We start from the raw sequence: 55,763 nt of genomic DNA on the forward strand, positions 1-55,763 counted from the left end.
CTCGATGGTCTGGTTGGCACCGCCACCGTCACCACGCAGGGCCCTCCGTCGGTTACGACACGACGCGAAGGGTGGGGACTTCTATCTGGCCACCAGTGGGGACCTCGACTTGGCCACCAGTGGGGACCTCGACTTGGCCACCAGTGGGGACTTTTTCATGGCCACGGACAAGTGCGGTCGGGTCCTGTGCACCGACGCTCGATGTTGCTGACTTGGTACCAGGTTCCGTTGCGAGTCGCGAAGACTGCGTCGTCAACCCGGGCAGGCCGATCGCCCGCTGGTTCCACGGCCAAGGAATCGCGCGTTGTGCTGCGAGTACGGGATCGCTACATAGCCAGCCCCGATGCCGCTCCCCCGCCCGCAGAATGCCGCGCCCAAGGACATGAGACTTTGAGCGCTGTGGATGGGAGCACTGCACGAAGCAGCCAACTCGATCCGACCTCGTCGACGAGCTCGCGAAGCTGGCCGCATGGGGAAACGCAGGTCACTCGCAACGCTGACGCCGCGAACTTCTGGCGCCGAAGCAGGTGCGCGGAGTGCCGCCCCGTCCTGAGCAGCTCCTGGAGCCGCGCAAGGTCGTCGGCGTCGGCCACGAGTTGCGGGTCCTCGCGCGCCAGGTCGCGCAGTTCCCGCGCCCGCCGACGCGGCCCGCGCGGGTCGGCCAGCGGTCTGTACGGCAACCGCCGCTGCACCGACCACTCGCGGCGGTTCTGCGCCGCGCTCGAGACCACGAGGTGATCCGCTGACACAGCGGGTTGTGACACCGATGCCCGAGCAGCCGCGCGTCCGCGAGCGCGTCCGCCCCGTTCATCACCGCGAACGCGAACCGGTGCGCGATGATCACTCGCCCCCGCGCGTACCAGAACCGGCCATGCCCGCCGCCGTCCGCGCGCTCACGATCGGACCGACCAGCAACCGCGCCGGTCCACCACAGGCACTCGCTCCCCGGCACCGTGGCGACCTTCGCCCGGTACCGCGCGAGCACGGCCGGATCGGTGATCGCGGCCGCGACCGCCGCGAGGCCGGCGTCATCCAGCCGACGAACCGGCACCCGCTCCCCCACTCCCAGCACCAGCGACCGCCGCACCGTCGCCGCCCTGCGCGCCGTCACGCTCGCCGCCCTGCTCGCGGCCGTCGTCGGCCTGGGGCTCGCTGGCGATCCGCCGCAGCCGCGTCGCCTCGCGCACGGTCACCGTCTCGCCGCACCACTCGACGGCCTCGGCCAGCGACAGGCCCTCGCGCTCGGTCAACTCCCGCAGCGCCTCACCGGCGCGCTTCTCGGTCTCGGCCACCGCCGCGTCGCGCTCACCGATCGCGACCATGACCTGCTCGGCCAGGTCGATCACCCGGCCCTCCCGCTCCTCGCGCTCGCGCCGCCGCTTCTCGGCCATCTCCCGCGCCGTACGCAGTGCCTGCTGCTGCTCGCAGCAACAATCCAGAGGCACCCGGAGACCCGCGTCATACGCCTCGTCGGGCTCACCCGCACCAGTGTGTGCCGAGATCGCCGAGCGAACGCGACACGATTCTCATCCCCCGGTGCAGCAACGAAGTCGCAGTGCTTTACACCTCCTGCACGCCCGCCTTCACGCTCGCAGTCGAGGTTTCCGACCGCCCGCCGCCCGTCCCCCGCGGTGAACGGACGCTGTCCACGCGATATTCGGGCTAACGCTGAGCCGACGGGATGGGAAGGAACGCGCGTTCTAGGTCTTCGACACGAATGCGGATGACTCGTCGTCCGCAGCGGTAGGCGGGGATGGTGCCGTCGGCGATCCGTCGACGGAGGGTTTTGACCGAGACCGACATCAGGTCGGCGGCCTCGACGAGGGTGAGGTACTGGGTGCGGGTTGGGTCAGCCACGGTGCCCGGCCTCCATCGAGTTGGGTGCTGCGGGGCGCAGGAACTGACGGAGTTCGGCGACGGTGGTGTAGAGCCGGCCGGTGCCGTTGAATCGCCGCCAGCGTGGTCCGATGCCGCGTCGTTTCCAGTCGCGGACTGTGCGCTGTGGTGTGCGGATGAAGGCGCAGAATTCTTCGAAAAGCAGGATGCCGTTGTCGTCCCACTCGGCTGGGATCTGGATGGGATGCATGAGTTGTCTCCTCGACTCGGTGGCGAATCTCGGTCGAAGCGTGACGACGCGGCGTCACCGCTTCCGTCCCCCTACGGGCGTACCCCCTCCCGATTTCGAGGGGTACGCCCGCCGCTCCCGCGCGTTTCCGCAGGTCACAGGGCGTCCCCCCAAAAGTTGTCCGCATCGTGGACATGGGCTGGTTTCCTCTCGTCCGGGCTCGCCACCAGTGCGAGCGCCTCACCGAGGAAAGGCAACGGTGACCGCTCCGGATCGGACAGATGCGCCCGAGTTGGTTGCGTTGCAGACCCTGGCGGCGACCTCAGATCCCGATCCCGATCCCCCGGTCGGGTGCGGGACGAGGACCGGGGATCGGCTCCCTGGGACGCCGCGGGCCGTGTCCGTTGAGCGCCGCCGCCTGGAGTGCGGCCACGCCGTTCTTCGCACGCCTCTGGCGGGCGAGCGGCCCGTAGCGGTCGATGTCCTCGGCGGCGATGCCGGCAGCGTGGGCGGGTCCGAGGTCGGCTCGGTCGCGGGCGAACACATCGACCCACTGCGCCCGAGCGTCGTCGACGCTGTCGGCGACGAGGTGGGCGGTGTTGGCCTTCCGGCCCCGGGTCATGCCGACGTACGCGGCGGCGGCGCCGGTGGTCTCCCCGATCAGGAGGTGGGCGTGGTCGACGGTCTCGCCTTGGGCGCCGTACACGGTGGTGGCGTAGGCCAGCTCCACATGGTCCCGCACGTACCCGGCCGGCAGAGTCCGCTCCCGGGATCGCCCGCGCACCTTCATGCTCCCGTCGGCATCCACCTTTGTGACGGTCCAGGTGTCGCGGTTGGCGACGCCGAGGTCACGGTCGTTGCGACGGGTAGCGACCCGGTCACCAACGCCAATGACCTCGCCGGCGTGGGTGGTGAGCACCTCACCAGCGTGCTCACCGTTCCGCGCACCACCGACGTCATCTGCTCGTTGGGCGCGGATGGCGGCGTTCAGTGCGGTGACCTGCTCGCGGGTGTCTGCGAGGACCAGTCCGCGCACTCCGGTGATCGCCTCGATCGCCTCGACCTCCGACGCGTGGACGACGATCTCTCCGCGCTCCAGCAGGGCATCGAAGACCTCACCACTGTTACCACCGCTGCGCATCTGCAGGCTGAGGTCGGCATAGGTGGGGTCGGTGAACCGGTGCACGGTGGTGATTTGCTTGACCGCTTCAGGTGGCGCCCAGCGCAGCGCCAGGTCGAGAACTCCCCCGCGGCCCACGGCCGGGAGCTGATGACGGTCGCCGAGGAGTACGACGCGGGCGCCGGTCTCATCAGCGATCGTGAGCAGGGCGCGGGCGGTGTCCTGGTCGAGCATCCCTGCCTCGTCCACGACCAGCTCATCACCTGGCATCAGTACCGCTGCGCGGTCGATCCGGTCGACCGGGACGCGAGTCCAGTGGCCGTCGGCGTCCCACCGGAAGCCGTGCTGGTGGACCAGCCACGCTGCGGAGAACGCGCTGGCCCCGACCTCGTCAGCGGCGACCTGGGCCGCCTTCAGCGTCGGGGTCACCACGATCATCCAGTTCCCTGCCGCCTCGACGGCCCGGCGCTGGGCGCGCAGCCGGGTAGTCTTCCCGGCTCCTGCCGCTCCCTCGACCACCACCAGGTCACGAGACCCGTGCTCGGCACGCATCGACAGGCGGTCGTTGAGTTCCGCCTCCACCGCGAGCACCCGGTCACTCGTCAACGCCCGGACATGCTCCGGGACGTCGCCCCGTGCGAGGAGGGGGCGGCTTGCGGCGACCGCCCGCGCGGTCAGGTCCTCGGCCAGGTCCGCCCGGATCCCGGGTTCGGCGACGACGCCCGCTTGTGCGATGAGCTCCTCCACGGCCCCGCGGATGTCGCCGGCGTTCCAGGCCGACCGCTTCGCCCCGAGGCGGCTCAGGGCGACCTCGACGATCGCCTCGCGGTCCAGTGCACCGACCGGCGTCGCGGGCACCGCGACGGGACGTTCGGCCGGGACGAAGCCGAGCACGCGCAGCTCCTCGACCCAGTGCTGCCGCAGTTCCTCCCCTGAGGTCGGAACGACCTTGTCGGGCCGGGCATCGGCCCACGCGCGGCGGTCCCAGGAGCGCAGCAGCTTCGGGCCCGGCTCCTGGTCGGGGTGGTCGCGACGCCACTCGGCCTCGTACCGTGCGAGGTTCCTACCGACCTGTGCCGAGCGGGCGCTGAACGCCCCTGCGTAGGGGGCGAGCTCGTTGATCTCACCGTCCTCATCCAGGGTGAACCCGTGCTGGGCGAGCACGGTCCGGAACTGCGGGTCGCACATCACCGCCGCATGACCGATGCCGTTCACGGCGGCGACCATGTCCCGCATCCCGACCGTGTGCAGGCCCCGCCACTTCCCCTCGGCAAAGACCCGCGCGTTGACCTGCAGATGGAGGTGCCGGTGCGGGTCACTCGTCCGCGAGGTGTGGTGGCGGATCACCGCCGCCTCGATCCGTTCCACCGGCACCTGGACCTGGAGGTCCCTCGGCCCGACCCGGGTGGTGGCGTGCTGGGCGACCCAGCCGATGATCTGCTCCGCAGCCCGGGACTGCGCCGCGTCGTACGCCTCGGAGATCTCCGGGTCCAAAGCCGCCGCCAGCGACCAGGTCTTCGGACCGTTGACCACGACCTCGGCGAACCGCACCCCGTTCGCCGCCTTCACCAACCGCCCCTTCGCCGCCCCAGTCTCGACGTCGTAGCCGGCCACCCACCGCTCATAGGATTCGCCATCCATCGGCGCCTCGCCACTCAGGGTCGACGGTGTGGCGGCGTATCGCGCTGCGACGCCGGTGCCTTCGGCCAGGTAGTAGTCATCGGCGCGGGACCGGTCGGCCTCGACGTAATTGCGGGCGGCCGCAGCCGACCCCCGGTAGATCGCGACCCCACCCCGCACCCTCGTCACCGCCCGTCACCACTCGTCAACGACCCCAGAAATGGCACTCGGCCCGCCCATAGGGGCGGACCGATCTACGAACCTTCGTAGCATGCGTGCAGCTGGGTTTTGGTTGGCTGAGGGCGGATCGGCGGAGGCGGTTTTCGAGGTCGTGAAGGGTCGTCAAGACTCGTCAGATGCAGGACAGGCCGAGGAGAGAAAGTCGTCGGTCCTTAGGCCCTAGGAAGTAGAGGTTGTCGGGGCCGGTCGACCGTACTCATGTGGCGCCAACCAGAGGTTGCCTCGTTCGCCAATATTCCAAATCTCGAGGAATTCTCGTTATTTGGAATATACTGTTCTGGTGTGGACCTCAGTGCTCGAAGAACACGGCATCGCGGTGGTGCCAGTCGACGGCGAGCACGTACGCCTCGAGCACGTCGATCACTCGGCTGTCTTCTTCGTGCTGACCATCCCAAGGCTGGCCCGGACCCGCGACATCCGAACTGCGCCGGAGCGCCACGCGCTCCTCGTCGCCGACGCCATCACCGCTGAGGCGAGCGAACGAGCCTGGGCAAGTGGCTGGTCGGTGGCAACCGAGGACGGCGCCGGTTGGGTCCGGTTTGCCGGACGAACACTGCGCTTCGAACCGACGCCAAAGGCGCAGACCCCCAAGCGGCCCCCCGGCCGGCCAGGCCGTGGTGTCTTCTCCGTCGTACGCGCGCTCTTCGCAATGGACGGCGGGGCACGCCAGGCAGAGATCGCCGAGTTCGCCCATGTCGGCCAAGCTGCTGTCTCGAAGGCGCTCAACCGGCTCGCCGAGCTGGACCTCGTCGCGCGCCGTCCGCACGGTTGGGAGATGACCAACCGCGCTGGGGCCGTCTCCTGGTGGCTCGCGAACTACCCCGGCCCTGGCGGCATCGAGACCCACTGGTTCGGTGTCGAATCCATCGGTGACCAGGCCTACCGCGCGTACGCCGCGCTCGACCGGAGCGAGCACGCGCGGCCGGTCATGTCCGGAGACGTTGCAGCCGACCTCGTGGCCCCGTGGCGGACGCCGCGTCGGGCGACGTTGTACGCACGACGTGGCGAGGATCTGTCCGAGGTCGGCCTGACGCCGAGCGACGCATCGGCGGCGACGTTGACCCTGGTCCTGCCGCAGGACGCAGGGGTCTGGCCGATATCCAAGGCCCCGGTCCTCACCGAGATGCGTGGCCACGGCGACGTCGCACGAGCCAACGCGTTCCAGGTGCTCTACGACCTGTCACGCAGTCCTGGCCCAGACGCGGACGAGGCCCTGAAGGCATGGCGCGACTGGATGGTCGAGTCGGGACAGGTGCTGTGACCCAACTCCATCTGCATTCGACCTCTCGGGCAGAGGACGCCGGGTTCCTCGCCGTGCGCGACACGGCCGCCGTCGCCCGGGACGCTGGGCTGGAGTACCGAATCGTCGGCGGCCAAATGGTCCGCCTGCACGTTGCCCTGGCCGGCGTCGCCGAGCCAACCATCAGGGTCACCCTGGACGCTGACCTCGGTGTCGCAGCGGCGTCGGCACGCAACCCCGCGCTTTGCCGGCCTCGAATCGCTCGGCTACACCCGACCAACAGCATCGAACCGCTTCATCAGGACAACTGAGGAAGGTCTGGATCTCGTCATCGACGTGCTTGCCCCAGCGTGGGGCCGGCGAATGGTGTCCAACCAGCAGTACGGCGACATCACGCTCGACGAGATCCCAGGTCTGTCGCTGGCACTGGCCAGGCCCAGCGAGCCGATCGAGCTAACCGTAGTCCTGCTGGACGGCGCGTCCTTTTCGATCGACCTCGTCATCCCCGACATCACTTCCGCTCTCTGCCTCAAGGCCCTGGGCTGGTCGAACCGGTACGCAGCCAAGGACGCGGTCGACGGGTGGCGGCTCCTGCGCGCGCACCGCCAGCGCATCCCCGACTCAATCGCCTGGCGCCAGTCCGGCGTGCAAGGCGACGCTGCCGCCATCCTGCGCAGCGACTTCGCTCGGGCAGCGGGGCTTGGAGTCCGCGCCGCCTCCACGGATCGAGCGGACCAGGCAGAGACACGCGCGCTCACGCTCACCCTCATGCGCGAGTAGGTGCAGGCCGTGCATGTTCCACGATCGCACGGGCGCCAACCGCGAGCTGACTGATAGCACAGCGATGATCATCACGAGCAGGATGACGAGGTCGATCGGAAAGTCGACTCTGTACGCACAGCGGCGTCGTCGTGACGGAACGGGACCTAGCCGCTTCGCGGCTATGACGTGCCAGTTGCGCGAGCCTCCCTCGGTGGCGAAACCTTCCAAATTGTGTGGAGCCGCGCGATGGTGTTGGTCACGGCACGAGGAGGCGACGATGGGATTGTGGAGTGTGGTGTTCACCTTGGCTCTGTGCTCCGGGTTGCTCGTCAGCTGTGGGGGTAGCCCGGACGACGCGCCGAAGGAGGACTTCTGTGCTGCGGTTGACGCCGTGCTGGATTTCGACGACTTCGACGAGGCGCAGGACGCCTACAACGAACTCAAGGACGTCGGAACTCCGGAGGACATCGACGACGACGCGCGCTCGGGCTTCGAGATCTCAGTCGACGCAGTCTTGGGCGCGGACGACGAGGACGAGGCGCGAGAGGCGTACGACGACCTGGGCGACGACGAGAAGGAGCAGGTCGAGGCGTTCAACGACTATGCGGAGGAGACCTGCGCAGGGGAGCAGGAGGCCCCAGCTACGCCAAGACAATGAGCGCGCGTGCTCCCCCACGTCGGGCACGAACCACTTCACCTGGACGGATCGAACTGTCAGTGCGGGCGCTCCGCAGTGGCACCCTGACGCGGCGATGTGACGCAGGCGTGGCGGCCGCTCAGCGCGCCGGTGAGTGGGCGGGTGCGTCAGCTGCGCTCGATGTCGTCGTCGGACGCGTGAGCGTCGGGGTGGCCAAGCATCGCGCGACCGGCTTCCAGCCTCGCAACTGGGACGCGGAAGGGGGAGCAGGAGATGTAGTCCAATCCGGTGCGGTGGAAAAAGTGGATCGACTCCGGGTCTGCGCCGTGTTCCCCGCAGACGCCGACCTTCAGGCCGGGACGTGTCCTGCGCCCTTCCCTGGTCGCGATGTCCACGAGCCGGCCGACCCCGTCGACATCGAGGCTCTCGAAGGGAGAGACGGTGAAGACGCCCTTGTCGAGGTACGCCGCGAAGAACGCCGCCTCAACGTCGTCCCTGGAGAAGCCCCACGTGGTCTGGGTGAGGTCGTTGGTGCCGAACGAGAAGAACTCGGCGGCCTCGGCCACCCGGAACGCGGTGAGCGCGGCACGGGGCAGCTCGATCATGGTGCCGATCGGGATGTCGAGCTCGACGCCCTCGCTCGCCCGAACGTCGGCCAGGATCTCGTCCGCCTCGTCACGGACCAGGTGCAGCTCCATGACGGAGCCGACCAGGGGCACCATGATCTCGGGCCGTGGGTCGCCGCCGGCCTTGACTCTCTTCGCGGCGGCGTGGGCAACGGCGCGCACCTGCAACGCGAACAGCCCGGGCACGGTCAGCCCCAGGCGGACACCACGCAACCCGAGCATCGGGTTGGATTCGTGGAGGCGCTCGACCGCCGCGAGCAGCCGTACGACGTCGGGGTCCTCGTCGCCGCGTTCCTTCGCGACAGCCACTTCGACCATCAGCTCGGCGCGGTCAGGAAGGAACTCGTGGAGCGGCGGGTCGAGCAGGCGGATGGTGGTGGGCAGGCCGTCCATCGCGGTGAGCAGCTCCACGAAGTCTTGGGTCTGCGGGTCCACCAGCTCGGCCAGCGCAGCCTCGCGCTCCTCCGCGTTGTCGGCCAGGACGACTCGTTCGATGAGCGGGCGACGCTCACCCAGGAACATGTGCTCGGTTCGACACAGTCCGATTCCCTCGGCTCCCATCCGCCGCGCGCGGTCTGCGTCCTCGCCGTTGTCCGCGTTGGCCCGCACCCGCAGTCGACGTACGCCGTCGGCATGGGTGAGCAGACGGTCGACCGCCCGCACCACGTCTGCCGTGCCCTCGTCGACCTTGGCCAGCGCCGCGTCGAGTCCCTCCTCGAGCAGAAGAACCACCGGCGAGGGAACGACGGCGAGCTCGCCGAGGAACACCTCCCCGGTCGAGCCGTCGATGGAGAGTACGTCGCCCTCCCGCACCGTCACCTCCCCCGCTGTGGCGACGAGTCCGGCCGCATCGACGTTCAGCGATTCGGCGCCGCACACCGCCGTCTTGCCCATGCCTCGAGCCACCACGGCCGCGTGTGAAGTCTTGCCGCCACGGCTGGTCAAGATGCCGGTCGCGGCGATCATCCCCTCAAGGTCCTCGGGGTTGGTCTCCTTGCGGACCAGGAGCACTCGCTCGCCCCGGGCCTGCCAGGCGACGGCGGTGGCGGTGTCGAAGACGACCCTGCCGACCGCAGCGCCCGGTGATGCGGCCATCCCACTGGTCAGCAGGGTTCGCTGGGCGTCCGCATCGAACTGCGGGAACATGAGCTGAGCCAACTGGGTGCCGGTGACCCGTTCGAGCGCCTCGTCCATGGTGATGAGCTGTTCGTCGACGAGCTGGGTGGCGATCCGGAACGCCGCAGCTGCGGTGCGCTTGCCGACACGGGTCTGCAGCATCCAGAGCTTCCCTCGCTCGACGGTGAACTCGATGTCGCAGAGGTCCCGGTAGTGGGTCTCAAGGCGCCGCATGATCCTGGTGAGCTGCTGGTAGGAGTCGCGGTCGAGCTTGGCGAAGTCGTCGAGGGTCAGGGTGTTGCGGATGCCCGAGACCACGTCCTCGCCCTGCGCGTTCGCGAGGTAGTCGCCGTACACGCCCGGCTTCCCCGTCGCCGGGTCCCTGGTGAAGCAGACCCCGGTCCCGGAGGTCGTGCCGAGGTTGCCGAACACCATCGTGCAGATGTTCACCGCCGTGCCGAGATCGTGAGGAATGCGCTCGCGCCGGCGATAGATCTTCGCCCGGTCCGTGTTCCAGGAGTCGAAGACCGACCGGGTGGCCAGGTCCAGCTGGCGGCGCGGCTCCTGCGGGAACTCTTCGCCGGTGTGTTCCACGATGATCTGCTTGAACTCGTCGACGAGCTCCTGCAGGTCCTTCGCCTCCAGCTCGACGTCGGTCTCGACGCCCTTCCGATCCTTGGCTGCGTCGAGGGCCGAACCGAACACCTCGCCGTCGACGCCGAGGACGGTCTTGCCGAACATCTGGATCAAGCGGCGGTAGGAGTCCCAGGCGAAGCGCTCGTCGCCCGACGCGTCGACGAGCCCGAGCACCGAACGGTCGTTGAGGCCCACGTTGAGGACGGTCTCCATCATCCCAGGCATGGAGAACTTCGCTCCCGACCGCACGCTCACGAGCAGCGGGTCCACGGAGTCCCCCAGACGGCGCCCGACCTCGTCCTCGAGCCAGCGCAATGCCATGGTCACCTGCACCCGAAGCTGGTCCGGCTCGCGACCCTGCTCGAGGTAGTGGCGGCAGGCGTCGGTGGTGATCGTGAAGCCGGGAGGCACCGGCAGGCCCAGCCGCGTCATCTCGGCGAGGTTGGCGCCCTTGCCGCCGATCAGGTCCTTCTGATCCTTGTCACCCTCACTGAAGCGGTACACCAGCTTCGTCGTGGATGTCTTCATGCGGGAGCCTCGTCCTTGATCACCGGGCGGCTCAGCGGGGAGCCTCCGACAGCATCGTAAGTACGTGCTTGCGTACCTCGTCGGCCCCCGCGAGGGTCAATGCGTCCCGGGCCAGGGCAGCGCAGCGCTCGACATTCAGCTCGCGGACCGCCGCCTTGACCCTCGGCACGGCGGGCGGTGAGACACTCAGCTCCCGCACGCCCAGTCCGACCAGCACCGGGATGGCCAGCTCGTCGGAGGCGGCTTCGCCACAGACGGCGACGTCGATCCTGCCGGCCGCGGCTCGGCACACGTGGTCGATGAGCTGGAGCACCCCGGGGTCGAGGGCGTCGGAGAGCGCCGCGACAGCACCGTTCCCGCGCTCGGCCGCGAGGGCGTACTGCGTCAGGTCGTTGGTGCCGATGCTGACGAAGTCGACGTAGGGCAGGAACGCCTCGATCTTCAGTGCCGCCGAGGGAACCTCGATCATCGTGCCGATGCGCAGACCGTCAGGGAGGCCGTCCGGTCCAGCCGCCTCGGAGAGCACCTGACGGGCCTCGATCATCTCGCCGGGCGTGGACACCATCGGGATCATGATGCTGATCGGGTGGTCTCGCGCGGTGTGACAGATCGCCACCATCTGGTCGCGCAGGAGGTCACGGTGGGCGAGGCTGAGCCGGATGCCGCGCTGACCGAGGAAGGGGTTCGCCTCCTGGGGCATCGGGAGGTACGCCAACGGCTTGTCTCCCCCGACGTCGAGGGTGCGCAAGGTGATCGGTCGGCCGTCCATGGCCGCGGCAATGGCGCCGTACTCGGCCTGCTGCTCGTCCACGTCGGGCGCAGCACTCCGGTCGAGGAACAAGAACTCGGTGCGCACCAGTCCGGCGCCGTCCGCCCCCGCTGCGAGTGCGGCACGGGCGTCGGCCACGGATCCGAGGTTTGCGGCCACCGCGACGGGCGTGCCGTCGCGGGAGACTGCGGGCTGCTCGGACAGCGCGAGCTGCCGAGCGCGCTGCCCGGCCGCGTCCTCGGCGCGCTTCTGGTACTTCTGCAGGAGCTCCGGCGAAGGGTCGATGTGCAGCTCGCCGGTGCTGCCGTCGAGGAGGATCGTCGCGCCTTCTGGGACGCTCAGCACCTCGGCGCCGGCCGCCACGACGACGGGGATGTCACGGGCCCGAGCCAGGATCACCGCGTGCGACGACGGACTCCCATGAGCGAGGACGACTCCGGTCACCAGTGCGAGGTCCAGGCTTGCGGTCTCGGCGGGCGTCAGGTCCCCGACCACCAGGACGCCTTCCGACGTCATCCGCCGGGCGGGCTCGCCCGTGAGTGCCCGGAGCACTTGGTCACCCACCGCGTGGACGTCCGCGGCCCGTTCCCTCAGGTAGGGGTCGGGCAGGCTCGCCCACTCGCGCTCGACCTCGGCCAGACAGCCGGCCCACGCGGAGACGGCTCCGATGCCTGTGCTGGTGCGGGTCTTGACGTCGGCGAGCATCTCGGTGTCGGTGAGCAGCGAGAGGTGCGCGTCGAAGATGCTCGCCTGCTCCGCGCCCACCTCGCGAGCGGTGACGACCCGGACGTGCTCGATGTCGCGGCGTACGGCGGCCACGGACTCCACGATGCGCCGCCACTCGGCGGCCGGTTCCCCCACCGGTTGCTGGTCGAGGTCCACGGGCACCGCCGTGAGCCGGCGAAGTGGGCCGATCGCGATCCCGGGCGAGGCCGGCAGAGGGCCGCTGACCGAGGTGGCCCCGGACGAGGCCTGCGGCTCCACAGCCCCCTCGACGGTCTCGTCGAACCTACGCGCGGCGAGTGTGAGCAGGTGCTCGACCGCCTCCTGGGCCTGAGGACCGGCGGCGCGGACCTCGACCTCGTGCCCCTGAAGAGCGGCGAGCGTCGCGACCCGGCTCAGGCTTCCGGCAGGGACGGCAGGGCCCCCGGTGGTGAGGTTGCGCAGCTGGACCGACGCGTCGAGCGCACGGACCTCGCTGACCAGCCGGGAAGCCGGCCGGGCGTGCAGACCGTGGGGGTTCTCGACCGAGAAGACGCCGACGATCTCCTCCGTTCCGACGTCGCTCGCATCGGTTGTGGTGCCACCTGGCGGAGGCGACAGGTGCCCCGACTTGCCCAGGAGTGCGTCGCGCGCCTCGGCCGCGACCTCGGCCCGGCTGGCTCCGCCTGCGGCGGCGACGGCAGCAACGATGAGGCCCTCGATGAGGGGTGCGGGCGAGAGCGTGACTCGATCGCGGATCGAAGGATCCTGGAGCAGGTCGAGCGCAAGCTCGGTGCTGAGCACCGCACTGCCCAGATCCATGAGTACGACGACGCCCGCCGGGCCGTCGGCGTGCTCGATGGCCTGCATGATCGCGACCGCGTCGGTGCCGAACGTGGTCTCGTCGAGCCCGGCGGCCACCTCGATCCGAAGGGGCCGACCGTGCAGCATCTCGGCGGCCAGCGCCACCGCGGACCGGGCCAGGGTCCGGCTGTGGGAGACGACGACCAGTCCGACGGTCGGTTGGCCGCCCGAGATCGGGGAGTCTCCCGAAAGGCTCTCTGTCATGTCCAGTACGCTCCGCTCGCTATTTCATCAGTCAGAAGGCTCAGAAGGGCGCTTCGGTGGCCGCTTCGAGCAGGAGGGCCACGGTCGTGGCGCCGGGGTCCTGGTGTCCCACGCTGCGTTCGCCGAGGTAGCTGGCCCTGCCCTTGCGCGCCAGCATCGGCGTGGTCGCGTCCCGCCCTGCTGCAGCGGCGTCCCGGGCATGCTTGAGGCCGGTAGCCAGGTCCGCGCCGTCGGCGAGTGCCACGTCGAGCGCGTCGACGGCGGGCGCCAGCGCGTCGTACATGGTCTTGTCATCGGGCCCGGCCTTGCCCCGGTCCACGACACCGCCGAGTCCGGCACGCAGAGCCGCGGCGAACTGCGGCGCCGATGTTGTCTCGGCGTCGCCGAGCGTGCTGCCGATCCGCAGGAACAGGGTGCCGAACAGCGGACCGCTCGCTCCCCCGACCGAGGAGACGAGTGTCATCCCGACCTTGGAGAAGAGTGCCCCGGCCGTCGCCGGCGGGCTTTCGTCGAGCGCGGCCACGGCGGCCTTCATGCCCCGGTCCATGTTCGACCCGTGGTCGGCGTCGCCGATCGCTGCGTCGAGCTCGGTCAGATGGTCGCGGTGCTCAGCGACCTGATGGGCGAACCTGCGCACCCACTCCTCGAGGGCCGCCGTGGTCACGTTCTCGTCCATTTCTCAGATGCCCCATCTCAACGCTGAAGTGTTCACTGGAGCGTCCCAGAGGGAGAGCACCTCGTCATCGGCCTTGAGCAGCGTGATCGACGCGCCGGCCATGTCGAGCGAGGTGATGTAGGAGCCGACGAGTGAACGGGCGATGGGTACGCCGTGCCCGCCGAGGATCTTGTTGACCTCGTTGAACAGGACGTAGAGCTCGATCAGCGGGGTCCCTCCCAGCCCGTTGACGAACGCGATGACCGGGTCGCCCGAGGTGAACGGCAGGTCCGCGAGGATCGGCTCGACCAGCATGGCGGCGATGTCGCTCACGGGCGCGAGCGGCAAACGCTCCCGGCCCGGCTCGCCGTGGATGCCGACACCGAGCTCCATCTCGCCCTCGCCGAGCTCGAAGGTGGGTTTGCCGACGGCCGGCACCGTGCACGATGTGAGTGCAACTCCCATGCTGCGTCCGTTGGCGTTGACCTTGCGAGCGACGTCGGCGACCTGGTCGAGGTCGCGGCCCTGCTCGGCTGCCGCGCCGGCGATCTTCTCGAGCAGCACCGTGACGCCGACCCCGCGGCGACCCGCTGTCCAGGTGCTGTTCTGGACGGCCACGTCGTCGTCGGTGACCACCGAGGCGACGCGGGCTCCGGTCTCCGCGGCCGCCAGCTCTGCGGCCATCTCGAAGTTCATCACGTCGCCGGTGTAGTTCTTCACGACGTGGAGGACGCCGGCGCCGCCGTCGACCAGCTTGGTTGCCGCAAGCATCTGCTCGGGCACGGGCGAGGTGAACATCTCGCCGGCACAGGCGGCGTCGAGCATGCCGAGGCCGACGAATCCGCCGTGCAGCGGCTCGTGTCCCGAACCACCCCCCGAGATGATGCCCACCTTGCCCTGCTTCGGCGCATCACCGCGATAGATGATCTTGTGCTGGTGGTCCACCCGCAGCTCGGTGTGAGCCGCCTCGATTCCACGCAGTGCCTCGGCCACGACGTCGTTCGGGTCGTTGATCAGCTTCTTCATGAGAGTTCCTTCGGTTGGTTGCCGGGTCGGGTCAGGCGTCCGCGGACTGGCGGGCGACCGCAGGCTCAGGGTTCGGGGCTCCGAGGTCCGGCTCACCAGCGCTGAGCCGGTCGGCAGGGGTGCGGGAGAGGAAGCCGAACAGCAGCGCAGCGGCCAGGCCCGCGAGGAGCTCAGCAGCCAGGTAGACCGGCAACTGGTCCCACTTGACCTCGCCGCCGGCGATCTGCTGGACGAGCATCGGGCCGAACGTGCGGGCGGGGTTGATCGAGGCGCCCGTCGTCGGGGCGACCGGAATGATGGCCGCGAAGACGACCAGGCCGATCGCGACGCCGGCGAAGCCGGCCGCGGCCTTGCGGTGGATCACACCGAAGATCGTGAACACCAGGATGAAGGTGCCCACGAACTCGGCAGTGAAAGCCTGCGCCACACTCACAGTGTCGGGGTTGTACGCCGCCACACCCAGGCCGACGTCACTGGCCTGCTGACCGAGAACGCCGATGATCGCGGCAGCGCCCACGATCGCGCCGACCACCTGGGCTCCGATGTACGCCGGCACCTGCCTCCAGGGGAAGTTGCCGGTGACCGCCAGTCCCAGGGTCACCGCCGGGTTGATGTGGTTGCCACCAATGTGCCCGAGGGCGTAGACGGTCGCGATCACGATCGTGCCGAAGGCCATGGAGATCATCCCCAGGTCGGCCATCGTGAACGGCGCATCGCCGTTGACGATCAGAGTGGCGGGGACCGACCCCACCCCGATGAACACCAGAAATGCAGTTCCCATGGCCTCAGCACCCAAGCGCTGGAACAGATTGGTCTCGTCAAGCATGCCCGTTCCTCTACTTCCGATAGATTCCGAATGCAGTTCGATATTGTCGAACGTGATTTGGACCGTACGCCTATGGTTCACTAGTACGCAAGAGTTTTCGTGAATTCGGTCACACCCCGGAGAGGCAGCACCCGTGATCCAGTCGATTGACCGCGCAATTCGGGTCCTGACCGCGCTCCAGGGCACCCGGCGGATGAGCCTGTCGGAACTGGCCGAGCGCCTCGACCTTGCGCCCTCGACCGCGCACGGCATCGTCCGCAGCCTGGTCGAGCACGGGATGGTCGTGCAGGAACGCGGATCCAGCCGCTACCAGCTCGGGCCTGCCGTCCTCCGGCTCGGCAACGTCTACCTCGACACTCTCGAACTGAGGTCAAGGGCGATTCCGTGGGCGGAGGACCTCGCTCGTCGCACCGGGCTGGCCGTGCGCACCGGCGTACTCCTCATCGACGACGTCGTGATCATCCACCACGAGCCCCGCCCCGACGGCAGCCGGCAGATGCCCGAGGTCGGCATCGTCATCCCCGTCCACGCCAGCGCGCTCGGCAAGGCGATGCTCGCGTTCCTGCCGGAGGACGAAAAGCGGGTGCTCACGTCCGGAGACCTACGCAGCATGACCGGCGAGACCACCACCTCGCCCGAGACCCTGCGCGACCAGCTGGACCAGATCCGGGCAACAGGCGTCGCGGTCGAAAAGGACGAGGCCGTGATCGGCGAGAGCTCCCTGGCCAGCCCGGTCTTCGACTCCTACGGCGAGGCCGTCGGCGCGATCGGCGTCGTGGTCCCATCCGGCGGCGACCTCAAGGGGCACGACGTCAGCGACCTGGTCCGCGAGACTGCACGGGCGGTCTCCCGCGAGCTCGGCGCAGCGGCCTGGCCGCCGCGCCGGCCTGGGCAATAGGTCTTGTGTGGGCCCCGCCCCTTGGTCGTTGACCCACCCTCGCCGCATGGTCGTGGCGGCGGTGCGTGAGTGGCACGAAGACCCCGGTTGGGGCGCGCTCGACAGCTCCGAACGATCTCTGGTTTACCTGGGGAACCGCGCAGTCGTAGGCGGCGGGGTGCAGCGTCTAAGTGGGCGTTGTGACGGCGCCCTTCCGGCCAACGTTCAGGGAAGTTCGTCGTCGAGTCCCTGCGGCTCTCCGTCGCCGGATCAGCCGACGCCTCGACGCGCTCGCTGCGGAGGGCGTGACGATCGTCCGAGCGCCGAAGGCTCCGGTCGGTGTTCCAGCACCGGCCGGGGCCGCCTATGACTTCCCTTCATTCGAGTCTGGCACGCGACAACTTGGCGCCGTCAAGCGTCGGGGTCTTGCTGTGGATTAACCGGCTCACGGGCACCTCGGAGATCGCGAAGCCGCTCGGCGTGAGCCGACAACGGACGAGCCAGCCAGCACAGCGCGAGGACTTCCCAGAGCCCGTCGCGCGCCTCGCCGCAGGCCCGATCTGGGAGACGACCGACATCGAGCGATGGTCTCGCGAGACCGGTCGGATCGACTGAGTCACGACCAATCTCGGGCGGCTCGCGCACCAAAATTCTGACCGAAATCGCCGCGCTGGATCGCACGTGGATCGCACGCGAGCGAAATGCGAACCGCCCCTGACCAGCGTTTCCGCAGGTCAGGGGCGGTTTTATCCCTGTGGCAGGTAGTGGATTCGAACCACTGTAGGCGTTGCCGGCTGATTTACAGTCAGCTCCCTTTGGCCGCTCGGGCAACCTGCCAGGGTTGTGCTGCGACCGCCCGGACCAGGGCCCAGAAGTGCTGACTGGGTGACCCCGGTTGGATGGTCGACAACGACGCGAAAGAATAGCGCAGCCCCTGCCCGTCCAAGAAACCAGCGGAGACCACAACTCATGGCCGACTCGTCCTTCGACATCGTCAGCAAGATCGACCGGCAGGAGGTCGACAACGCGCTCGGCCAGACGGCCAAGGAGGTCGCGACCCGGTTCGACTTCAAGGGCACCGGCGCCAAGATCGAGTGGAAGGGCGACGAGGCGATCGAGATCACCGCCTCAGCCGACGACCGCGCCTCCGCCGTGCTGGACGTGTTCCAGCAGAAGCTGATCAAGCGCGGCCAGTCCCTCAAGATCCTCGACGCCTCCGAGCCGCGCGCGTCCGGCCAGCAGTCCAAGATCGGGATCACCCTGAAGGAGGGCATCTCCTCGGAGGACGCGAAGAAGATCAGCAAGCTGATCCGCGACGAGGGCCCCAAGGGCGTCAAGGCCCAGATCCAGGGCGACGAGCTGCGGGTGTCGTCGAAGAAGCGCGACGACCTGCAGGCGGTCCAGGCGCTGGTGAAGGCGCAGGACTACGACTTCGCGGTGCAGTTCACCAACTACCGCTGAATCGTTGCGTTTGCCCAGGTCAGAGGCCTAATGGGTGCCGAGAGTCCGCACAGAGTCCGCAGGATTTTCGTTTTTCTCCGCGAAGACCGCCGACATCAGGCCCGCGGCGGCGTTGCGCGTGCGGTCCTCGGCCTTGGGCCAAAGGTGGCTGTAGGTGTTGAGCGTGATCGACGGCGACGAGTGCCCAAGAGCGTGCTGGACGGTGACGACGTCGCAGCCTGCAGCGATCAGTCCCGAGGCGTAGAAGTGCCGCAGGTCGTGCAGGGTGAACTCGTCCATGCCGACCTGCCTGCGAACCCGGCGCCATTGATTGCCCGCGCTGTTGCGGTTGTAGACGTAGCCGCGCAGCGAGAACAGATAGCCGTCCTCGCCGTGCGGTGCAACGTGCTCGACATGCCGGGACAGCAGCGTGACGAGATCGTCCGGGAGGTAGATGACGCGGCCGGATTCGTACTTCGGGGACGTCTCGGCGGTACGGCTGTTGACCTGCCCCTGGATCTGCCGCTCGACGGTCAGCGTGCGTCGCAGGAAGTCGACGTCGCCGAGCTGCAGGCCGGAAGCCTCCCCCAGCCGCAACCCGGCGAAGGCGCACACCGCGAGAAAGGCACGGAACTCGGCCGGCGCGACCGCCAGCGCCTCCGCCACCTGTTCGGGTGTGGGGATCCGCATCTTGGTCTCGGCCTTGGGGACCTTCGGCGGCGTGATCGCGACGGTCGGATCGTGGCGGATCAGCCGCGCCCGGACCGCGGCGGCGAAGCACATCCGCACGTAGTTGAAGCGGGTACGGCGCGTCGAGGCAGCGAGACCCCGCTTTCGTTTCGGGCCAGGCAGCCGCTGAGCCTTCATCCACTGTCGGACGTGGTTCTCGGTCACCGAGCGGACCGGCACGTCGGCGAAGCCGATCGAGGCAAGCACCTGGTCGGCGGTGGCTGCAGTGCCGGCGGCCCAGTCCTGCGCCGCCGCCCACTGGCCCCACCACTGCGCGAAGGTGATCTTGCCGGCGGCCGGATCGACCCAGTCGCCGCGAACGATTCCGGCTGTCGCCTCGTCCAGCCACCGCTGAGCATCGACCTTCTTCAGAAAGTGGCGGGCGTGCTCGACGCCGGCCTCGTCGCGGTAGCGAGCCCGGTAGCGCTCCGAGGTGACAAGCTTCTGTCTTCCGGATTCCTCATCGACAGCGACGCGCGTCGTGGTGCGCTTCGAGATGCTGGCCATGCCTCATCATGCGCTTCACCACCGACGTACTCCCAGCAGAAATTTTGACCCACCGCCGGATGAGATCGATTGTCGTTGGCCGCCGTCGGGCCACCAGATTGACGACGAGTCAGCCCCAAAGGACGGGGGCGCCGGTGTGCCCGCCCACGCCGTCCACGGGGCGGCACCTCGACGATGTCGACGTGCCGTTGGGCGACGTCGGCTTCGGCCGTGACCTGGTCCTAGGGATGCTCCAGCACTCACGGTCGCAGGCCCAGAGCTGGATCCGGCGCAAGTCGGTCTCGGGGAGCGTCACGGCGGCAACCGCCACGGCGAGTCCGAATGAACCGACGCTCCCGCTCAGGAAGATCGATCGCGGCGGCTTGCGATAGCAGTATTTGCTATAGTTCCTGACATGACCAGTCGGAGTGAGGTGCTGCGTGAGGTGATGCTCGAGACGGGCACTACGCAGTCCGACCTGTCACGGCTCAGCGGGGTGCGCCAGCCGAGCATCAGCGGCTTCCTCTCTGGCAGGGTCGACCTCAGCGACGACCAGCTCGACCGGCTGTTGTCGTGCATGGGCTTTCGCCTCGAGGTCGTGCGGCGTTCTGTCGTTCCCAGGCTGACACGCTCCGAGCGTCGCTCGTGGCAGCTGCACCGGCGTCTCTCGACGCTCCTGAATCGCCAGAGCTTCGAGAACTGGAAGCCGACGATCGAACGCAACCTGGATCGTCTCACCGAGCGGGTCACCGGTCAGCCGCACGAACGCAACCTCGACCGCTGGCGGCAGCTGGTCGACCACAGCGACCTACCCGGTTTGCATCGCGTCCTGACCGGTCTCGACCGCGACTCGATCGAGATGCGCGAGGTCTCCCCCATGTCCGGACTGCTTCCCGACGAACAGCGCCGCGAAGTCCTCAAGGCGGCGGGCTGATGCGACGCGACCAGCTGGAGCACGCGATCCGCACGGCCTGCCAGATCATCCAGGAGCGCGAGGTCATCGTGGTCGGCTCGCAGGCAATCCTCGGGACCTACGACGAGTCCCAGCTCCCCGCTGCAGCGACGATGTCGATCGAGGTCGACATCCTCCCGATCGCCGACAGCAACGAGGAAACCGCCCGCCTGGCCGATCTCATCGAGGGCGTCGCGGGCGAGTTCTCGCCCTTCGAGGAGCTCCACGGCTTCAGCATCGACGGCGTCGACCTGGAGACCGCAGTCCTTCCGGATGGGTGGCGCGACCGCCTGGTCAAGGTGCAGAACGCCAACACAGCAGCACCGGCCGGCGAGCCGCGCTTCACCGGTTGGTGCCTCGACAAGGAAGACCTCTGCGTCGCGAAGCTGATTGCACTCCGCGAGAAGGACCGCAACTTCGTGGCCGCTCTGCTCGACGCCGGCCTCGTGGACTCCGACCTGATCACAACGCGGTTATTGGCGGTCTCACGGGAGCACCCCGCAGCAACCGACCGGGCGCTCGCCTGGCTCAACGCGACGCGCTAAAGCTCCATTGCGGGGAAAGTGGACGATCAGCAGTCCCAGGGCAACGTTCCATGGGCCTCTGGCTGACACTGGCCGGTGTTGGTCCTCGTTGAAAAATGGCCCTGACCTGCACGAACGCGATCAAGCAGTCACTGGCCGTCGTTGACTACTCTTAGTCTCGGCTGAACTTCTTGCGGACTATTTGCGGACTGCGCGCGCGGCCACCGCAGAGGAGATCGAACTCTGCGAACTCCAGCGCCTGCCGCATGCGGCCCCTGCATGAGCCGCCACTAGCGCCCCGAAGGAGGGCGTCGGACGACGTTGGAAACCAATGCGCAGGCCAGAGGCACAGTTGACGATTGCCCATCGTTGGCTGCGGGACTTGACCCAGCGACGTCTGGGATACCCCCGTAGTGCCCTGAGCGCCTGTCATCGATTGAGACTGTTTGACGATTCTGGCCGCTGACCTGGGGCGTGTGAGCCGGTCGGTTCGTAGGTGATTCACAGAAAACGCCGCACTACGTCACAGTCGGCTTCGTCAGGATCGCTCGCATGAGCGAACCACTACCCACCCCCGATGCACGCACCTCGCCGTGGTCCCGCATCACCGGCAAGCTGTTCCGCTTTCGGGCTGTGCTCGCCGTCAGCCTCGCGAGCGCCATGATCGGAGCCTCTGGCGGCGCGGGCGCCGTCGTCCTTATCGACCAGGAGGACCCCTCGTCGCCAACGGGCCCGCGGTTCGAGGACCCGATCAGCAATGGGACCGACGACAGCGGCGAAGAGGACACCGAGGGTTACCTCCCCGGCCAGCAGAACATCCCTGGGATGCCCCCGCGTAGCGGCTTCCAACCGGGGCCGCCGCCCGAAGATGAGTACCAAGGCGACAGCGACACCGGCTCCAGAAACGCCGCCGTCAGCGGCATCTGAGCGAGGCGACATGAACGGCGTGAACGATCGCCAGGTTGCTGTCGTGCGTCGGCTGGACGAACTGTTCCGGTTCGTGTGGGGGCGGACCGCCGAGAGTGCCCGCGCGGCCGAGGGGCGGCGACCTCGTCGAACGAAGATTCGCCTTGGGCGACGCTCCGCTCACTCAAGGTCGCGAAGCAACTGCTCGACGGCCGCTCAATCGGATCATAGGCGGCGGAGCGCTTCCTGCGCCGGGCAGCGCGTACCCACTCGGAGCACCCGGCCTTCAAGGTGGACTGGCGCCACTGAACGTTCGGCGTGCACCTGTCGCTAGCCGAGGGGTACCGCGAGCCGCTCCTGCAACGCGGGCAGGCTGACGCCGTACGTCTCGAGAACGAGGACGCCGTCGCGGCCAATCTGAAACGTGCCGACGTCGGTGTAGACCCGGCTCACGCAGCCGACGCCGGTGAGCGGATAGGTGCATTCGGGAACGAGCTTGGGGGTCCCGTCCTTGGCGAAGAGGGTCATCATCACGAAGACCTGCCTGGCGCCGGTGGCGAGATCCATCGCGCCGCCGACAGCGGGTATCGCACCGGGCTCGCCGGTGTGCCAGTTCGCGAGATCGCCGCGCTGAGAGACCTGGAACGCGCCGAGGACGCAGACGTCGAGGTGGCCACCGCGCATCATGGCGAACGAGTCGGCGTGGTGGAAGTACGCAGCCCCGGGCGCTTCGGTAACGGGGATCTTCCCGGCGTTGATCAGGTCCTGGTCGATCTCGTCCCCGACGGCGGCGCGGCCCATGCCCAGCATCCCGTTCTCCGTGTGGAGTACGACCCCAGCATCCTCGGAGAGATGGTCGGCCACGAGCGTGGGCTGTCCGATGCCGAGGTTGACGTAGGCGCCCTGCGGGATGTCGCGCGCGATGACTGCGGCCAGCTCGATCTTGTCCAGCGGCCCGCGGTCCAGGTGCTCGATCGTCATGACACGGCCTCCGACGCCTCGAGGGGCGACCGCTGCAGGTCGAGGATCCTGTCGACGTAGATGCCGGGCGTCACGATCACCTCAGGGTCCAGGCCGCCCAGCGGGAGCATGCCGTGGACCTCCGCGATGGTGGTGCTGGCCGCGGTGGCCATGACCGGTCCGAAATTGCGGGCGGTCTTGCGGAAGACCAGGTTGCCGCGCGGGTCGCCCAGGTAAGCACCGACGAGAGCAACGTCGCCCTTGATCGGAAGCTCGAGGACATAGTCGACACCGTCGATGGTGCGAATCTCCTTGCCGTCGGCGAGGGGCGTGCCGACGCCGGTGGGGCAGTAGAACGCGCCGATGCCCGCACCGCCCGCGCGCATCCGCTCGGCGAGCGTGCCCTGGGGCACGACCTCGAGCTCGATCTTCTTCTCGCGGTACAGCTCGTTGAAGACCCACGAGTCGATCTGGCGGGGGTAGGAGCAGATGATCTTGCGGACCCGCTCCTTGGCGAGCAGGGCGGCCAGGCCGGTGTATCCGTTGCCAGCGTTGTTGCTGACGACGGTGAGGTCCTTCGCCCCTTGCCGGATAAGGGCGTCGATGAGGGTCACCGGCATCCCGGCCATGCCGAACCCGCCGATCAGAACCATCGAGCCGTCCCTGATCCCAGCGACCGCTTGGTCGGCGGACGTCGTCACGAATGTCATCGGGCCTGCTCCTTGACCAGCTCGTTCGCGGCCACGTTCTCCAGCACGACGGCAAGGCCCTGGCCGACGCCGATGCAGATCGCCGCGACACCCCAGCGCTCGTTGCGCTCGCGCAGCACCTTGGCGAGGGTGCCCACGATCCGCCCGCCGGAAGCGCCGAGCGGATGTCCGATTGCGATCGCACCGCCGCGGGAGTTGACGATTTCGGGGTCGACCTTCCAGGCATCCATGCACGCCAGCGACTGCACAGCGAAAGCCTCGTTGAGCTCGACAGCCCCGACGTCGGACCATCCGATACCGGCCCGCCGCAGCGCCCGTTCGGCGGCCTCGACCGGCGCATAGCCAAAGGCCTGTGGCTCCAGCGCCGAGACTCCCCGCCCCGCGATCCGGGCGCTGGGCGCGCCCCCGATTCGCTCCGCCGCGACGTCGCCGCCCAGCAGGACTGCGGACGCACCGTCGTTGAGCGGACTGGCGTTGCCGGCCGTGATGGTGCCGTCGCGCCGGAACGCGGGCTTGAGCCCGGCAAGCGACTCGGGCGTGCTGCCGGGGCGGATGCTCTCGTCCCGGTTGAGGTCGATGCCCTCCACGCCGACGACGAGGTCGTCATGGAACCCCGCCTCCCACGCCTCGTGGGCGAGCCGGTGAGAGCGGGCTGCGAACTCGTCCTGGCGTTCGCGTGAGATGCCGAAGCGCTCCTGGAGCTGCTCGTTGGCCTCGCCGAGGGAGATCGTCCATTCCTTCGGCATCCGCGGGTTCACGAACCGCCAGCCGAGCGTGGTCGACACGGCAGTCACGTCACCGGCGGGGAACGCGCGGGACGGCTTCGGGAGCACCCACGGGGCCCGGGTCATCGATTCGACGCCGCCGGTCAGGATGACTTCGGCGTCGCCCGCCTCGATGGCCCGTGAACCCATCAGCACCGCGTCCAAGCTCGAACCGCACAGCCGGTTCACCGTCGTGGCCGGCACGGTGACCGGCAGCCCGGACAGCAGGACCGCCATCCGGCCGACATTGCGATTCTCCTCGCCGGCTCCGTTGGCGGTGCCCCACACGACATCGTCGATGCCCACCGGGTCGAAGTCCGGCACCTTCGCCAACACGCCGCCGATGGCCGTCGCCGCCAGGTCGTCTGGGCGCACGTCGGCAAGCCCGCCGTTGAAACGTCCGAACGGGGTGCGTGCGGCGGCGTACACGTAGCAGGAAGTGACCCGGTCACTCATCTCCTGGAGCCTCCTGCGCGAAGACCTCCTGCGCGAAGACCTCCTGCGCGATGCGGAACGCCGTGTTCGCGTCCGGTACGCCGCAGTAGACCGCGGTCTGGAGGAGAACCTCCTTGACTTCGTCCCGAGTCAGTCCGTTGCGAAGCGCTGCCCGCAGGTGCATGGCGAGTTCCTCGTCGTGTCCGCGTGCGATCAGCGCAGTCAGCGTGACGATCGACCGGCTGCGGCGGTCGAGCCCAGGGCGGGTCCAGATCCCGCCCCAGGCGTACTCGGTGATAAAGCGCTGGAAGTCGCTCGTCAGGTCTGTCGCCTCAGCAGTCGCGCGGTCGACGTGTGCGTCACCGAGGACCTCGCGGCGCACTTTCATGCCATGGTCGTGCTGGTTCATGTCGTTCCTTCCAGGAACTGCCGGCGGATCAGGTCCGCAACACCCGGGGGGTCCTCTGCCGGAGCGAGGTGCGCGACGCCGTCGAGGACGACCAGCCGTCCGTTCTGTACGCCGTCCGCGATGTCACCGAGGCACTCGGTCGGCGTGACGGAATCGGCGGAGCCGGCAACGGCGAGCACAGGTGTGGCAATCTCCCCGAGGCGGGCGCGGACGTCGAAGCGCGCGAGCGCCGTACACACCGCGACATAGCCGCCGTCGTGGGCGGCCCTCAGGGCGTCGAGGAGCCGCGCTGCACGCTCGGGTTCACGATTGACGAAGCCAGGTCCGAACCAGCGCCGGGTCGAGGCTTCGACGAGTGCCGCCGTCCCGTGGCGGCTGACCTGCTCAATGCGTTCAAGCCATCCCGCCGGAGTCCCGATTCGTGCGCCTGTGCACAGCAACACGGCCGATCGGACGCGCTCAGGCGCATCGAGCATCAACTGCAACCCGACCGCTCCGCCGACGGAGTCGCCCGCGTAGTAGAACGTTTCATCCAGCTGGGCGAGGACACACGCGGCGAGCTTGGGGATGGTCAGGTCGGTCGTCGCGACGGTCCCTTCGCCGCCGTGGCCGGGCAGGTCCCAGGCGAGCACCTCGAAGTCGTCGCTGAGCAGGTCTGCGCAGGCATCCCAGAGGGATGAGGCCGAGGTTCCGAGCGACGGTCCCAGCACCAGTTGCGGACGGGTCACCGATCTGCCTCGCTGAGCGCGGCGCGGGCACGGACTAGCGCCGCGTCGATGAAGGCATCGGAGGCGCCGACGTAAGTCGCCGCGGGCTCGTGTCCTGTCAGCGCGGCCATCGTCTGCTGCTCGGACCGGACGCCCGACGCAGCACTCAGCGTCGTCGCCATCCGCTCCTCATCGATATGCAGGGCTCGCAGTAGGTCGGTTGTCTGCGAGCCGGCGACGACGGTCCGCCGCGTCAGGGTTCGGAGGGTGGCCCACTCGACGTGCCAGGCGCCGGCTGAGCGCTCGTCGGTGGAGTCCGCCGCGGCGATGTGGAGAGTCGAGGCGAGCGGCGGCGCAGCAATCGCGGCACGGCGTACCAGCACCGAAAGAACGGGGTTGGACTTGTGGGGCATGGTCGACGACCCCCCGCCCACGCCTTCCCGCACCTCCGCGATCTCGGGCCGGGACAAGGCGATCACGTCGTTCGCGACATGCCCCCACGCGTCCGTGCAGCGCACGGCGAGGTCACCGATCCGCGTGACCGGGGTCCGCACCCCATGCCACGGGAGCGACGGTGCGAGCCCGAGCAGGTCGGCCGCAACCTCCGCCGCCCCCGTGGCGGCTTCAACCGGCGATGGGAGAGACTCGGCGAGCTCCACTGTCGCGGCCAACGTCCCGGCCGCACCGCCGAACTGGACGGGAAACGTCGCACGCTCCAGATCCTCAAGCACGTCGAGGACACCGTTGAGCCAATGGCCCGCTTTCAGCCCGAACGTCGTGGGAACCGCGTGCTGGCCCAGCGTCCGGGCGACCATCTCGGTGCGCCGGTACCGCTCGACCAGACCGCAGAGAAGGCCGATCTGGACACGAACCTCCGCCCGGATCACGCCAACCGCGTCGCGGGCGCAGGTCATCAAGGCGGTGTCCAGGACGTCCTGGCTCGTCAGTCCACGATGCAACCAGCGGCTGGGGGCCTCCTCAGCGCCGAGTCGGTCCCTCAGCAGTCGGACGAGCGGCACGACGGGGTTGCCCGCATCCTCGGCGCCGACGGCGACTGTCTGGTGGTCGTTCTCATCGAGCAGGCCCGCCAGCAATCGCTGGTCGACACGGCTCGCCTCCGGGGCGATGCCCCGATCGATGAGCGCCGCCGACCAAGCCGCCTCCACAGCGAGCATGGCGTCGAGGAGCGCGGCGGCACTCATCAGGTCACCCGCCCGGTGGTCGCCGGGCCAGAGCAGGTCGGTCACCGGCTGCCGTGCCATAGGAATACGGTCTCACCCTCACCCTGCAGCCGGATGTCGAAGACGAACCCGTGCGCGTCTGGCGCCGCGATCAGTGTTGATCGGCGCTCGGGGGGCAGCGACACCAACAGGGGATCGGCCGCGAGCGAGGCGTCGTCACCGGGCAGGTACGCGCGGGTCAGCAGGCGGTCGAGGAGCCCGCGCGCGAACACACACACCGAGAAGAACGCAGCGGATGCCGGCGCGATCGGTCCCGGCGCCACTGTCGAGAAGGAGTACCCACCGGTCCCGTCCGTTGCCGCCCGCCCGAAGCCGGTGAAGGTGAAGCCGTCGCGACGCAGTGAGCCAGTCGCCCTCGATGCTGAGCCGCCGGCATCGGCCTGCCAGATCTCGACCAGTGCATCTGGGATCGGAGTGCCGGCACCGTCGAAGACTGTTCCGTGGAGATGAATCCGGCCGGGGTGGCCCGGCGGCACCAGATCGCTGCCGCCGAAGTACGGAAGGGCGTCGTGAAAGAACGGCCCGACGGTCTGACCGGGAGTTGGCGGGTACTTCATTCGTCCTCCTCCACGGGTGTGCGGTGGGTTCCGGTGAGGACGATGTCCCAGCGATAGCCGGTGCACCACTCGTGCTGCGTGACATCGTGGTCGTAGGTCGCCACCAGCCGCTCACGTGCGCGCGGGTCGACGATCGACTGGTAGATGGGGTCGAGCGCGAAGAGCGGATCTCCCGGGAAGTACATCTGGGTCACGAGTCGTTGGGTGAACTCAGTGCCGAAGAGCGAGAAGTGGACGTGCGCCGGACGCCAGGCGTTGAGGTGGTTCTTCCATGGATACGGTCCCGGTTTGATCGTCGTGAATCGGTATTGGCCGTCGTCGTCGGTCAGGCAGCGACCGACGCCGGTGAAGTTCGGGTCGACCGGCGCGGGATGCTGGTCGCGTTTGTGGATGTACCTGCCCGCCGCGTTGGCCTGCCAGACTTCGACAAGTTGTCCGCGGACCGGACGCCCGTCGCCGTCGATCACCCGGCCGGTGACGACGATGCGTTCACCGACCGGGTCGCCGCCGTGCTGGATCGTCAAGTCGGCCTCGAGCGCATCGATGTCTCGCTCACCGAAGACTGGCGCCCACAATTCGATCCCTTCCGGGTCTGCGTGATGCAGGTCCTTCGTGGGGTGCCGGAGCAGGCTCGAGCGGTAGGGCGGGTAGTCCAGACGCGTTGCCACCTCCGGCGCCGCTCCATCGGCCAGCGCGGCGTCGTACTCCTTGACGATCGCGGCGATCTCCTCGTTGACGTCGTCCTGGGTGGCGCGTTCCGGAGTGGTCGTCATGAGTTCGGCCATCCTGTGTATCCCTCCGCGAGGAAGGTGGAGCCCGCGGCTGACGAGCTGATCGTCTCCAGCTCGCCGACCTGGCGGCGTACGTCAAAGTCGGTGGCGTCGGGCAGCCGGTGGAGCATGGTCGTCATCCAGTACGAGAAGTGCTGGGCTCGCCAGACGCGCGATAGAGCCCTGACGGTGTAGTCGTCGAGCGTCTGGGGGTCGCTCTTCGTGATGGCCCGCTCGAGTTCCTCGGCGAGAACACGGACATCAGCCAGGGCAAGGTTGAGACCCTTCGCTCCCGTCGGAGGCACGGTGTGCGCGGCGTCGCCTGCCAGCAGCATCCGGCCGTGCCGCATCGGCTCCTGGACGAAGCTCCGGAAGGGCAGCACCGTCTTCGACGTGATCGGACCCTCATGCAGCGTGTATCCGTTCGCGCCTAAACGGGACTGCAGCTCCTCCCAGATCCGGTCGTCGGACCAGTCGGCGACGTCGGTGTCGGGGTCGCACTGGAAGTACATCCGTTGCAGGGTCTCGGTGCGCTGGCTGATCAGCGCGAATCCGCGCTCGGAGTGGTTGTAGATGAGCTCAGGCGCGCTGGGAGGAGCCTCGGCGAGGATGCCGAACCATGCGAACGGGTACTCGCGGAAGTACTGGCGGCGCGCTGTCTCGGGAACCGCGTACCGACAGGCGCTGCGTGATCCATCAGCACCGACGAGGTAGTCGCATCGGACCTCTTGGGCGCGCCCGTCCGCATCGGTGAACCGCATGCCCGGTGAGTCCGAGGTGAAGTCGACGACCTCGACGTCCCGCACACCGAACCGCACGTCTCCACCGTCGCGCTTCCGGGCGTCGGCGAGGTCGATGAAGACGTCGGTCTGCGGGTAGAGCTGTGTCGCTGCACCCGTGAGCCCGTGGAAGTCGATCCGGTGGCTGCCGCCACCGAAGGCGAGGTCGATGCCCGCGTGCTCGTGGCCGTCGCGCAGCACCCGATCGGAGACACCCGACTCGACGAGCAGCTCCACGCTCCCCTGCTCGAGGATCCCTGCCCGGTGTGTCTCCTCGATCTCGCGCCGGCTTCGGAGGTCGACGGCTACGGAGTCGATGCCGACGCGTGCGAGCAGGTGGGACAGCATCAGGCCGGCTGGGCCGGCGCCGACGATGCCCACCTGGGTCCGGATGACGGGACCGACAGTCACGCGAACACGTCCTCGATCCAGTCCGCCGTGAACGACCCGACGTGGGGAAGGTGGTCGAGCCCGACATGCTCGGTCGCGCCTTCGTCCGCAGTGAAGATGCGCAGCTCGCGCCGGGGGCTGTTCACGGCCTGGTCATAGGACTGGTGCGCGTACCGGACGTTGATCTGGCGGTCGTTCTGGCCGTGGGTGATCAGGAACGGGCAGGTGATGTACTCGACGACGCCATTGAGGTTGACCGCCTCGGCGTCCTTGATGAACGACTCGACATCCTTGCCACCCCAGACCCACAGGACGTGCTCCCAGTAGTGCGGGACCGGGTTCTCACCCTCACGCTCAAGGCGCTTCTTCTGCACCTCGCCCCAGTTGTGGTTGGCGCCCCAGGCGACGACGAGCTTCAGGCGCTTCTCGAACGCGGCGGCGCGCGGCGCGTAGTAGCCCCCGAGCGACCAGCCGACGAGGCCGATCCGCTCGGCGTCGACGTCGGCACGAGTCTCGAGGTAGTCGACGCAGGCCGTTGCCCAGTCCTCGCTCTCGACCCTCGCCTTGAGCCCGTGCAAGCGCAGCGCCTCGCCGCTCCCGGGACAGTCGACCATCAGCGTCGAGATTCCGCGCGCGGCCATCTCCTTCGGCCAGCCCGAGGAGTACATGTGCTCCTTGGTGGAGTCCAGGCCGTTCCACATGATCATCGTCGGGGCCGGCGTGCCGTCGGGCCGCTCCGCACGAGTGAAGTACGCCGGCAGGTCGTCACCTTCGAACGGCACGGCCACGCGGGTCGTCGCTGGGTCGACGAGATCGAACGACCGCTGCATCAGGTCGAGGCAGTGCTGGTAGATGGAATTGCGCGCCGGGTCGCTCGCGCTCTGCATCCGCTCGGCCTGGCAGATGTAGGCGGCGGCCCGAAAGTACCTCTGCCCTGCCGTGCGGGCATGTCCGGCCTTCTCGGCCTCAGCCGCCTGCTGCTCAAGTTGGTCGGCGATCCGCTGCCAGGCGGCCATCAGATCCTTGCTGCCCGCGTCCCCGCGCTGGGCCGCTTCGCGGATTGGCCGGCACGCCCGGTCGACCTCGTCGATGGTGCCGCCGCTGTTCAGCGTCGCGACCACGCCGAGATTCCAGATGTAGTTGTCGGGGAAATACTCGAACATGGGTCGAGCCTGACGCCCGCGCGGACAATCCGGAAACAACGGCTTCGCATGCCGATCATCACCAGTGGCGATTCCAGTTCCGGCGTCCCGTCGGTCTCCCCTTCCTGCGTGCGTGCGGTGATAGCTGGTATCCGAACGCGGCGATTGCTGGGGCCTTGCCGACCTCCCTAGCCTCGCCAGCATGACCAGCGCCTTGCCTTCCCCGGCTCACTTGGACCTCGTCGAGGCCGGCGATCCTGCCTTCGACGACGCCGTGATGAGCCGGGTGTTCAACCTGCGACGTCCGGCGAGGAGGCCGGCCGCTGTGTTGCGTGCCCGATCGGCCGAGGATGTCGCAGCGGGGGTCCGACTGGCTAACGAGCGTGGATGGCAGGTCACCGTGCGGTCCGGCGGACACAGCTGGGCTGTATGGAGCGTCCGCGACAACGCGCTGCTGATCGACCTCGGCGCCCTGACCGACATCTCGTTCGACGAGGCGCGTGGTGTCGCGACCGCCGGTCCCGCGGTGCGCGGCGGATCGGATCTCGATCCGTTCCTGGCCGAGCGTGGCCGGTTCTTCAACGGCGGGCACTGCCCCACGGTGGGCATCGGCGGATTCCTCCTCCAGGGCGGAATGGGCTGGAACTGCCGCGGCTGGAACTGGGCGGCTGAGAGCGTCGTCGCGATCGATGTCGTGACTGCGGACGGAGAGCTCGTTCGGGCTGACTCATCGCAGAACACCGACCTCTTCTGGGCGGCCCGCGGATCCGGCCCCGGCTTCCCGGGCATCGTCACGGCATTCCATCTGGAGACGCGTCGTCGTTTCGAACAGCTACGCCAGACGACCTACGTCTACCCGCGTGAGCTCGCCTCGGAGGTGCTGACCTGGTTCCACACGGCACGCCACAGGGTGCCGGACTCCGTCGAGCTGGTGGTGGTAGGCATCACGCCACCGCTCCCCCCGGAACTCGGGTACGAAGGCTCAGTCGTCGTCGTCGACGGCGTCTGCTTCGATGACGATCCAGACGCCGCGGCAGCTGCGTTGGCGCATCTCGACACGTGTCCCGTCGTGGATCGAGCGCTCCTCACCAGGCGGTGCGAGCCCACTGACATGGCGGCTCTCCGTACCGAGCAGATCCGGTCCAACCCGGAGGAGCACCGCTATATCGTCGACAACGCCTACCTGACCGGCGACACCGAGGAGGTCGTCTCTCGGCTGGTTCCGGCGTTCACCGACCTTCCGACCGAGAAGGCGTTCACCCTGTGGTTCGACATGGGCCGGGCTCCTGAACGGCCTCTGGACGGACTTGCGATCTCGCTGCAGACCGACCTCTACTTCGCCGCCTACATCGTCAACGAGACCGAGGCCGAGGATGACCTGACCCGAGACTGGATCAACGCGACCATGCGCAATCTCGAGCCCGTATCCGCGGGCTGCTACCTGGGCGACTCCGACTTCACCCGCCGCCCGCAGCGGTTCATGTCCGACGAGGCGTTCGCGAGACTGCAGGAGATCCGTGCGGCCCGCGACCCGCGCGGTGTCTTCCCGTCGTACCTGCTGGCCGACGGGGCCGAACTCAACCGCAACCCCTGGGTCGAGTAGTCGAACCGTCGGAAAAACTCCGGGCCGGAGAGAGGCGATCGCATCTCTCCGGCTCGGAAACAATTTGCCGGCGTTCCCGTCAGTGCGGGATTCCCAACTCGGTGACCACGCCCTCGTGGTCGGTCGAGATGAAGCTGTTGTAGGCAACTCTGATATCGGTGAACTGTCCGTCCCGCAGGTCGTAGCGGATCAGTCCGCGGAAGTCGAACGTGTGTCCCTTTCGCACCGGCCCGAACAGCGACTCAGGGTCGTCGCGGAGTGCGGTGAAGTGTGCCCACATCTGAACAGCAGCCGTCTGCTCGTCGCTGACGAACCGCTCCACCGTGAGGTCCTCGCTGAAGGAGGACCAGATCCTTGCGTAGTGATCCCGCATCCCTTGCCGACCATCGAACTCCAGAAGTCCGTTCTGCATGTGCAAGTCGTCGGCGATGTACTCGTCGAACGCCGTGGGGTCCTGCGCATTGAACCGCCTGATGTATTCGTCGTAGTCCTCGCGCTTCACCTGAGGGCTCCTTGGTTCGTTGAATGTCGTCGAACTGCTCGATTCATCCGAGAACCGTGGCGCCGCCGTCGACTACCAGGTTCACGCCGGTGATCCAGTCGGCCTCGTCGGATACGAGGAACAGTGCGGCGTTGACGATGTCCTCGGGGCGGCCGGGGCGGCCGAGCGGGATTCGCTCGAGCATCGCCTGGAAGGGCGGAGGGCCGCCGTCGACGAGCCATTCGGTCGAGGGTGTCACCGTGAATCCCGGGCTGACTGCGACCACACGGATGCCGTGAGGTGCGCCCTCGACGGCGAGCTGCTGGGTCAGGTTGATGACACCTGCCTTGGCGGTGCCGTGCGCGTTCTGCGCCATGAACTCTACGCCGCGCGTGCCGGCGATAGAGCCTACGTTGAGGATCACTCCCCCCGTCTTCTTGAGCTCTTTCCACGCTGCCTTGCAGGCGTAGAAGACGATGTTGAGCTCGTTGCTCATGACGAAGTCCCAGTCCTCTACCGAGAGGTCTTCCACGGGGCCGAAGCGGGGAGTCGATGCGTTGTTGTAGAGGATGTCGATTCGTCCGTGGAGTTCGGCTGCCGACTCGACCCATGCTGCGGTCGCGGCGGCCGAAGAGAGGTCGACCGGCGCGCTGGATGTGATCTCGCCACCGGCGTCTCGTACCAGGCGGACGGTCTCATCTGCGCCTTCGCTGAACAGGTCGCAACCGACGACCGCGGCGCCCTCGGCGGAGAACCGCAGAGCGGCAGCTCGCCCCATGCCGCCTCCGATGCCAGTGATGAGCACGACCTTGCCCTCGAGCCGTCCGGCCATAGGAACTCCTTCATGAGATGTGGTGAGCGCGCACGGCGCTCGAGAACGCGCCCGCGTGAAGTGCGAACGCGATGACCCGCCTGGCTCGGCCTTGTGGCACACGCCCGCGACCCCGGTCAATACCTCCGATTTTAGGGAGGTTCGGCGCCACATCGGGCTGATCGGGCATCCGCACCCGGGATGTCATGTATCACCGGGATTTCCCGTCTCAGGCTTGTTCGTCGATCCCGACGCCGATGTTCCGTAGTGCTGCGAGTAGCCACAGCAAGCCAGCGTCGGCGGAGTTGGCCGGATGCCAGTGCGCGACCTCGACCAAGGTCGCCGGCGTCAGCGGCGTTCGCACCACGGCGATGCGGTCAGGGTGTGCCTCGGCGACGCGCCTCGGCACGATGCTGAACATCAATGTGCCGGCCAACAGTAGTGGGACGGAAAGGAACCCGCGCACGGTCGTCGCGAAGTAAGGGGTCACACCGTGCTGGGCAAGCATGTCGTCGGCGGGTGTCGAATGCACGTCGCCGAACACCGCGGCGAGGTAGTTGAGTTCGCGTAGGTCGGACAGTTCCAGAGTGTTGTCGTCACCGAGGCGAGGGTTGTCGCGGTCGGCGATGACGACGAACTCGTCGGAGAAGACTTCCTGTTTCCGGCCGGGTACGCCGCGGCCGCTGCTGGCGATGAAGAGGTCTCGCCTCAGCAGGTCGCTCGGGTCGACGTTGTCGTCGGCGGGCAGTAGGTCGAACTCGAGGCTCACCGAGGGTGCGACCTCGTTGCAGTGACGGATGAGTGGCGCAGCCAGCACCGACAACGCGTAGTCCGACGCCGCGATCAAGAACGTACGGTCGCTGGACTCGGCGACGAACGGCGGGCGCGGGTCGAGCGTCTGGGTGAGGACCGTCATCGCCTCCGCCACGACCGGAACCAGGCTCCGGGCGCGAGGGGTGAGCTCGAAATGGCGGCCGACCTTGACCAGCAGCGGATCGTCCAGCTGCTTGCGCAGCCGCCGGAGCACGCCACTCATCGCGGGTTGGGTCATGCCGATCCGCTCACCAGCGCGGGTGAGGTTCTTCTCCGCGAGGATCGCGTCGAGCATCACCACGAGGTTGGCATCCATCTGCCGCAACTTCGTCATGACACCTCCTCCTCGCCGGTATCCGCGGGCGTCGTCACATGCTAGTCACGCCGTCAGTGGCCGTCGGTCGCCGGCATGTCTGCGATCCAGTTGGTGCGGACGTTGGTGAACTCGAGGAGTCCCTCGCGTGAGAGTTCCCGTCCGTAGCCGCTGTTCTTGATGCCGCCGAACGGCATTCGCGCGTCCGATGCCGGCACGCTGTTGACGAAGAGCGCCCCCGAGCGGATCTGCTGGCCCAACGCGATACCGCGGTCGACGTCTGAGGTCCAGATGCTGGCGGCAAGGCCGTACGCTGTGTCGTTCGCGAGCTCGACGGCATGCACCGCGTCCCGGGCGCGAACAACGGGCAGGACGGGACCGAACGTCTCTTCACGGAAGGCCGTCATCTCTCGGGTGACATCCCCCAGCACGGTCGGTGCGTAGTAGTTGCCGGCCTGGTCCATGCGTTCGCCACCGACGAGCAGGCGGGCGCCTTCGGACAGCGTCGTGCTGACCTGCCGCTCGATGTCGTCGACGAACGCCTCCTTCGCCAACGGCCCGATCTGGGTCGAGGGATCGAGCGGGTTCCCGACCCGTAGCGCGGCAACCAGGGGCACGATGCGTTCCAGGACCTCGTCGTAGATCGCGTCCTCAACGATGAGCCGCTTAGCGCACAGACAGCTTTGGCCGGCGTTGACGAACCGGGACTGCACTGCGAACGGAACCACTGCGTCCAGGTCGGCATCGGCGAGGATGATGAACGGGTCGGACCCGCCCAGTTCGAGGACGGTCTTCTTCAGAGCAGTGCCGGCCGCTGCGGCGACGGCAGCGCCGGCGCGCTCGCTCCCGGTCAATGTGACGGCCGCGACTCTGGGGTCGGCGATCACCGGTGGGACCAGTGCGTGGTCGTCAATTACCAGCGTCGTGAGGAGTCCTTCCGGATACCCGGCACGACGGAAGAGGCCCTCGATGGCCAGGGCCGACCCGGTGACGTTGGCGGCGTGCTTCAGCAGGCCGCCGTTTCCAGCGGTCAGGGCAGGGACGGCGAACCTGAGGACCTGCCAGTAGGGGAAGTTCCACGGCATGATGGCAAGCACGAGGCCGATCGGCTCGTAGCCGACCCAGGATCGTTTTGCGTTCGTCTCGACGAGCGCCGGTGCGAGGAACTGCTCGGCGTTCTCGGCGTAGTAGTCGCACGCGAGAGCGCACTTGAGGACCTCGCCGCGGGCCTCGGCGATCGGCTTGCCCATCTCGCGACTGATCAGCAGCGCGTGCTCATCGACCTCGTCGCGGAGCAGCGTCGCCAGTCGGCGCAACGGGTCGAGTCGTGCCTCGACCGTTGTGGTGCTCCAAGAATCGAACGCGGCAGCTGCGCCGCTGATCGCGGCCTCCACGGCTGCGGGGTCCATGACCGGGATCTGGTCCCACGGCTCACCGGTGGCTGGGTCGACGAGCTCGATGACTGGCGGTGCGGTGACGGTGTTCATGACGGGGGTCCTTCCGTTGGAACGCTAGGCACGATCAGCCGACGGGACCGGCTGCAGGGGAGCGTGCGGGGGGTACGCGATGTCCGGGGCTGCGCGTTTGCGTCACGCGGTTGCTGATCGATCCAAGTCCGTCTACGGCCATCGTGACCACGTCACCGACCTGCAAGGGTGGCGGCTCCATCACGCCGCGGCGGCCCCACATCTCGGCGAGGGCACCTCCGGCGCAGGTGCCGGTGGCAAGCACGTCGCCGGCACCCACCCATGCGTCCCTAGAAGCGTGGCTGAGCATCTCCTCGAAGGACCAGGCCATGTTTGCCAGGGAGTCCCGTCCGATCTCGGTGTCGTTCACGCTGACCGTCATGGTCAGGTTGTAGCGGTCCCCTACCCGGTAGGGCTCCAGCTCGTCGGGTGTGGTGATCCACGGCCCGAGCGTCGAGGCGAAGTCCTTGCCCTTGGCCGGTCCGAGGCTGACTTGCATCTCACGTCGTTGGATGTCGCGCGCCGACCAGTCGTTGAAGACTGCGTATCCGACGATGTGCTCGGCGGCCTGGTCGACGGTGAGGTCGCGTACCTTCGAGCCGACCACTGCCGCCACTTCCAGTTCGAAGTCCAGCGCCTGGGTGTCTGGTGGCATCGGCACGTCCTGCCTGTGGCTGATCAGCGAGTGCGGGTTCATGAAGATGAAGGCGGGCGCGTCGTACCACGCCTCGGCGATCTCTGCTGTTCCTGCGACGCTCTGGGTCACGCCGCGGACGTGCTCCTCGAAGACGACGAAGTCGCGCATCGCGCGCGGCTCGATCGGCGGAACGAACCGGACGTCGTCGAGGGGAATGCGATGATGCCGGCCCGCTTGGGCCTCCAGGAGATTCCGCTCCGGCAGGCTCATGGTGAGGACGTCGAGGACGTCGAGGTTGCGCGGGAGGGAGCGAACCATGTCGTGGCGCACGGTCCCGAGCAGCACTGCACCGTTGTGCTCGTAGCGGGCCAGTTTCATCTCAGAGGTCCAGCGTCGTGTAGAAGTCCCGCACGCGGGCTTCCAGCGCCGGGATGGCCTGTCCGAGTGCCCACTTCTCGAAGTGGTCGTAGGTGCCGTGGGCCTTGAACGCCTCCTCGTCCACGTAGACCTCGAAGATGCGGAAGACATTCGGCTCCTGGGGGTCCTGGTAGGCCTGGTAGTACAGGTTGCCGGGCTCCTCCCGGCTGGCCGGTGAGAGGTTGGCAAGGGCCTCGAGCACGAGGTGTGCCTGGCCTTCCTTGGCGGTCCAGGTTGCACTGCAGACGAACGGCATGGGTGTCTCCTTGGGTGGTGTTGGGTGTGGTTGTCCTGCCCTCGACGAGGGCAGGAAGTCGGGCGGCGATTCAGACGCGGAGCGCGATCTTGCCGCGCCCATGACCTGTTTCGAGGCGCTCGTAGGCCTCTCGGGCCTGTTCGAAGGGGAATGTCTGAACCGGAATGCCAAGCTTCCCTGCCGCCGCGGCGTTCGCGATCCGCTCGAGGGTTGCTGCCGAGCGGAGGTACCTGCCAGGCGATGAGAGGCCGAGCTCGGCCACGGCTGCATGGTCTGCGATCGCCACGATGCGCTCGGGCGGCACACCGAGTTCCAGACCGGCGAGGACCGCTTCGCGTCCATGGTTGTCCTGCACAGCCGTGAGGGGTTCCGGCGAGACGGCTTTGACACGATCGGCGAGGCCCGGGCCATACGGCACCGCGATGATCCCCAGGGAACTCAGGAACTCCAGGTTGTCGTTGCCGGCGGTGCCGATCACCACCGCGCCGGACGCCAGCGCCAACTGCGAGTAGAGCAGGCCGACGCCGCCGCCGGCGGCGCTGACGAGCACGACGTCGTGCTCACCGATGCCGAGCACATCGATCGAAGCCTGAGCGGTGAGGGCGGCGGTCTGCAGTGCGCCGGCAACGTCCCAACTCAGGTTGTCCGGCTTGCGGGCGAGGTTGGTCGCGGGCACGACCAGATCCGATGCCGCAGCTCCCTGTGAGTCGGTCCAGCCGAGGACGCGGTCGCCGACCGTGCACGGTCGTCCGTCGGTGTAGTGGGCGTCGGGTCCCACCTCGTCGACGGTTCCGGCGAAGTCCTGGGCGGTCCCGCGAGGGAAGGCTTCGTCTTGCGGCGGGTAGAGACCCGATCGGAACTTGACATCGATCGGGTTGAGTCCGACCGCTTTCACGGCGACCCTGACTTGACCGGGACCAGGGTGCGGCGCTGGCACTGGCTCGACCGCCAGCACGGAGGGGTCGCCGCATGCGCGGTAGAGCAATGCTCGTGTTGTGCCCGCGGTCGTGCGCGCCGAGTCCAGGACCGCCTCGGTGTATCCGACCTGCCAGCCGGCGATGGTTCCCGATGTCTCGAACTCCATGACCTGGACGATTCGGCGAACGTCGTCGGGGTTCTTGTCGAACCGTTGCGTCATCAACGACTCGACCGCGATGAGGGCGGCCGCCGCGTCCACACCGTCGCAGCGATGGTCGATCACCACGGCGTTGCAGTCGTCAATGCGACGGGCGCTGCGCAGCAGCGCCGGGTCATGTCCCAGAACCGCGCGGACGCCTTCCACCTTGTTCGCCGCGATCGCGACCCCGACCGGCGAGGAGCCGAGCAGTATCCCGAGGGCGTCGGTGCCCCGGTCCTGGTCAGCCACGACAGCACGTGCCGCGTTCAGGGTGAACGCGGGATAGTCGTCGCCTTCGTCGATGAAGTCCGGTGCGTGGGCAATCACGGAGACGTCGTCGCGGCCTTGCAGTGCCGTTGCGAGCTCGCTGCCGAGGGCGAAGGTCGCGTGGTCGTAGGCGAGGTGGACGCGCATCAGACCGGGGGGGCCACGAATAGGCCGTGGTCGACGTCGTTGAAGGATTCGCGGGCGACGAGTTCACTCATTTCGTTCGACGTGCCCCACTGGTCCTGCGTTTCGATGTCGGCGACGTCGAGCTTGCTGGGATGCCAGTCGTCCTCTTCCAGGACCTTCAATGCGGTGGTGTACTCCACGGTGTTGGAGGCTGGGTCGAGGAAGTATGCGAACGTGTTGTCGCCGGCGTTGTGGCGCCCTGGGCCCCACACCATGCGGGCGCCGGAGCGGAGGATCTTGCCGGTGCCTCGCATCCATTCCTCGATGCCGCGCATCTCGAACGAGGCATGGTGCAACGAGGCGTGGGGTCCGCGCGCGATGGCGAAGGAGTGGTGCAGCGCGTTGCAGCGCATGAAGTACATCATGTCGCCCATCGTTTTCGACCAGAGCGTGTCGCTGAGGGCGAACCCGAGGTGCTCCTCATACCAGCACCGCGTGGCCTCCGGCGCGGGCGAGTTGACCACCACGTGGGAGATGCGAACCGGAACAGGCTCTCGCTCGTCGATCGTGCGGTGCTCCCGGGTCGTCACGTCTGAGGAGATCTCCAGGGTGCGGCCGTCGCCGTCGAAGAATCGGAAGCCGTAGCCGCCGCCCGGCGTGCCCAACTTCTGCGGACGCGTGACCAGCCGCACGCCTGCTGCCTCGAGGGTCGCGGCCGCCTCGTCGACGTCGGTCGTCGAGGCTGCGCCGAAGGAGATGAGGTCGATGCGCTTCTCCGCGCGCCGCAGCCGGAGGATGTAGTTCTCAGGGCTGCCCGCCGCCGCGAGGTAGGCGATGTCGTCGTCGCCGTCAACGGCAACGAGCCCCCAATGCTGGGTGTAGAAGTCCCGAACCTCTTCGAGGTTGGGTACTGCCAGGCCCAGGTAGCGCAGGTGGGTGATCAGTCGTCTGGTCAATGCTCTTCCCGTTCTCAGGGTTCACGACGGCGGGGCCGCCGCGGCTTCGAGTCTAGGAACGGTGTTTCGCGTGCGGAACCGACTGATTTGGATACCTTGCATCGCCGATCGTGCTGCCCTGGGTCCGGCGCGGACGAGGCTCCTGTGCCTCGCTGCGCTCCTCCAGCCTGCTCCGCGGTGTGCCACCATCGGCGTCAACCGGGGCAGAGAACGGAGGCCTCAATGAACCTGGCCGGCAAGGATCTCAATCTCGTCATCGCGCTGCAGGCGTTGCTCGAGGAAGGAAACGTCACCCGGGCAGCGGCGCGACTGGGCATGGGACAACCTGGAATGAGTGCGTTCCTGGCGCGGCTGCGTTCGCACTACAACGACGAGCTGCTAGTTCGCGTCGGTCGCAACTATGAGTTGACTCCTCGTGCGCGGGAGCTGCTCCCATTGGTCCAGCGGGCGGTGCCGCTGCTCGAGGAGTCGCTGGGCGTCAACCGGTCGCTCACCCCGACAACGGCCAAGCGCCGGTTCACCATCATGCTCTCCGACTTCGCGGCCCTGGAGCTGCACGGCCATTTGGAGGTGATCCGACGCGAAGCGCCGTTCGGTATCGACCTCCTTCCGCTGCCCGAGGACCCAGAGGGCATCGAGACGGCTCTACGCAGCCACGACTTCATCGTCGCTGTCCCAGCGATGGGTGTCGAAGGGGATTTTGCGCCGTTGTTCACCGACCACTACGTGTGCCTCGTCGATGCGGCGAACCCCGCGATAAGTGACGGAGCATTGAGCTGGGACGCCTTCAACGAGCTGCCCTTGGCCTCCGCGACCTTCGGGGTTCATCACCACACTCCGGCCGACCGCCGCCTTCGCGAACTCGGTTTCGCCCGCAAGCCTCAGGTCGTTGCCCGCGGGTTCCTCCCACTGCCTTCGATCGTCGCGGGCACCTCGATGGTTGCCGTGGTGCCGTCACGCCTCGTCAAGCGCCTAGGGCCGGGGACCGGGACGATCGCGGTCGCCCCTCCGTTCGGAACGGTCGAGCTGAGGGAGAACCTGTGGTGGCATCCGAACCGGTCTGCGGACCACGGGCACCGTTGGCTGCGGACCCGCCTCCTTGACACGCTGGCACCGGAGGTGCCACGGGTCTGAACGCGATTCGCGTACGTCGTTCTGGCATCCCACAACCACATGGCTGGCATCGGATAACGTCCTTTCCCTAGTGCACTGCTCGCTCTATACGGTCGCGGCATGAGTCCGCACGAGTTGCAGGTCCCGCGACGCGTCGTAACCGGGCACACCCCCGAGGGGGTTTCCGTCGTGGTGTCTGACGGCCCTGTCCCGACCCACCGATACATGCCGCAGGACGGCGTCGGGTTCTACGAGATCTGGCAGACCGACGAGATGCCGGCGGCAGTGTCGCCGAGCGAGGCGGACGAGCCCACCGCACGGACCATCCGGGTTCCTCCGTCGCCCAACGGGACGAAGATCCGGATCAACGAGTTCTTCCCCGGGCACGTCAACGAGCACGGCCACCAGTCGCCAGTCCACAGGACGGAGTCCATCGACTACGGGATCGTGCTGTCAGGCGAGATCGTCCTGTCCCTCGACGATTCGGAGGTAACGCTTCGAGCCGGCGACGTCGTGGTCCAGCGCGGCACCGATCACGCATGGACCAATCGCGGCAACGTGCCGGCACGCGTCGCGTTCATCCTCATCGACGGCCACTTCACCGACGAGCTCCGTGCCGTGCTGCCCGAAGATCTGCACGCAGCCGTGATGCGTGGCGGTCCGCACGAGCAGTCCGGATCCGAGGGCGTGGTCGCATGACGGCGATCGATCACGTCGGGCTGAGCGTCGCTGACCTCGACACCTCTTTGGCGTGGTACTCGAAGGTGTTCTCACTCACCGAGGCAGTCCCGTTCGCCATCCCACACCTCGCCATCCGCGGGGCGTTCCTGATCGACGGTGCCGGTGGCGCGATCGAGGTCGTCGAACGAGCCGGCTCCCTCGCGGTCCTGGAGGCCGTGGACCCACCGGAGGCTCTCATGACACGTGGCTACGGCCATGTTTGCTTCCGCGTGGACGACGTCGATACGGCGCACGCCCGTGCCGTGGCGTCTGGCGCAAGCGAGAAGATGGCGCCGCAGGACTCGCCCGAACAGGGGGTTCGGATGAGCTTCGTCGCTGACCTTGAAGGCAACCTCGTCGAGCTGCTGGACCGACGGCACCCTGTTGGCGGCCGCCCAGCACCGGAGCAACTGCGGTGACGACGACGCTGGCCTTGCCCGGCCTGACGCAGGGCTTGATCGTGGTCACCGGCGCCGCCGGCGGACAGGGCCGGGCCCTGTGCCGCTTGCTCGCCTCGCTCGGAGCTGACGTCCTGGGCACGGACCTCAGCACCGATCCACCAGCCGACTTCATCCGACTCGCCGACGGCCAACCCGGCTCTCTCGCGTACCGGCAGCTCAACGCTGCGCGCGAGGAGGATTGGGAGGCACTGGCCGAGCATCTCCGCGGGCAGACAACCGTTGTCCGCGGGCTAGTCAATAACGCCGGCATGCCCCTGCGCTCGCGCCTGGGAGATGTCGAGCTCGCCGACTGGGATTGTGTCCTCGCGGTGAACCTGACCGGTCCGATGCTGGCGATCCAGACCCTCGCGCCGCTGATGGGCCCGGGCTCGTCCGTGGTCAACATCGGCTCGCTCGCGGCACTGAACGCGCACCACACGGTGGCGTACACCTCGAGCAAGTGGGGCCTGCGCGGGCTCAGCGCGGTTGCCGCGACCACGCTCGGGACACGCGGAATCCGTGTGAACACGGTGCACCCGGGATACATCCAGACACCGATGATGGCCAACGCACCCGAATCCATGAAGGCAGCCCAACTGGCCCTGACTCCGCTCGGTCGCCTCGGCGTACCGGACGACGTGGCCCAGGTCGTCGCATTTCTCTTGTCAGATCTGTCCGGCTACATCACCGGCGCAGAGATCCCTGTCGATGGCGGCTTCAGCTCGACGGCTGGAGCCAAGTACTTGTCGGACGCCGTGGCGGCCGCACCGGAGGTGAAGTGACATGGCAGTCAACAAGGTTCTGATCGTCGGTGGAGGTGTCACCGGATCCGTGGCCGCGATCGGCCTGGCCCAACGCGGGGTGGACGTTTGCCTCATCGAGCAACGGGACGTGTGGATGGGCGCCGGCCACGGGATCACGGTCCACGGCAACGCGCTCCGTGCGTTCGCAGAGATCGGCGTGGCCGATCGGATCATCGCGACTGGCGTGCCCTTCGACCGGATCCGCGTGCATCAGGCCGGCGGGCCGCTCCTGGCCGACGTACCAACGCCGCAGACCGGCGGCCCGTTCTTGCCAGCGACCCTCGGCACCCTCCGCTCGGATCTCCAGAACGTCCTCGTCGAGGAGATCGGGAACCTCGGAATCGACGTCCGCCTCGGATGCACCGTCAAGGAGTTGCACGACGCGGGTGACCGCGTCACGGCGGCGCTTTCGGACGGTACGACAGCGGAGTACGACCTCGTCGTCGGTGCCGACGGCATCCACTCTGACACCAGGCGGATGCTGGGCTTCGACGAACGCCCGGCACCGTCCGGGATGGGCATCTGGCGCTTCGTGACCGAGCGACTCGAGCACATGGACAGCTCGGCGGTGTTCTACGGCGGCCCTTGGTACAAGGCGGGCTATGCGCCGATCTCGGACACTCAGTGCTACGCATACGTGCTTATCGACCCTGTCATCAAGGACGCCGACCGACGCGACAACACGGTGCTCACAGGCCTGCTCGATGGCTACCACGGGGACTTCGACCACCTGCGCAAGAGCATCGATGAAAGCACGTTCTCGAACTACCAGCCGATTGAGTGGCTGCTCATTGATCGTCCCTGGTCCCGCGGACGCGTGATCCTCGTCGGCGACGCCGCGCACGCGTGCCCTCCGCTCATCGCGCAGGGCGCTGCGATGTGCGCCGAGGATGCCGTCATCCTCGCGGACTTCGCGACCCGCGAAGGTGATCTCGACCAGCTTCTCGGCGAGTTCTGGAGGCGACGCATCCATCGCGTACGGACGGTTGTCGAGAACTCCCTCCAGATGGTCGACTGGGAACTTCACCCGGACCAACCGGGCAGCGACGCTGCTGGCCTCATGGCGCGCTCCCTGGCCCTGATGACAGAGCCCGCCTGAGGTTCGAAGCGAGACCCCGCGCCTACGCACGGACTTGCGGGATTCGACGGAGACTGACACCGCCTGGCTCCAAGGAGTTCAGGCGCGTTGTCAGTCTCGTCGTTGCTCGGTGCCCTGAGGCTGGAGGTCAGCAATCAGCAGCTGATCTTTGTCGATCTGCCCTGCTTGCGCTCGGGTTTCCGCTAGCCGACGTTCCAGGTGTCGCCGGCGTTGAGGAGCTGGGTCAGGCGGTCGGTGTCGTTGCCCTCTGCCTGTGTTGCCTTGGTCTTGGCGTCGTTGACCTGCGCGCGGGCGAGGTCGTCGTACGTCGGCCGCTGGACCTGGCGGAAGATGCCGATCGGGGAGCGGTTGAGGTAGCCGGAGTCGGTGAGGCGCGAGATCGCGAACGCCGTCGACGGGTCCTCGTTGTGCGCGTCGTGGACGAGCAGGTCCTCGACGGGCATCGCGGCGGTGTCGACGACCTCGACCCCGCCACCGGCGGACCGGGCGAGGGCCTTGTCGCCGAGCCCAGTGGTCTCGTCCCGGGTGCCGAAGGTGATCGGCTCCCCGTGGACCAGCGGGATGATCGCGTGCTCCTTGGTCTCGCTGTCCTTGATGGCGTCGAAGGCGTTGTCGTTGAAGATCGGGCAGTTCTGGTAGATCTCCACGAACGACGTGCCGCGGTGCGCTGCGGCTGCCTCGAGGACGGCGGTGAGGTGCTTGCGGTCGCTGTCGATGGTGCGGGCGACGAACGAGCCCTCGGCGCCGAGGGCGAGGGAGACCGGGTTGAACGGGTGGTCCAGGGAGCCCATGGGCGTGGACTTGGTGACCTTGCCGACCTCGGAGGTGGGGGAGTACTGGCCCTTGGTGAGGCCGTAGATCCGGTTGTTGAACAGCAGGATCGTCATGTTCACGTTGCGGCGCAGCGCGTGGATCAGGTGGTTCCCACCGATCGAGAGCGCGTCGCCGTCGCCGGTGACGACCCACACCGACAGGTCCTCACGCGCAGTGGCGATGCCGGTCGCGATCGACGGCGCGCGGCCGTGGATCGAGTGCATGCCGTAGGTGTCGAGGTAGTAGGGGAACCGGCTGGAGCAGCCGATGCCGGAGACGAACACGATGTTCTCGCGGCGCAGGCCGAGGCCGGGCAGGAACGACTGCACGGCCTTCAGTACGGCGTAGTCGCCGCAGCCGGGGCACCAGCGGACCTCTTGGTCGCTGGTGAACTCCTTGCCCGTCTGCGGACCGTCAGCAGCGGGCACCGACTCGGTGCCGGAACGAAGGGAAGGGGTGCCGAGGTCGATCGTGGTCATGCGTGTGCTCCGTTCTGAGCGGGCATAGCTGCGATCTCGGGGTGGTCACGGTCGGCGAAGTTCGAGTTGGCTGCTCCGCCGGGCGATCCGAGGTCGTCGAAGAACTCCGCGTTCAGCCGCGTGAACCTCGCAGTCTCTTCGGGTACGTCGTCCTCGAAGAAGATCGCCTCGACCGGGCAGACCGGTTCGCAGGCACCGCAGTCGACGCACTCGTCCGGCTGGATGTAGAGCATCCGGGCACCTTCGTAGATGCAGTCGACCGGGCACTCGTCCACGCAGGCACGGTCCTTGACGTCGATGCACGACGCTGAGATGACGTAGGTCATTGGATGGGCATCTCCTCGTGGTCGGCCGGTGGGTTGAGTCCGTGCTCGCCGAGGTCGACGTTGATGCCCTCGGCCTCGCCGACGAGCTGGCCGATGGCCTCGGCGAGCTCGGCGGCCTTGAGCGGCAGGCCACGGACGTGGTTGTAGCCGATGGCGTCGACCAAGAACTCGGCACGGAGCATCTTGGAGAGCTGGCCGAGGTTCATCTCGGGGACGAGGACCTTGTCGTAGCCCTTCAGGATCTCGCCGAGGTCGGCCGGGAACGGGTTGAGGTGGCGCAGGTGGGTCTGCGCGACGTGGTAGCCGGCGCGCCGCACGCGGCGGCAGGCCGCGCCGATCGGGCCGTAGGTGGAGCCCCAGCCGATCACGAGCACCTTCGCCTGGCCCGACGCGTCGTCGACCTCCAGTGGCGGCAGCGACTTGGCGATCGCCTCGATCTTGGCCTGGCGGGTGCGGACCATCAGGTCGTGGTTGGCCGGGTCGTAGGAGATGTTGCCGTGACCCTCGCCCTTCTCCAGACCGCCGATCCGGTGCTCCAGACCCGCGGTGCCCGGGATCGCCCACGGCCGGGCCAGGGTCTCGGGGTCGCGCAGGTAGGGCCAGAACTCGTCCGGCTCGCCGTCCCCGCCGTTCTCGGCGGCAGCCAGAGCCTTGGCCGAGGCGTGGTTGGGCGCGGTCGCGAACGCCGGGTCGATCTCCGGCAGGTCGTCGACCGAGGGGATCAGCCACGGCTCGGAGCCGTTGGCGAGGTAGCCGTCGGAGAGCAGCATCACCGGCGTGCGGTAGGTGATCGCGATCCGCGCGGCCTCGACCGCGGCGGAGAAGCAGTCGCCGGGCGACTGCGGCGCGACGATCGGGACCGGCGCCTCGCCGTTGCGGCCGTACATCGCCTGGAGCAGGTCGGCCTGCTCGGTCTTGGTGGGCAGGCCGGTCGAGGGCCCGCCGCGCTGCACATCGATCACGAGCAGCGGGAGCTCGGTCATCACGGCCAGGCCGACCGCCTCGGACTTCAGCGCGACGCCCGGGCCGGAGGTGGTGGTGACCCCGAGGGAGCCGGCGAACGACGCGCCGATCGCAGCACCGATGCCGGCGATCTCGTCCTCGGCCTGCAGCGTGGTCACGCCGAACGACTTGTGCTTGCTCAGCTCGTGGAGGATGTCGCTCGCGGGGGTGATCGGGTAGGACCCCAGGAACACCGGCAGCCCGGACCGGACACCGGCCGCGATCAGCCCGTACGACAGGGCCAGGTTGCCGGTGATGTTGCGGTAGGTGCCCTCGGGCAACTTGGCCGGCTTGATCTCATAACGCACCACGAACGTCTCGGTGGTCTCACCGAAGTTCCAACCGGCCTTGAACGCGGTCAGGTTGGCGCCCAGGATGTCGGGGCTCTTCTTGAACTTGTTCTCCAGGAACGTCGTGGTCGGCTCGGTCGGCCGGCCGTACATCCACGACAACAACCCGAGCGCGAACATGTTCTTCGCCCGCGCCGCGTCCTTGCGGGACAGGCCGTACTCCTTGACCGCCTCCACCGTCATCCCGGTCAGGTCCACGGTGTGCACCTGGAAGTCACCCAGCGGGTCGTTCGCGTCGCCGAGCAGGTCGAGCGGGTTGACGGCGTACCCGGCCTTGTCGAGGTTGCGCTTGGTGAAGTCGTGGGTGTCCACGATGATCGCCGCGCCCTTGGGCAGGTCACCCACGTTGGCCTTCAACGCGGCCGGGTTCATCGCCACCAGCACATCGGGACGATCACCCGCGGTCAGGATGTCGTGGTCAGCGAAGTGCACCTGGAACGACGACACACCCGGCAGGGTGCCCTGAGGGGCACGGATCTCGGCAGGGAAGTTCGGCAGCGTCACCAGGTCGTTGCCGAACACCGACGACTCCTGCGTGAACCGGTCACCGGTCAGCTGCATGCCGTCACCGGAGTCACCGGCGAACCGGATGATCACCCGATCGAGCTGCTTGACCAGACGGGAGCCATGGTCCGGCGTCTCGAGAGACGCCGGACCGACGAAGCTAGGAGGCACTGTTCGCCGCGCTTCCTGTCAACACCCCTGCTGCGGCAGCCGCGCCCGCGCGGCGTCCGGAGCTGATCGCCCACGAGAGCGGGGTGCCGAAGTGGTGCTCGTCGAACCCGACCCATCCGCTGGTCAGCGAGCCTGCGGCGTAGAGACCGGGAATCGGCCGACCCTCGTCGTCGAGAACCCGCAGCTCACGGTCGACCACGACAGGCCCGGCCGTGTCGACCATCAGCGGTCGGAACCGCAGCGCGTAGAAGGGAGCCTTCCGTAGCGGAACGAGAAGCGAGGGATCCTTGGCCCACACGGCGTCCCGCCCTTCGTCGCAGGATGCGTTGTAAGTCGCGACCGTCGCCGCAAGCACGTCGGGATCGCTTCCGATCCACTCCGCGATCTCTGCCCAGTCATCAGCAGCCGTGCACCACTCCGAGTTCGACGGATCGGACAGCTGATCCCGAAGCGTCGCCCGATAGCCCTCGGCGGTCCAGGTGCCGGGGTTTTCCTCACCCGGGCGGAGCTCGACCTCGAACGGGTTCGGAGTGTCGATGATCTGCTGGATCAGCGCGTCGTCGAACAGCGCGAAGCCGGACATCCCCGGCTGCTTCACCAACGCGTTGGCGCTGGCATTGATGAATCCCTGTGACTCGTCAAGAAATCGCTTGCCCCGCTGGTTGACCCACAACGAGCGCGGCTCCGTCGAGCCCCTGTTCGGCATGTTCTTCTTCGTCTTGAAGCTGTAGCAGTTCTCCTTCAGGAGAGCAGTCGGGCCGGTCAACGCCGCGCCGACACCAGCAGCGAGAGGGATGCCGTCGCCAGTGAGCGGCTTGGCATCGGTCCAGTAGATGTCCTCGTCATAGATGTCAGCGAAGTGCTCGTTGAGCAGGTCGACGTTGCCGGTGAAGCCTCCCGTCGAGAGGAGCACTGCACGCGTCTGGATGGTGACCGGACCGTCGGGAGTGTCGAGCATGACGGCGGAGACTCCAGAGGAGGAGTCACCGACCAGTCCCGTGACAGAGGCACGAACAATCACCCTTCCCCCGAGGTCCTCGACGCGTTGCTTCATCAAGTCGGTCACCCGCACGAAGCTGCCAGGGTGGTTGGCCCATCCGCTCGGCTCCACGCCGAGGTCCTTGCCCTGCATCGCGCGATACGCCACGCCGATGCTCTCCAACCAGGCCACCGACGCATCCGCCTCATCGATCCACAGCCGGACCAGTTCCGGATCAACACCGTCGAAGTGGTGGTAGGCCATCGTCGTGCGAAACACTTCGTCGGGCTCGTGCTCAAGGCCAGCGGCACGCTGAGGGCCACTGTTCACAGCGAAGAGGAAGCCCCCAGACATCGCGGCATTGCCGCCGACGCGCGATCTCTTCTCGAGCACGATGACCTGCTTGAGCCCCGACTCCAGTGCCGTGAGGGCCGCGGGCAAGCCCGCTCCCCCGGCGCCGATCACGACCAAGTCAACGGGAGGCTGGTCCATCAGCGCTCGCCCACTTCCGCAGTCTCGTTCTTCCGCTGTACGCGCGCCGGGACGGCCGCGTAGCTGGTCGCCTCGTCGAAGGTGTCGTACGGCACCGGCGGCTCGGGCTGGTAGGCAGGCTCGACATCAACGGCGTAGGGCTGGTTGAACGTAACGGGACGATCCGGCGGGTACATGCCCGGCAGCGTCTCGCCGAGCGGCGGAAAGTGCGACGGCCGGTTGATCGAGGAGTCGACCCAGTCCTGGTCGTACGGGGTCCGGAACGTGGTGAGGACGTGCAAGTGCCAGATCCTCCATTCGCCGTTCTCGAGGACGAAGTCGACCGAGTAGCGCCCCCACGACCAGTGCGGGATCGGGGGTCCCTCCGGCATAGGGAACGTCTCGTGCCCAGGCGACATCCACACACCCTTGGCGGTCTTGCGATCACGTGCGATCTCGACAACGCCGGTCGTCAACGTGTGCTCGATCATCATTCCCGGCTCGACCGGCGGAGCGCCGTCGACGTATGCCTTGCGGATCGATTCGATGCCGACCCACATCCCCCAGTCCTCCGGTTCGAAGGTCGGGTCGGGTGTTTCCTTGACCCAGCATTCGTCGAGCTCGCGCGCATGCATGCCCGCAGAGTGGATGTAGGCGCGACGGGCCATCAGCTGGTTGATCGCCTCGATGTCCTCGAGACGCTGGACGCGCTCTTCCAGGGTCATGTCAGTCATGCGGTTTCGTTTCTCCTATTTTCGGGGTTGGGTGCTAGATCGGCGTCGTACAGGTGACAGGCCACTGTGCGATCGCCTACTGCGTTGTCCTTCGGGCGACTGGTCCAGCAGGCCGAGAACGCCTCCGGGCAGCGGGGTGCGAACGGACAGCCGACTTCCGGGACTTCCTGGCTGACCTCCACGGTGGAGGCCGCGAGCGCCTCCACTCGCCGCCGCCGCCGCTCACGCTGGGCAGCCGGGTCGGGCACGGGTGAGGACAGTTCGAGGGCGCGCGTGTACGGGTGCAGCGGACTTGCGAGGATCGCTCGGCATGGCCCCTGCTCCATGACGCGGCCCTGGTACAGGACAACCACGCGATGGGCGATCGCCGCCACCACGGCAAGGTCGTGGGCGATGAAGAGGACGGCCATGCGGCGCTCCGCGCTCAGGCTGCCGAGCAGTTCGAGCATCCGGGCCTGGGTGACCACGTCGAGCGCGCTCGTCGCCTCGTCGCAGATCACGAGATCGGGGTCGACCGAGATCGCCCGAGCGATCGCGATTCGTTGCCTCTGGCCGCCCGAGAACGCCGACGGATACCGATGCATGGCGTCGGCCGGGAGGCCGACCCGGAGCAGCAGTTCCCGGATCTTCGAGTTGGCCGCGTCTGCGCTCATGCCACCGTGCATCTCCAGAGGTTCGCTCAGGATGCTGCCGACGGTGCGGGCAGGATTGAGTGAGCTGAAGGGATCCTGGAAGACGACCTGGAGGACGCGGCCGCTACTGCGGCTGCCGGCACGTTCATGGGTCACGTCGCGACCGCCGAAGCGGATCGATCCGGCAGTTGACTTCGTGAGGCCCAGAAGGGCTCGCCCCAACGTGGACTTGCCCGATCCGGACTCGCCGACGACGCCGACGATCTCACCGCTGTTCAAGCCTAGGCTCACGCCGTCGACGGCGCGGACACTGCTGGAACGCCAGCTCTTCCGATAGGTGACAGCTAGCTCTTCGACTGCCAGTAGAGGTTCAGTCATGTCGCCTTCCGCTCCCGCCCCAGCGAGGTGATCTCGTTGCTGTCGTTGAGCCTCGGAGTGGCTTGGATGAGCTGCCTGCTGTAGGCGTGTTCGGGTGCCGTCAGCACCTTCTCCGTGGTGCCTTCCTCGACGATCCTGCCGTCGGCCATCACCGCGACCCGGTCGCACAGGTCGGCGACCACCCCTAGGTCATGGCTCACGAGCAGCAAGGTCATCGAACGCTCGCTCTGGAGTCGGCGTAGAAGGTCGAGGATTTCCGCCTGCACGGTCACGTCGAGTGCCGTCGTCGGCTCGTCAGCGACCAGGATCTGCGGTTCGCCGCTGAGGGCCAAGGCGATCGATACGCGCTGGGCGATTCCTCCCGATAGCTGGTGGGGGTATTGGGTTGCGACGACATCCGGTGTGCGTAGACCCACCTCACGGAGAAGGTCGCGTGCCGTGCGGGATGCGGCCTTTCGTGAGAGGCCTCGACGGAGGCGGAGCAGTTCGCGCAGTTGCGATCCGACCGTGAAGCATGGATCGAGTGCGACCATTGGTTCCTGGGAGATGAGCCCGATCTTGTGCCGGCGCACCTCGCGAAGACCGGACTCACCCAGGGCAAGCAGATCCTGCCCGTCGAGCAAGATCTGACCCGCGAGAACGCGGCCGGGGGGCGGTACGAGTCCGAGAACGGCAAGGGCGGTCGTCGTCTTCCCGGATCCGGACTCACCCACCAGACCGAAGGCCTCCCCTTTCCTCACCGCGAGGCTCACGCCGGCGACTGCGAGCGCTTCGTCTGCAGCGCCGAAGGCGATCTGGAGGTCCTCGATGACGAGTGCCGACTGGTTTGCGATATCGCCGTCAGCGAGTCGGAGTGGCCTTGTCGCCGGGGACGCGTCAGCGTTCGCATGAGCAGCGCGGCGATCCTTGCGGGGCCGCGGTGCCGACCTGGGACGCCGATGGCCCGTGAGTCCCCGAAGGATGGCAAACCCGACAAGATTGAGCGCCAGCACAGTGCTGGTCAGCGCGAACCCAACCGGGACCATCATCCACGGGTTGACGTACATGTTGTGTGCCGCGGTCAGCGTCAGCTGCCCCCAGCTGGGCGTCTCGGGCGAGAACCCGAGGCCCAGGAATGACAGGGAGGTGAGGAACAGGAACGTCCCGCTGTACTGGATGAAGGTTTGAACGGTCAGAGGCCCGGCGAGGTTGGGCAGAATGTGCCGGGCGAGGATTCGTCGACGTGGCAGGCGCGAGACGAGCGCGGCGTCGACGTACGGCATGCTCCTGGCGCCTGCCGTTGCGTTCCGGGCGACGCGGTACGTCACGCCGCTGGTGAGGACGCCGAACACGATGGCCATGAGCGTGATGTTGTTGTCTGTGACCGCTGCGACGGCCAGGACGACCACGAGGCCAGGCATCGCAAACAGGACGTCAGCTGCAAAATTGGCCAGGGTGTCGACAGGCCCTCGCAGGTAACCGGCCAGGAGTCCAACGGGCACGCCAATGAGCACCGAGACCCCGACGGGGATCAGCGCGGTCACGAGGAGGCCTGAACCGCCGTGTAGCAAGCGGGAGAGGACATCGCGGCCGAGATCGTCGGTTCCGAGCCAGTATTCGCTGGTCGGTCCGCTCAGCGTTGTGGAGAGGTCCTGCGCCAGCGGGTCATGCGGTGAAAGCCAGCCCGCGCAGGCGCAAGCCAGCGAGATCACCACCAGCCAGCCGAGGCTGATGGCGGCCACCGGCCGGGTAACCGCACGGCGGATGGCGTCGCCCTGCGCGGTCACGTGAGCCTCACCCGCGGATTGAGCGCTGCCACGATCAAGTCGGTCACCAGGTTGGCAACGACAACAACGAGGCAGAACATCAGAACGGCCCCCTGCACAAGGGGCAGATCATGGATGCGGACCGCTGTGAGCATCAGGGTCCCCACACCCGGCAAACCGAAGATCGATTCCACGACGACCACTGCCCCGAGCGCGAAGACGAACCCGATGCTGGCGACGGTGACGATCGGACCGCTCGCGTTCCGAAGGACGTGCTTGCCGAGGATCCGCCACCTCGGGAGCCCAGCCGCGATCAGGGTGCGGACGTACTCCCGGGACAGTTGATCAGCCACGGCGTCACGGGTCTGGAATGCCACCTGGCCAACCCCCGCGAGGCCGACCGCGATCGTCGGCAGGATCAGATGCGCGAACCAGTCCGTCGGCGACGAAGCAACCGGCACGTACCCAGTCGCCGGCAGCACAGGAACCTTGATCGCGAAGATGAGCACGAGGACCGCGGCGAGCCAGAAGTTCGGGATCGACATCGAGATGCTGCCGAACCACTGGACGAAGGCATCAGCCACACCGCCGCGGACTGCGGCCAACATGCCGAGCGTCACCCCCACGACCAGCGTGAAGATGGTCGCCAGGAGAGCGACCGACACCGTGACAGGCATAGCTCGCGACAAGGAGGTGAGGGTCGATTCGTTCGTCACGAACGATGTCCCGAGATCTCCGTGCAGCAGGTCGCCGAACCACGACAGGAAGCGATCAATCAGCGGGCGATCCAAGCCGAGCTCGTGGTGCAGGTCAGAAACCTGCTTCGAGGTGGCGCCGGATCCGAGGAGGAACGCCGCCGGATCCCCGGGGACCAGCTCGACCAGGAAGTAGGTCATCGTGGCGACGATCGCCATGATCGGCACACTGAGCGCCAATCGGACGGATGCCAACCTCAACATGACTCAACCCTGGGCGGGAGTGAGGTTGTACAGCGCCGGCGCACCTGCTCGCCTGGGCTCCACCACGTCGACCACGTCCGGGTTGTAACCGTGCAGCTGGCTGGTGAGCGCCGGCACCACGAACCACGACTGCTCGGCGGCATGCACTGCCAGTGCGCGGTAGATCTGCTCCTGCTCGTCACCCGTCGCAGTCACAGCTTCAGCGAGCATCGAGTCGACCGTCGGGTCCACGTGCCTGAGGGGGTTGAAGGTCGCCGTCGCAGTCATGGACGAGGATACGTCTGTGAAGGGAAGACCAGTCACACCTTGGAGCGTCACCGCAGCAGCCCACTTGCCGGACATGACCTCTTCGGGGAAGTCAGTCAAGTGGTCGTTCAGGCTGACGTCGATACCGACCTCGCGAAGGTATCCCGCAAGAGCCTGAGCCAGTCGGTCCCACTTGGGGTTGTTCAAGACCTCCAACTCGAAACCGTCCTCGTAGCCCGCATCAGCCAGCAGCTCCTTGGCCTTCTCGGGGTCGTACGGGTAGGTCGAGTCCAACTCCTCGGTGTAGCCGGCACTATCGGAGCTGAACGGCGTCGAGGCGTTGACCTCGCCGAATCCATCAAGAACCTCTTCAAAGATGGTCTCTCGATCGATCGCATAGTTCATCGCCTGGCGCACGCGAACATCGCCCAGCGGCTCGACAATCGTTCCCTCGAGGTCGAAGATCGTCAGTCCGAAGAACGCGCTCGGCGAACCCACAGCAGTCTCCCATCCACTGATCTCAGTGTCGGGCTGAACGATCTTGTAGTCGATCTGCCCGCTACGCGCCGCATTGTCCGCTGCCGTCGCATCGTTGAAGAGCGAGATCGTCAACTCCTCGAAACGGTCCCACTCCCCCGCGGCCCAGTAGTCGGGATTCTCGGTGAACACATACGTCTGGTTCGCCGTCGACTGCGACTCGTCGAACTCGTAGGGCCCGCTGCCCGCCGCGTCGAACGTCAGGCTCTCCGGGTCCTTGAGCGCTTCCGGGCTCACCATCCAGCCGGCCTGCTGGGAGAATCCGTAGGGAAGGTCGGGACTCGGAACCGTGAGGTTGAACTGAACAGTCGACTCATCGACCGCCTCGACGCTTTCGATGATGCTCAGGAAACCGAGTGCGGCGAAGTTCGACGGGGTGGCGGTCTTGCCGTACTCGATGTTCGCGACGACGGCCTCGGCGTTGAATGACGCACCGTCGGTGAAGGTGACATCGTCACGCAACTCCATCACGAGCGTCTGCGGGTCCGTGTACTCCCACGAGGTGGCCAACCAGGGGACAGGGTTACCTTCGGCGTCGAGGTGGGTCAGCGTGTCGTAGGTCGCCTGTGCGACGTACTGACTGATCTGCGCCTTCCACGGGTCCATCGTGTTGCCCGTCGGCTCGGCCGCCAGCGTGAATGAGGCGCCGTCGCCACCGCTGCCATCCCCCTCACCCACGCCACACGAAGAGCTGGCGGACACCACGATCAACGCGATGGTTGCCGAGACGATCGCCCTTCTCCTGGGAAGGAACAACGAACGCATGACGCCTCCTGGACGGTCAAACCACTAACGAGAGTTGAGAATGTGAACTACTGAATGACATCGTTCGGGTGTGACGTACGTCAACCCGCTGAACATCGCCGGACCGGATGGAATCCATACCGGATCGGCTCCAGACGACGTCCGCGGAGTCCGGCCGCCGCGACAACGGCGCAGCAAGGAGTCGCTCGACCGGGTCCTTGCTGCGGGCGTGCAGGTGTTGGTGGATGGCGGCTACGCCGCGTTCACGATCAACGAGGTCGCCCGGCGTGCAGGGGCAAGCTCGGGCCTGATCTATGCCAGGTTCGAGCACAAGGCGGCCCTCTTCGAGGCCGTCATGGTGCACGAACTGACCCGCATGGTCGACCACGAGAACGCGGCCATCGAGGATCTCGCCGAGCGCCACCTCCCGACCGCTGACCTGATCGAGGGGATCGTGCGCCTGTTCGCCGACATCGCCCGTCGCGAGGCTCCGCTTACCCATGTCTTCATGGAGCGCACAACGGTGGAGCCGAGCCTGACCACTCACGTCAAGGAACTGCGCACGGCACCTCTGCGCATTGCAGAACTGCTGGTACAGCGAGCAGACGATCTGCGCCACACAGACTCACGCAGAGCCGCGGACATGGCGTTCTGGATCATCACCTCAGCCCTTGAGCGTCGCGTGCACACCGACATGTGGCGACACTGGGAGTCGGAGTCGGAGACAGGGACGGGGCCGGACAAGGGTTGGGACCTGTTCGTAACAGACCTCGTCGACGTCGTTCATGCGTTCCTGCTCGCGGACGACCCGTCCTCGAGATCTCGGGGCACGTAGGCGCCG

At 67.5% G+C, this 55,763-nt stretch carries 54 protein-coding genes, 1 tRNA gene and 1 pseudogene; 17 read left to right on the forward strand and 39 right to left on the reverse strand.

Annotated features, from left to right (window positions below):
• The first annotated feature begins 536 nt into the window (after positions 1-536).
• Positions 537-746 (forward strand): hypothetical protein, encoded by a 210-nt coding sequence (locus D0Z08_RS26145; RefSeq protein ID WP_118928233.1) that lies wholly within the window; start codon positions 537-539, stop codon positions 744-746.
• 282 nt (positions 747-1,028) lie between these two features.
• On the opposite strand, the gene D0Z08_RS26150 is transcribed toward D0Z08_RS26145, so the two are convergent.
• The 4 genes from D0Z08_RS26150 to mobF form a co-directional block, all read right to left on the reverse strand.
• Positions 1,029-1,445, reverse strand: coding sequence for a hypothetical protein (locus D0Z08_RS26150; RefSeq protein WP_118928234.1), 417 nt, complete (start codon positions 1,443-1,445; stop codon positions 1,029-1,031).
• 217 nt (positions 1,446-1,662) lie between these two features.
• Positions 1,663-1,857 (reverse strand): helix-turn-helix domain-containing protein, encoded by a 195-nt coding sequence (locus tag D0Z08_RS26155; protein ID WP_245994513.1) that lies wholly within the window; start codon positions 1,855-1,857, stop codon positions 1,663-1,665.
• Positions 1,850-2,086, reverse strand: a complete 237-nt coding sequence (locus D0Z08_RS26160; protein WP_118928235.1) for a PLC family EF-hand domain-containing protein — start codon at positions 2,084-2,086, stop codon at positions 1,850-1,852. Before D0Z08_RS26160 ends, D0Z08_RS26155 begins: the two co-directional genes overlap by 8 nt.
• A gap of 301 nt (positions 2,087-2,387) precedes the next feature.
• Complete coding sequence (gene mobF / locus D0Z08_RS26165) at positions 2,388-4,994, reverse strand: MobF family relaxase (protein WP_342772382.1); 2,607 nt, start codon at positions 4,992-4,994, stop codon at positions 2,388-2,390.
• Between the two features lie 331 nt (positions 4,995-5,325).
• Here mobF and D0Z08_RS26170 point away from each other — a divergent pair, with 331 nt between their 5' ends.
• From D0Z08_RS26170 to D0Z08_RS26185, 3 genes are all read left to right on the forward strand, one after another.
• Positions 5,326-6,306: a helix-turn-helix domain-containing protein gene (locus D0Z08_RS26170; protein ID WP_118928237.1), complete on the forward strand. Its 981-nt coding sequence runs from the start codon at positions 5,326-5,328 to the stop codon at positions 6,304-6,306.
• Positions 6,307-6,495: 189 nt separating this feature from the next.
• Entirely contained in the window at positions 6,496-7,065 is a 570-nt protein-coding gene (locus tag D0Z08_RS26180) for a hypothetical protein (RefSeq protein WP_147381547.1), read from the forward strand.
• A 259-nt stretch (positions 7,066-7,324) separates the two neighbouring features.
• Positions 7,325-7,705, forward strand: a complete 381-nt coding sequence (locus D0Z08_RS26185) for a hypothetical protein (RefSeq protein ID WP_118928240.1) — start codon at positions 7,325-7,327, stop codon at positions 7,703-7,705.
• Positions 7,706-7,851: 146 nt separating this feature from the next.
• Here D0Z08_RS26185 and ppdK read toward each other — a convergent pair whose 3' ends face one another.
• From ppdK to D0Z08_RS26210, 6 genes and pseudogenes are all read right to left on the reverse strand, one after another.
• A complete protein-coding gene (gene ppdK, locus D0Z08_RS26190) occupies positions 7,852-10,590 on the reverse strand; it encodes a pyruvate, phosphate dikinase (protein ID WP_118928241.1) in 2,739 nt (912 codons plus the stop codon).
• A 31-nt stretch (positions 10,591-10,621) separates the two neighbouring features.
• Positions 10,622-12,700, reverse strand: coding sequence for a phosphoenolpyruvate--protein phosphotransferase (ptsP, locus tag D0Z08_RS26195; protein ID WP_342772384.1), 2,079 nt, complete (start codon positions 12,698-12,700; stop codon positions 10,622-10,624).
• Positions 12,677-13,129: pseudogene (gene dhaM / locus D0Z08_RS33605) on the reverse strand (dihydroxyacetone kinase phosphoryl donor subunit DhaM); the annotation flags it as partial. The gene ptsP and the pseudogene dhaM, both read right to left, overlap by 24 nt.
• A 40-nt stretch (positions 13,130-13,169) precedes the next feature.
• Positions 13,170-13,805 (reverse strand): dihydroxyacetone kinase subunit DhaL, encoded by a 636-nt coding sequence (gene dhaL / locus D0Z08_RS26200; protein ID WP_118928243.1) that lies wholly within the window; start codon positions 13,803-13,805, stop codon positions 13,170-13,172.
• Between the two features lie 3 nt (positions 13,806-13,808).
• Positions 13,809-14,810, reverse strand: a complete 1,002-nt coding sequence (gene dhaK / locus D0Z08_RS26205) for a dihydroxyacetone kinase subunit DhaK (protein ID WP_118928244.1) — start codon at positions 14,808-14,810, stop codon at positions 13,809-13,811.
• A 31-nt stretch (positions 14,811-14,841) separates the two neighbouring features.
• Positions 14,842-15,636 carry an MIP/aquaporin family protein gene (locus D0Z08_RS26210; protein WP_118928245.1) on the reverse strand — a complete coding sequence of 265 codons (795 nt, stop codon included), beginning with the start codon at positions 15,634-15,636 and terminating at the stop codon, positions 14,842-14,844.
• Positions 15,637-15,769: 133 nt separating this feature from the next.
• On the opposite strand from D0Z08_RS26210, the gene D0Z08_RS26215 reads away from it, so the two are divergent.
• Both D0Z08_RS26215 and D0Z08_RS26220 read left to right on the forward strand, forming a co-directional pair.
• A complete protein-coding gene (locus D0Z08_RS26215) occupies positions 15,770-16,534 on the forward strand; it encodes an IclR family transcriptional regulator (protein WP_118928246.1) in 765 nt (254 codons plus the stop codon).
• 405 nt (positions 16,535-16,939) lie between these two features.
• Positions 16,940-17,128, forward strand: coding sequence for a DNA-binding protein (locus D0Z08_RS26220; RefSeq protein ID WP_220454356.1), 189 nt, complete (start codon positions 16,940-16,942; stop codon positions 17,126-17,128).
• A 140-nt stretch (positions 17,129-17,268) separates the two neighbouring features.
• Here D0Z08_RS26220 and D0Z08_RS26225 read toward each other — a convergent pair.
• Positions 17,269-17,350, reverse strand: a tRNA-Tyr gene (locus D0Z08_RS26225).
• 132 nt (positions 17,351-17,482) lie between these two features.
• Between D0Z08_RS26225 and D0Z08_RS26230 the strand changes: the two genes are divergently transcribed.
• Positions 17,483-17,974 carry a YajQ family cyclic di-GMP-binding protein gene (locus D0Z08_RS26230; protein ID WP_118928247.1) on the forward strand — a complete coding sequence of 164 codons (492 nt, stop codon included), beginning with the start codon at positions 17,483-17,485 and terminating at the stop codon, positions 17,972-17,974.
• A gap of 27 nt (positions 17,975-18,001) precedes the next feature.
• Here D0Z08_RS26230 and D0Z08_RS26235 read toward each other — a convergent pair whose 3' ends face one another.
• Complete coding sequence (locus tag D0Z08_RS26235) at positions 18,002-19,189, reverse strand: tyrosine-type recombinase/integrase (RefSeq protein ID WP_118928248.1); 1,188 nt, start codon at positions 19,187-19,189, stop codon at positions 18,002-18,004.
• Positions 19,190-19,583: 394 nt separating this feature from the next.
• Between D0Z08_RS26235 and D0Z08_RS26245 the strand changes: the two genes are divergently transcribed.
• The 3 genes from D0Z08_RS26245 (at position 19,584) to D0Z08_RS26255 (ending at position 21,571) form a co-directional block, all read left to right on the forward strand.
• Positions 19,584-20,102, forward strand: a complete 519-nt coding sequence (locus tag D0Z08_RS26245) for a helix-turn-helix domain-containing protein (RefSeq protein WP_245994516.1) — start codon at positions 19,584-19,586, stop codon at positions 20,100-20,102.
• The gene (locus D0Z08_RS26250; protein ID WP_118928250.1) at positions 20,102-20,665 is read left to right on the forward strand and encodes a DUF6036 family nucleotidyltransferase; all 564 of its coding nucleotides are present in this window, start codon (positions 20,102-20,104) and stop codon (positions 20,663-20,665) included. Before D0Z08_RS26245 ends, D0Z08_RS26250 begins: the two co-directional genes overlap by 1 nt.
• Positions 20,666-21,196: 531 nt before the next feature.
• Positions 21,197-21,571: a hypothetical protein gene (locus D0Z08_RS26255; protein WP_118928251.1), complete on the forward strand. Its 375-nt coding sequence runs from the start codon at positions 21,197-21,199 to the stop codon at positions 21,569-21,571.
• Between the two features lie 309 nt (positions 21,572-21,880).
• Here D0Z08_RS26255 and D0Z08_RS26260 read toward each other — a convergent pair whose 3' ends face one another.
• From D0Z08_RS26260 to D0Z08_RS26305, 10 genes are read right to left on the reverse strand one after another with little or no spacing between them, the layout of a single operon-like run.
• Positions 21,881-22,531 (reverse strand): 3-oxoacid CoA-transferase subunit B, encoded by a 651-nt coding sequence (locus D0Z08_RS26260; protein WP_118928252.1) that lies wholly within the window; start codon positions 22,529-22,531, stop codon positions 21,881-21,883.
• Positions 22,528-23,220, reverse strand: coding sequence for a 3-oxoacid CoA-transferase subunit A (locus D0Z08_RS26265; protein WP_118928253.1), 693 nt, complete (start codon positions 23,218-23,220; stop codon positions 22,528-22,530). Before D0Z08_RS26265 ends, D0Z08_RS26260 begins: the two co-directional genes overlap by 4 nt.
• A complete protein-coding gene (locus D0Z08_RS26270) occupies positions 23,217-24,440 on the reverse strand; it encodes a thiolase family protein (protein WP_118928254.1) in 1,224 nt (407 codons plus the stop codon). The genes D0Z08_RS26265 and D0Z08_RS26270 overlap by 4 nt, the downstream gene beginning before the upstream one ends.
• Positions 24,433-24,828, reverse strand: a complete 396-nt coding sequence (gene pcaC, locus D0Z08_RS33185) for a 4-carboxymuconolactone decarboxylase (protein ID WP_118928255.1) — start codon at positions 24,826-24,828, stop codon at positions 24,433-24,435. The genes D0Z08_RS26270 and pcaC overlap by 8 nt, the downstream gene beginning before the upstream one ends.
• Positions 24,825-25,556: an alpha/beta fold hydrolase gene (locus D0Z08_RS33190; protein WP_118928256.1), complete on the reverse strand. Its 732-nt coding sequence runs from the start codon at positions 25,554-25,556 to the stop codon at positions 24,825-24,827. Before D0Z08_RS33190 ends, pcaC begins: the two co-directional genes overlap by 4 nt.
• Complete coding sequence (locus D0Z08_RS26285; RefSeq protein WP_245994519.1) at positions 25,553-26,797, reverse strand: lyase family protein; 1,245 nt, start codon at positions 26,795-26,797, stop codon at positions 25,553-25,555. Before D0Z08_RS26285 ends, D0Z08_RS33190 begins: the two co-directional genes overlap by 4 nt.
• The gene (pcaG, locus tag D0Z08_RS26290) at positions 26,779-27,333 is read right to left on the reverse strand and encodes a protocatechuate 3,4-dioxygenase subunit alpha (protein WP_118928257.1); all 555 of its coding nucleotides are present in this window, start codon (positions 27,331-27,333) and stop codon (positions 26,779-26,781) included. Before pcaG ends, D0Z08_RS26285 begins: the two co-directional genes overlap by 19 nt.
• Positions 27,330-28,106 carry a protocatechuate 3,4-dioxygenase subunit beta gene (gene pcaH / locus D0Z08_RS26295; protein ID WP_220454357.1) on the reverse strand — a complete coding sequence of 259 codons (777 nt, stop codon included), beginning with the start codon at positions 28,104-28,106 and terminating at the stop codon, positions 27,330-27,332. Before pcaH ends, pcaG begins: the two co-directional genes overlap by 4 nt.
• Positions 28,103-29,293: a 4-hydroxybenzoate 3-monooxygenase gene (locus D0Z08_RS26300; RefSeq protein WP_118928259.1), complete on the reverse strand. Its 1,191-nt coding sequence runs from the start codon at positions 29,291-29,293 to the stop codon at positions 28,103-28,105. Before D0Z08_RS26300 ends, pcaH begins: the two co-directional genes overlap by 4 nt.
• The gene (locus D0Z08_RS26305; RefSeq protein ID WP_118928260.1) at positions 29,290-30,435 is read right to left on the reverse strand and encodes an alpha/beta hydrolase family protein; all 1,146 of its coding nucleotides are present in this window, start codon (positions 30,433-30,435) and stop codon (positions 29,290-29,292) included. The genes D0Z08_RS26300 and D0Z08_RS26305 overlap by 4 nt, the downstream gene beginning before the upstream one ends.
• Before the next feature lie 181 nt (positions 30,436-30,616).
• On the opposite strand from D0Z08_RS26305, the gene D0Z08_RS26310 reads away from it, so the two are divergent.
• Positions 30,617-32,017 (forward strand): FAD-binding oxidoreductase, encoded by a 1,401-nt coding sequence (locus tag D0Z08_RS26310; RefSeq protein ID WP_118928261.1) that lies wholly within the window; start codon positions 30,617-30,619, stop codon positions 32,015-32,017.
• A gap of 79 nt (positions 32,018-32,096) precedes the next feature.
• On the opposite strand, the gene D0Z08_RS26315 is transcribed toward D0Z08_RS26310, so the two are convergent.
• The 8 genes from D0Z08_RS26315 to D0Z08_RS26350 all read right to left on the reverse strand — a co-directional run bounded on the left by D0Z08_RS26315 (position 32,097) and on the right by D0Z08_RS26350 (position 39,677).
• Positions 32,097-32,519 carry a nuclear transport factor 2 family protein gene (locus D0Z08_RS26315; protein WP_118928262.1) on the reverse strand — a complete coding sequence of 141 codons (423 nt, stop codon included), beginning with the start codon at positions 32,517-32,519 and terminating at the stop codon, positions 32,097-32,099.
• Between the two features lie 43 nt (positions 32,520-32,562).
• Positions 32,563-33,330: an SDR family NAD(P)-dependent oxidoreductase gene (locus D0Z08_RS26320; RefSeq protein ID WP_118928263.1), complete on the reverse strand. Its 768-nt coding sequence runs from the start codon at positions 33,328-33,330 to the stop codon at positions 32,563-32,565.
• 208 nt (positions 33,331-33,538) lie between these two features.
• Positions 33,539-34,456, reverse strand: a complete 918-nt coding sequence (locus D0Z08_RS26325) for a LysR family transcriptional regulator (protein WP_118928264.1) — start codon at positions 34,454-34,456, stop codon at positions 33,539-33,541.
• 53 nt (positions 34,457-34,509) lie between these two features.
• Positions 34,510-35,922 (reverse strand): NAD-dependent succinate-semialdehyde dehydrogenase, encoded by a 1,413-nt coding sequence (locus D0Z08_RS26330; RefSeq protein WP_118928265.1) that lies wholly within the window; start codon positions 35,920-35,922, stop codon positions 34,510-34,512.
• A gap of 34 nt (positions 35,923-35,956) precedes the next feature.
• Positions 35,957-36,916, reverse strand: a complete 960-nt coding sequence (locus D0Z08_RS26335) for a fumarylacetoacetate hydrolase family protein (RefSeq protein WP_118928266.1) — start codon at positions 36,914-36,916, stop codon at positions 35,957-35,959.
• Position 36,917: 1 nt separating this feature from the next.
• Positions 36,918-37,211 carry a putative quinol monooxygenase gene (locus tag D0Z08_RS26340; protein ID WP_118928267.1) on the reverse strand — a complete coding sequence of 98 codons (294 nt, stop codon included), beginning with the start codon at positions 37,209-37,211 and terminating at the stop codon, positions 36,918-36,920.
• A 70-nt stretch (positions 37,212-37,281) separates the two neighbouring features.
• Complete coding sequence (locus tag D0Z08_RS26345; protein WP_118928268.1) at positions 37,282-38,742, reverse strand: RpiB/LacA/LacB family sugar-phosphate isomerase; 1,461 nt, start codon at positions 38,740-38,742, stop codon at positions 37,282-37,284.
• On the reverse strand, positions 38,742-39,677 hold the full coding sequence (locus D0Z08_RS26350; RefSeq protein WP_118928269.1) for a VOC family protein: 936 nt from the start codon (positions 39,675-39,677) through the stop codon (positions 38,742-38,744). Before D0Z08_RS26350 ends, D0Z08_RS26345 begins: the two co-directional genes overlap by 1 nt.
• A gap of 222 nt (positions 39,678-39,899) precedes the next feature.
• On the opposite strand from D0Z08_RS26350, the gene D0Z08_RS26355 reads away from it, so the two are divergent.
• The 5 genes from D0Z08_RS26355 (at position 39,900) to D0Z08_RS26375 (ending at position 43,852) form a co-directional block, all read left to right on the forward strand.
• Positions 39,900-40,811 (forward strand): LysR family transcriptional regulator, encoded by a 912-nt coding sequence (locus tag D0Z08_RS26355; protein WP_182481502.1) that lies wholly within the window; start codon positions 39,900-39,902, stop codon positions 40,809-40,811.
• Between the two features lie 99 nt (positions 40,812-40,910).
• Complete coding sequence (locus D0Z08_RS26360; protein ID WP_118928271.1) at positions 40,911-41,489, forward strand: cupin domain-containing protein; 579 nt, start codon at positions 40,911-40,913, stop codon at positions 41,487-41,489.
• Entirely contained in the window at positions 41,486-41,929 is a 444-nt protein-coding gene (locus tag D0Z08_RS26365; RefSeq protein WP_182481503.1) for a VOC family protein, read from the forward strand. The genes D0Z08_RS26360 and D0Z08_RS26365 overlap by 4 nt, the downstream gene beginning before the upstream one ends.
• Positions 41,926-42,732 (forward strand): SDR family NAD(P)-dependent oxidoreductase, encoded by an 807-nt coding sequence (locus D0Z08_RS26370; RefSeq protein WP_245994522.1) that lies wholly within the window; start codon positions 41,926-41,928, stop codon positions 42,730-42,732. The genes D0Z08_RS26365 and D0Z08_RS26370 overlap by 4 nt, the downstream gene beginning before the upstream one ends.
• A 1-nt stretch (position 42,733) precedes the next feature.
• Positions 42,734-43,852 carry an FAD-dependent monooxygenase gene (locus D0Z08_RS26375; RefSeq protein WP_118928273.1) on the forward strand — a complete coding sequence of 373 codons (1,119 nt, stop codon included), beginning with the start codon at positions 42,734-42,736 and terminating at the stop codon, positions 43,850-43,852.
• A 182-nt stretch (positions 43,853-44,034) separates the two neighbouring features.
• Here D0Z08_RS26375 and D0Z08_RS26380 read toward each other — a convergent pair whose 3' ends face one another.
• Genes D0Z08_RS26380 through D0Z08_RS26420 form a run of 9 tightly spaced genes read right to left on the reverse strand, consistent with a single transcriptional unit; the run spans position 44,035 to position 54,943 of the window.
• A complete protein-coding gene (locus D0Z08_RS26380; protein WP_118928274.1) occupies positions 44,035-45,144 on the reverse strand; it encodes a 2-oxoacid:ferredoxin oxidoreductase subunit beta in 1,110 nt (369 codons plus the stop codon).
• Positions 45,141-45,470 (reverse strand): ferredoxin, encoded by a 330-nt coding sequence (gene fdxA / locus D0Z08_RS26385; protein WP_118928275.1) that lies wholly within the window; start codon positions 45,468-45,470, stop codon positions 45,141-45,143. The genes D0Z08_RS26380 and fdxA overlap by 4 nt, the downstream gene beginning before the upstream one ends.
• Positions 45,467-47,497: a 2-oxoacid:acceptor oxidoreductase subunit alpha gene (locus D0Z08_RS26390; RefSeq protein ID WP_118928276.1), complete on the reverse strand. Its 2,031-nt coding sequence runs from the start codon at positions 47,495-47,497 to the stop codon at positions 45,467-45,469. The genes fdxA and D0Z08_RS26390 overlap by 4 nt, the downstream gene beginning before the upstream one ends.
• Complete coding sequence (locus D0Z08_RS26395) at positions 47,487-48,968, reverse strand: FAD-dependent oxidoreductase (RefSeq protein ID WP_118928277.1); 1,482 nt, start codon at positions 48,966-48,968, stop codon at positions 47,487-47,489. Before D0Z08_RS26395 ends, D0Z08_RS26390 begins: the two co-directional genes overlap by 11 nt.
• Positions 48,968-49,681, reverse strand: a complete 714-nt coding sequence (locus D0Z08_RS26400; RefSeq protein WP_118928278.1) for a nuclear transport factor 2 family protein — start codon at positions 49,679-49,681, stop codon at positions 48,968-48,970. The genes D0Z08_RS26395 and D0Z08_RS26400 overlap by 1 nt, the downstream gene beginning before the upstream one ends.
• Positions 49,678-50,691, reverse strand: coding sequence for an ABC transporter ATP-binding protein (locus D0Z08_RS26405; protein WP_118928279.1), 1,014 nt, complete (start codon positions 50,689-50,691; stop codon positions 49,678-49,680). Before D0Z08_RS26405 ends, D0Z08_RS26400 begins: the two co-directional genes overlap by 4 nt.
• On the reverse strand, positions 50,688-52,457 hold the full coding sequence (locus D0Z08_RS26410) for a dipeptide/oligopeptide/nickel ABC transporter permease/ATP-binding protein (protein WP_118928280.1): 1,770 nt from the start codon (positions 52,455-52,457) through the stop codon (positions 50,688-50,690). The genes D0Z08_RS26405 and D0Z08_RS26410 overlap by 4 nt, the downstream gene beginning before the upstream one ends.
• Positions 52,454-53,395, reverse strand: coding sequence for an ABC transporter permease (locus tag D0Z08_RS26415; RefSeq protein WP_118928281.1), 942 nt, complete (start codon positions 53,393-53,395; stop codon positions 52,454-52,456). The genes D0Z08_RS26410 and D0Z08_RS26415 overlap by 4 nt, the downstream gene beginning before the upstream one ends.
• Positions 53,396-53,398: 3 nt before the next feature.
• A complete protein-coding gene (locus tag D0Z08_RS26420) occupies positions 53,399-54,943 on the reverse strand; it encodes an ABC transporter substrate-binding protein (RefSeq protein WP_118928282.1) in 1,545 nt (514 codons plus the stop codon).
• A gap of 70 nt (positions 54,944-55,013) precedes the next feature.
• On the opposite strand from D0Z08_RS26420, the gene D0Z08_RS26425 reads away from it, so the two are divergent.
• A complete protein-coding gene (locus tag D0Z08_RS26425) occupies positions 55,014-55,757 on the forward strand; it encodes a TetR/AcrR family transcriptional regulator (RefSeq protein ID WP_118928283.1) in 744 nt (247 codons plus the stop codon).
• Positions 55,758-55,763 lie beyond the last annotated feature (6 nt).

It is taken from the genome of Nocardioides immobilis, assembly GCF_003515065.1.
GTDB lineage: Bacteria > Actinomycetota > Actinomycetes > Propionibacteriales > Nocardioidaceae > Nocardioides > Nocardioides immobilis.

Bases quoted from the DNA above. Each gene is read 5' to 3' on its own strand.
- D0Z08_RS26160 (WP_118928235.1), bottom strand. From the start codon at position 2,086: ATGCATCCCATCCAGATCCCAGCCGAGTGGGACGACAACGGCATCCTG.
- D0Z08_RS26185 (WP_118928240.1), top strand. From the start codon at position 7,325: ATGGGATTGTGGAGTGTGGTGTTCACCTTGGCTCTGTGCTCCGGGTTG.
- ppdK (WP_118928241.1), bottom strand. From the start codon at position 10,590: ATGAAGACATCCACGACGAAGCTGGTGTACCGCTTCAGTGAGGGTGAC.
- dhaL (WP_118928243.1), bottom strand. From the start codon at position 13,805: ATGGACGAGAACGTGACCACGGCGGCCCTCGAGGAGTGGGTGCGCAGG.
- dhaK (WP_118928244.1), bottom strand. From the start codon at position 14,810: ATGAAGAAGCTGATCAACGACCCGAACGACGTCGTGGCCGAGGCACTG.
- D0Z08_RS26210 (WP_118928245.1), bottom strand. From the start codon at position 15,636: ATGCTTGACGAGACCAATCTGTTCCAGCGCTTGGGTGCTGAGGCCATG.
- D0Z08_RS26230 (WP_118928247.1), top strand. From the start codon at position 17,483: ATGGCCGACTCGTCCTTCGACATCGTCAGCAAGATCGACCGGCAGGAG.
- D0Z08_RS26235 (WP_118928248.1), bottom strand. From the start codon at position 19,189: ATGGCCAGCATCTCGAAGCGCACCACGACGCGCGTCGCTGTCGATGAG.
- D0Z08_RS26245 (WP_245994516.1), top strand. From the start codon at position 19,584: ATGACCAGTCGGAGTGAGGTGCTGCGTGAGGTGATGCTCGAGACGGGC.
- D0Z08_RS26250 (WP_118928250.1), top strand. From the start codon at position 20,102: ATGCGACGCGACCAGCTGGAGCACGCGATCCGCACGGCCTGCCAGATC.
- D0Z08_RS26255 (WP_118928251.1), top strand. From the start codon at position 21,197: ATGAGCGAACCACTACCCACCCCCGATGCACGCACCTCGCCGTGGTCC.
- D0Z08_RS26260 (WP_118928252.1), bottom strand. From the start codon at position 22,531: ATGACGATCGAGCACCTGGACCGCGGGCCGCTGGACAAGATCGAGCTG.
- D0Z08_RS26265 (WP_118928253.1), bottom strand. From the start codon at position 23,220: ATGACATTCGTGACGACGTCCGCCGACCAAGCGGTCGCTGGGATCAGG.
- D0Z08_RS26270 (WP_118928254.1), bottom strand. From the start codon at position 24,440: ATGAGTGACCGGGTCACTTCCTGCTACGTGTACGCCGCCGCACGCACC.
- pcaC (WP_118928255.1), bottom strand. From the start codon at position 24,828: ATGAACCAGCACGACCATGGCATGAAAGTGCGCCGCGAGGTCCTCGGT.
- D0Z08_RS26285 (WP_245994519.1), bottom strand. From the start codon at position 26,797: ATGGCACGGCAGCCGGTGACCGACCTGCTCTGGCCCGGCGACCACCGG.
- pcaG (WP_118928257.1), bottom strand. From the start codon at position 27,333: ATGAAGTACCCGCCAACTCCCGGTCAGACCGTCGGGCCGTTCTTTCAC.
- pcaH (WP_220454357.1), bottom strand. From the start codon at position 28,106: ATGACGACCACTCCGGAACGCGCCACCCAGGACGACGTCAACGAGGAG.
- D0Z08_RS26305 (WP_118928260.1), bottom strand. From the start codon at position 30,435: ATGTTCGAGTATTTCCCCGACAACTACATCTGGAATCTCGGCGTGGTC.
- D0Z08_RS26310 (WP_118928261.1), top strand. From the start codon at position 30,617: ATGACCAGCGCCTTGCCTTCCCCGGCTCACTTGGACCTCGTCGAGGCC.
- D0Z08_RS26320 (WP_118928263.1), bottom strand. From the start codon at position 33,330: ATGGCCGGACGGCTCGAGGGCAAGGTCGTGCTCATCACTGGCATCGGA.
- D0Z08_RS26325 (WP_118928264.1), bottom strand. From the start codon at position 34,456: ATGACGAAGTTGCGGCAGATGGATGCCAACCTCGTGGTGATGCTCGAC.
- D0Z08_RS26330 (WP_118928265.1), bottom strand. From the start codon at position 35,922: ATGAACACCGTCACCGCACCGCCAGTCATCGAGCTCGTCGACCCAGCC.
- D0Z08_RS26335 (WP_118928266.1), bottom strand. From the start codon at position 36,916: ATGAAACTGGCCCGCTACGAGCACAACGGTGCAGTGCTGCTCGGGACC.
- D0Z08_RS26340 (WP_118928267.1), bottom strand. From the start codon at position 37,211: ATGCCGTTCGTCTGCAGTGCAACCTGGACCGCCAAGGAAGGCCAGGCA.
- D0Z08_RS26345 (WP_118928268.1), bottom strand. From the start codon at position 38,742: ATGCGCGTCCACCTCGCCTACGACCACGCGACCTTCGCCCTCGGCAGC.
- D0Z08_RS26355 (WP_182481502.1), top strand. From the start codon at position 39,900: ATGAACCTGGCCGGCAAGGATCTCAATCTCGTCATCGCGCTGCAGGCG.
- D0Z08_RS26360 (WP_118928271.1), top strand. From the start codon at position 40,911: ATGAGTCCGCACGAGTTGCAGGTCCCGCGACGCGTCGTAACCGGGCAC.
- D0Z08_RS26365 (WP_182481503.1), top strand. From the start codon at position 41,486: ATGACGGCGATCGATCACGTCGGGCTGAGCGTCGCTGACCTCGACACC.
- D0Z08_RS26375 (WP_118928273.1), top strand. From the start codon at position 42,734: ATGGCAGTCAACAAGGTTCTGATCGTCGGTGGAGGTGTCACCGGATCC.
- D0Z08_RS26380 (WP_118928274.1), bottom strand. From the start codon at position 45,144: ATGACCACGATCGACCTCGGCACCCCTTCCCTTCGTTCCGGCACCGAG.
- fdxA (WP_118928275.1), bottom strand. From the start codon at position 45,470: ATGACCTACGTCATCTCAGCGTCGTGCATCGACGTCAAGGACCGTGCC.
- D0Z08_RS26395 (WP_118928277.1), bottom strand. From the start codon at position 48,968: ATGGACCAGCCTCCCGTTGACTTGGTCGTGATCGGCGCCGGGGGAGCG.
- D0Z08_RS26400 (WP_118928278.1), bottom strand. From the start codon at position 49,681: ATGACTGACATGACCCTGGAAGAGCGCGTCCAGCGTCTCGAGGACATC.
- D0Z08_RS26405 (WP_118928279.1), bottom strand. From the start codon at position 50,691: ATGACTGAACCTCTACTGGCAGTCGAAGAGCTAGCTGTCACCTATCGG.
- D0Z08_RS26415 (WP_118928281.1), bottom strand. From the start codon at position 53,395: ATGTTGAGGTTGGCATCCGTCCGATTGGCGCTCAGTGTGCCGATCATG.
- D0Z08_RS26420 (WP_118928282.1), bottom strand. From the start codon at position 54,943: ATGCGTTCGTTGTTCCTTCCCAGGAGAAGGGCGATCGTCTCGGCAACC.